Here is a 57,671-nt window from a genome sequence, read left to right as displayed (position 1 = left end):
AGACAACCTAAGAATGTTAGTGAGTTACATAACAAAAATAGGCTGCCAACAATGAAATGGTGGAGGAAGTTTATAGAAGGTATTGAGGAAATACCTTTAAAGGTTCAACGTGAAAAATTGACTTTAAAGAAAAAGAAAAAATGGGTTGAACATTCAACTGTAAAGTCAATAAGTATGATCTATGAGTCATTTAGGCGAGCATATGGTGAAAAATATGCTGAGTTATATTTGAAAGAGTTAGTACATGTAGGAAAAGAAAAAATCACTGAGTCTGATCAATCATTAATTGAGCAACGTGTTTTAGAACTTGTAAGTGAAGAGGAATATTAGTGTGGAAAGGGATGGGTGAGATGGGTACAACAATATGTAAAGATGATTTAATTGAACTAGGCTATAAGAAATATCAAGCCATTTCGCTAATTAGGCAAGCAAAAGCAATCATGGTACAAAAAGGTTGTCCGTATTATAACAACAAAAGGCTGGGGAGAGTGCCGAGGGATGTGGTTGAATCAATTTTAGGAGTTTCTCTTTTGGCAGAAATGAGTAACTCCCAATGAAAAATAAAACGCAACAAACAACGAAATATCCTGGTGTATATGTTGATGATAAAGGAAATTTCTTTTTTCAATCAGAATTTGGTATTGATCGAATTACGGGAAAACGAATACGAAAAAAAGGAAGAAAAGATGTTAATGGCAAGCCTTTTGCTTCTGCATTTGAAGGAAACAAAGTGTTAACTAGATTAAAAAGAGAATACCATAAGGTTAACAGTTATTCTAACTATAAAATGACTTACGAACAATTTATGAATAGTGTGTACATACCTTATTATCAAACAAATGTTGAGGAAAGTACATTCTCCGTTCGAAAAAGGATATTGGAGAAGATTAGGGATAGATTTGCTTCTATCCCTCTTCGTTCAATTTCAGTTGAAGACGTACAGCATTTTCGCACATGGTTATTAACAAGTAAAGAAAATGGTGGTGCTGGGTATTCACAATCGTATGCAAGTCTAGTATTTGGAACGTTCCGTAAAAGTTTAGATAAAGCTGTTGAAATGCAATATTTAGAATACAATATATCGAAAAAAGTAAAGGCAATTTCAAAAGGAAAAGCAATTGTTGCATATTGGACAAAGCTAGAATTTAAAAGAGTTATAAAACAAATTTATATAGATGATTTTTATAAGCACTTAAATTTCGTTATGTTATGGGTTTATTATATGACAGGAATTCGTGTGAACGAAGGTACAGCTTTACATTGGAATGATATTGATTTAAATAAGAAGGGTGCACGAATCCATCATATGCTTGTTATGAAATCTAAAAAAGATTGGAAACGTAATCAATATACAAAAACAGAAGGTGGAAGGAGAATGATTGCCCTTGATGATGATACTGTGAAAATATTGACAGAATGGAAAAAAAGACAGAAAAAGATAGGTTTAGGAAAAGGAGATGAATTTGTTTTTAGTTATGATGGCTTACCTATGACTAAGTCAACAATTGGAAGAGTCATTGCTCGTTATTCAAAGATGGCCAATGTGAAAAAGATAGAAGCTAAGGGATTACGTCATTCTCATGCTTCATATCTCATCAACGAATTTAATGTATCGGTGCTTGTTTTATCTCAACGTATGGGGCATTCAAGTCCAGAGATTACATTAAAACATTATTCCCATATGTGGATGGGAGCTGATACTTCGATTGCTGAAGCAATGACTGGAAACATAGAAATTAAAACTGCTGAACAAACAAAAGTCAAATTTAAAGGAAATCAGGCTATAAATAAAAGTAGATTAATATAGCAAAGAAAAAATTAGGATGAGGAGATTAATTTAATTGTGCAGGACAGCAAAGAAATAATTCCCTATAAAGTCAGTAAAGGTATGGGATCCTGATTGGGAATAATATACCTGTGGGTGCTCTGTGTAAAGGATATATCGAAATTTTAAGTGTTTGATAAGGACAAGGTAAACTGAATTAAGATGCTTGGTATATTAGATTCAATGAATGGTATTAAATAAGAACGATTTAAAGAACCAATACCAAAAATATTAACGATTTAAATTTTAATTAAATATTTTTGCTATAATTGAATATATCATAGGGGGGATAAGAATGGTACATAGTGATTTGAGTGGTTTCATAGTTACTATCGCAAGAAATAATACAAATGGAGTTCAGTTATTAGGCACAGGTTTTGTTGTAGGAGAGGGGCTCATTGCTACTACTAAACATGTTACAAATGGGGATGAATCTAATTTACATATAATCATGCCTAAATATAATTTATCAGATTATCAAGATACCTCTGATAAACAAGTTAACATAATGACTGCTGAAATATTTGCAATAGATCCAATTAAGGATATTTGCATTTTGAAAATTCAAGCTTCTGTTACTCCACCATATAGACTAATTGGAACTGATAATGTTCAGCCGGGAACTTCAGTAGTTGTTTTTGGGTATCCACATGCTAATTATGGACGATTTGTACTAACTCAACAAAATACTCAAATTGGTGCAAAAATACTTATTGATTCATACGGTATAAAATCTAAACATATTGTTTTAAATACTCAAGCACGTCCAGGGCAATCTGGAGGTCCGATATTCGATTCATCATTTCAATACGTTATAGGAATGCTGATGGGTTCTTATGTTCCGGGAGAAGGAGGAATCTCATTAGGTGGAATAGATCCACATACATTGCATCAAACTACTCATGTAATTTCTTCAGAGTATATAATGGAGATGATATAGAATGGTCAACCTTTTTCAATCTTTAGAAAATTCGAATGATATATTTGATGTGTTGCCAAAATACCAACGAGACACTATAGAAATTTTATTACGACAAGGAAAATCGAATGAAGAAGTAGCAGAAATTTGGTTGGCTGCCAATGGACCTTCTAATACTTTTCCATTTGGTGCTGAAAATAAAAAAAATACATTCTTGGATAAATTAAAAAAAGAACTTCAAGATTTTATTTGTAATGAAGAAAAATATATTGAAGAAAGGAAACAAGTAATAAATAAATTTAAAAGCAGTAGTCTCGTAGGTATTACATCTTTAACAGCAATTATCGCTCCGATAATCGGAACAACACCAACATTAATAATACCTGCAATCGTTTTGATTTTAGATACTGCATTCAAAATAGGCATTAACGCATGGTGTAATCTAAAAACAGAAGAAGAAGAGGTTGGCATTTCTTAATAAAAACAAAAATTATTGCAAGTGGCGATTTAACTTGCTGAGTGTTTGGAGATCGTATACCCCCAAAATATACCACCAAAACAACCGCATTTCTTTGGAAGTGTTCCCAGCTCTAAGGGTGAGCTAATATAGTGTACGATCGAGTGGGAATAGTTATAAAAGAGCGAGAAACCTTTGTGTATCAAGGGTTTCTTGCTCTTTTTTATGTTTAATTCTTTCCTTTCGTTTTAATGTGTGAATTCATCATTCCATCCTTTACACACATCAATCCATTGTGTATAACCGGAGTGTTTTTCTAATTGTTTGATTGTGAGTTCAATAGCACTGTTACTGCTCCCGCAGGCTGGATAGACTGTCTCAAAACGTTTGAGTGACATATCTAAATAAACAGAAACGCCATTCTTTATAGCAAAAGGACATACTCCGCCAATGTCATGACCGACCAAGTCAACGACCTCATGAGGAGGCAGCATTTTCGCTTTTGTTTTAAAATATTCCTTGAATTTTTTGTTATCAACCTTTGCATCGCCAGAGGTCACAACTAAAATAGCTTGTCCATTTACTAGAAAGGAGAGTGTTTTTGCGATTCTTTCAGGTTCGCAGCCCAAAGCAGAAGCAGCCAAGTCTACGGTTGCACTAGATACTGAAAATTCCTGAATTCGAGTATCCATTTCATATTGTTTAAAATAATCTTTTACTTGCTTGATTGACATGATGATTTCTCCTTTTTATTCGTATTGATTTGAAGTTTGCTCGACTTTATTTTTTAAACGATATTGATGTGGTGTTAGGTGATACTTTTTCTTAAATAAACGAATGAAATGCTCTACATTTTGATAACCAACGGCTCCCGAAATATGATCCACTTGTAAATTACTACCGGTTAGCATTTCGCAGGCTTTTTCCAATCTTATTTCTTGTCGAATCTCACTAAATGATTTGCCGAGGGTACGAGTTATATATTTAGACAGGTAAGATTGTGAAAGGTTAAATTCCTCTGCCATCTCCTGAATTGTTATATGCTCACAACATTGCTGAATATATTGAAGCATTTGAATCATACGTATATCACTATATGGTTTGACCTGAATGACGTTCATATGACTTGGTTTGAATCTTAATAAGAGACATAATAATATTTCAAACAAATTATTCATAATCAACTGGTAACCAGGAAATCGATTGTGATTTTCTGTGAAAAGTTGAAGAGAGCAGTCTAGCAAATTTTTATCCAAGTGACTATGGAAAATAAGAATATGTTTATTTTCTTTTATATACAATGCATTCAAAAAGAACTCTGAAATGACATGATTGCCTTTTAACATTTTAAAAAACACTTTTTGAAAAGTACTTTTACGGATCATGATTTGGATTGCGATTGTATTCTCCATTACAATTGGCTTGTGTATTGTGTCAGGTGGAATAAAGGCAATATCTCCTGATTTTAAAGCGATTTTTTTATCTTCCACTTCTACATACATCTCATTTTCCAGAACATAGATCATCTCAAAGAAATCATGGATAGCCGACAATTGAGGCATAAAACGGCTATACTTTCTCACTTCGATATCTTTCTCCTGACCTAACCACATGGTATCCTCTTTTTCAAATTCGTTCTGCCCTTTTAGCAAAAATTCTTCTATATATATTTGCTTTTGCATGAAATTGTTTTGATCATAATCCTTCAAAAATAATTGCAATGATTGATTGTCATGCTTTTTCTGTTGGTATTGTTGATAAAAGATTTCTTGTTCGTTATATTCTCTTAAATATTGCATCGCTTCATGTTTTTCAAGTGTATCTGTTTCCATCTACATCCAAACCTCTAGTTTATTTACTGCAATCACCAGGGCCTTCACTGTTGCTTCTATAATATCTTTATCGATTCCAGCACCCCAATGCATTTTTCCTTGATTTGAAATACCAATCTGTGCACAGGCTTTTGCTTGAGAATCGTTGCCCAAAGAATTCTGTTCATAGACTTCCAAATCATACTCGAGATGAAAATGTGCTTTTAACGCATTACTGATGGCATCTAAACTTCCAGTGCCAGTTCCTTGTATGTCTATTTGTTGATGATCTCTCAGCAAAGTTAAGGTGACTTCTTGCTTCTCTCCTTTATGAAATTGATAATCAAGCAGCTGGAAATGAGGGTGAAAATCAACATACTGCTCTTTAAAAACATGATATATTTCTTCGACAGACAATTCCCTATTTGTCTGATCAGATACTTTCTTCGCTGCATATCCCATGGCTTCATTCATTTGATAAGGAAGTTGAATGCCATAATTTGTTTCTAGGATATAGCCTATGCCGCCTTTTCCAGACTGGCTATTGATTCGAATTACATCCGTTTGATAATTCCTCCCCAAGTCAACTGGATCAACTGGGATATACGGAACGTCCCATTTATCAACATGATGTTCCTTTCTATATTTCATACCTTTAGATATCGCATCTTGATGTGACCCAGAGAATGCGGTGAAAACCATCTCACCAGAATATGGCTGTCTCTCATGAACAGTGATTTTTGTTAGTTTTTCATATTTTTTACGAATCGCTTCTAGGTTATTGAAATTCAATTGTGGATCATAACCTTGTGAGTACATATTCATCGCCAAGGTAATCAAGTCTACGTTCCCTGTACGTTCACCGATACCAAATAATGTCCCTTCGACTCTTTCTGCGCCAGCTAGCACACCAAATTCTGCATCACTCACCCCAGAGCCACGATCATTATGTGGATGAACAGATAATGTCACACTGTCTCGGTAAGACAGATTTTTGTGTATATACTCAATCTGACTTGCAAAGATATGAGGCATTGAATATTCAACTGTTGTTGGAATATTGATGATTGCTTTATGATGTGGTGCCGGTTTCCAAATATCTAAAACACTATTACAAATATCTAACGCGTAATCCACTTCTGTTCCTGGAAAGCTTTCAGGACTATATTGAAAATAAATATCACTTTCTGTTTTTTCGGCCAATTCTTTTACTAAAATAGCTCCATCAATGGCAATTTGTTTTATTTCATCTTTTGTTTTCTTAAATACTTGTCTGCGCTGCGCTTCTGAAGTCGAATTATATAAATGAACAATCGCTTTCGGTACCCCCTTAATGGCTTCGAAGGTTCGGCGGATAATATGCTCTCTTGCTTGTGTGATCACCATAATCGTGACATCGTCTGGAATCATATGACGATCAATCAGTGTCCGTAATAGCTTAAACTCCGTATCATTAGCAGCTGGAAATGCGATTTCAATTTCTTTAAAACCGATCTCTACTAGTAGCTGAAACATGTCCAATTTCTCTTCTAAGTTCATAGGAATAGGTAATGCTTGATTTCCATCCCGTAAGTCCACACTGCACCATATCGGAGCACGTTCTAATGTTTCTTTTTTCACCCAATCATAAGTAAGGTTCGGTGGCAAAAAGTATTTCTTTTCGTATTTTTTGTGGTTAAACATCATCGATTCCTCCTAGTAAATAGAATAAAAAAAGTCCTTCATCTCCAATATTTTCATTGGAGACGAAAGACTTCTTCTTACGCGGTACCACCCCTGTTTCATGATAACTTTACATTATCATGCCCTTATTCGGATACAGATTGTTTGATCTTATATCCTTCCCGTATAACGGCGGGGTGCCGACCTTAACTACATCAATCATTTTCATTTCACTAAGGCTACTCTAAGGTGAGTTCCCTGCCTTTTTGTTATTGCTTCTCATCAACCAGCAACTTTCTGAAAACATTTCGGCAAGTACTATTCCTTATCATCGCATTCTCATTTTTCTGATTTTTTCTATTATACCAAGATGACAAAAAAGTGATAGTGGTAGGGATATCTTTTTTAATTGATTTTTTTTGTCCTGTGGGTGTCTATCTTCATTTTTAATCCTCTTCACCAAATAAAAATCCAAGGCCCCAAATAAAGGTGAGTGAATTCATAGCGAACAATAAAATCGCACCAATTTTTTTCATGGCAATTAACCTCCTCTTAAATTTAGTCTGCTAGCCTTCAAAATTTAAATTCACTGGTTCATCCTCTAAATGATCCACAGTATTTTGTTCTGTCACTGGCACACTTTCATCTACAATTTTAAAACTAAGTTTGTCCATCCAAATGTGACCTGAGCCTTGTAGTAATATGCCAAACGCAATGACTTCACTTTTGACTGGAACATCCAATACTACACTAAAATGATTCCAGCCGTTTGTTCCTGTAATTGGACGGTTCATCATATTGTCAAACGCAAGAACTTCACCTGAAGAATGGTCAATACTCATCCATAAACCAGCTGAACCTTTCACATCTTCGCTTTTGACAAAAGCGGAAAATTGAAGACGTTCTCCTCGGTAACGATCAGACTTAATTTGCTGCATTAAGGTCGCGAATCCGCGTGCTTTTTCATCCTTTGATTTCAGGTAAGCTGAGGTAGTACCACTGTGTACAATTCTGTCATCCAAACCTGTTTCATAATCAGATGGTGTTTCTCCCGTCATAATCCAGCCAGTAGGTGTGTGCTTATTTGCAGCCATATTCATTTCCTCCTTATCAATGACATTCCTTAGTAATCTCCGATAACGTGCGGGTGACATATCATATATCTTCTTAAAGACTCTAGTGAAGGATTCCTATGAACTAAATCGATACTGCAATGCAATGTCAATCGCCCGTTGATCCGTATGAATTAAATCCTTCGCCGCTTGGGTCATTCGACGTTCCCGTATATAATCAACAACTGACTTCTTCATCACTTTTTTGAACATACGGTGAAAGTGAAACCTAGAATAACCAGCGTGTTTCGCTAGAGTTTGAAGCGGTAAATCATCTTTCAGATGCTGTTCAATATAATTTGATATTTCTTGAATCGTTTTCTCATGTTCTTGATAGGACAACCGAGCACCTCCTTGCCTTACGAGTTTAGTATAGAGGAAATCATCTTTTAGAAACTTGACTTTTTGTGCTATGTTTCGATAGTAGAATGGGTATTCTTGTTTCAGGTTCAGGACTAGGTAGCTGTATAATGAGTGAAATTTCAGAAGAAAAATTAGAAATCATCCGGGAGTCTGATGCGATTCTACGCAAAGAAACTTCCACTTCGGTCTTGAGCGCGACATCGGTCAGTACTTCTCGGTTCTACCAGACATCCGTAGCGTAGGTGTTATGGGTGACGCAAGAACATATTACTACACAATCGGCATCCTTACTGTTACTTCGATTAATGGGATAACGAGTGACTGGGCAAGAATCCCTTGGGATGTTTTTTTAAAAGATCTCAACGCGTGTGAATGAAGTGAAGAATGTTCACTGTGTGGTGTATGATATTAAGAGTAAGCCGCCTGCTACGATTGAGTGGGAATAATTAAATATTAAATATAAAAATCTTGGAGATTCTATTAATATTAAGTTTACTCCAAGATTTTTTGTTTAGATATCACTAGTGATACTTTTGAGGTAATCTATAAAATTTGAAAGATTATTTATATGGTGGAATATATTTCATATAGGGTATATTATATGATTATCTATAATCTATTAATTATAATACGTATCAAAAAATAATTTGATGTGTAAAAATCTGGTTGAATTTTAAAATAGACTTTTTTAACAAAATCTGTAGAAAGAAAAGTTAATTCAATCGAAATATTGATACGTTAGATCGGTCTTCTGAAAAGGGCCCGTTAAGACCTGTACAAATTCAACTCTTTGACAAATGGTATAAAGGTTTTAAAAATAAAAAAGACGATGTAATGAAATTACATACTGGTCAAGGTAAAACCAATATGGGCATTTTAATGCTATAGTCTAAACTTAATGAAGATAAAGGACCAGCATTATATTTATGCAACGACCACCAATTAGTAAATCAAGCTTGTGAGCAGGCTGCTAGCTTTGAAATATGTAACCATGAATTCTTCAGTATTACCAGATGAATTTATTAATGCTAAAGCTTTCCTTATAATTACTGTTCAAAAACTATTTAATGGTGAATCTAAATTTGGTATAGGAGCTAGACCTTTACCTGTTTCATCTAGTCTTTTAGGCGATGCTCACGCCTGTATTGATATTATTAAAGATGCTTTTAAAATAACATTGCCTCAAGATTCGGTATGAGGAATTCAATAGGCGAGAATCCTTTTGGACATGTTTGAAAAGATCTCAAATCGTATCGTGGAATGAAGTAAAGCATATTAACCTGGGGTATGATACTACAAGTATGCAGCCTGCGTATTTACTTTATCCTTTAACCAATAATGAAATTCTTTCTTGAAATTAAAAAAGAGTAATCGACAAAATAAATGTAGAAGTAACTTTTGTTTTATATTTTAATTAATATTAGTAGGAGGAATTTATATGAGAGAGAAAAGGGAAAGTAGAACTGAAAATTCAATCAATACATTATTTCTTGTTATTTATATGTGTATACTACTTTTTTTATTGTCTAAAAAATTGTATTTATTTGCAAGTATTTATGTAGTATTAATTAGTTTGTGGCTAATTTGGGTTAATAGAAAAACCATTACTAGTAACATTAATACTCTCTTTGTTGAACTGAAAAAGCTAAAACAATTAAAATATTATTATATTACAGATGATAATAAAGATATTGATTTAGAGAAAAGACGGAATATCTTTAATTTATTCCGTGATGCAGCGGTGGGGACACTTTTTATTTTATTAGTTAACATCTTAGCAATTAGAAGTATTTTTGAACATTTTTTAGGTAAATCAGAAATTTTGAATTTAATTATTATTATCAGCATCAGTTTTGTTCTTCTTATTGGCTATGGGGGTATAATAGCTGGTTTAGTTTATAAATATACAACAGCTACTTATGTTTTGATACCAATAATTAGTTCTATCATCTACTTTTTCTTTCTACATCCAATAATTAATTTTTTACCTGATTTCGTTGGATTTTTGACTTACTTACTTAATACAATGATATTGTATTCTACGTTAACATATGCTTTTCCAGTTCATGTTTTAAGAAAATTAAATGGAAAGACAGTATTAATCAGTTCATTTACAACAATTTTAGCAGCACTTTTAAGTCCAATTTTATTGTTCTATTTTTCTAGTTATATCAAATCTGAAAAATATTTATTAACTATTGAAACTGTAAAAAATGAGAAGGATCTCTCGGATACATTAAAAAACATTATTTTAGATAATCCTGATTTAGTAGATGTGATTAATCACTTTTTGTTGAAAGAATTTTCGAGTCAGTTGACTTCAATGATAAGTTTAGGGATAACTGCTTTTACAATATCTTATATAATAGGTGGTTTATTAATTAATAGAAAAATAATGAAAAATAAACTAAAAGCAAAAACTATTTATAGAAAATTAATTAAAGAAGAATATCCAATGGAGTATCAGTACTTAGTTGAATGCTCGTATTTTGGCGGAGAAGATTATGAGAACCTTTTATTAAATAACGATATAACGTCAAAAATAATAAAAGATAACGAGGTTAAATTAGATATTCCGGATCTTTCAATAAAAACCCGGTTTATAGCTTGGTTGAAAAGAAATTTAATTATATACTCTATTTTCTCCTCATATAAAAAAGTATTTAGTGAATTAAGGAAGTAGTTCAAAATACATCATTTAAAGTTACAAAATAGTTATCGAAATCTCTAAATTATGACCTTATTCTTGTACTCTAGGGTTTTTTCCAAGCTGTTGAATCACACTACTTGAAATGATGACAAAGACTATTTTATAATTTGTTAATTTGAAATGAACGTGTATTTTTTGATATATGTTTTATTTCTCGTATTTACTTATATAGGTTACATGCTGAGACATTTGTTACTTTTTTTTGATCGAAAGAAACACTTTTTATATATAAAATTTCGTTGTAATAGCACTTTAGCACACCTTTCTTCTCCGAATCTTTCAGAGGGAGAAAGGGTGCTAAACGTTCAATTTGTTAGACAAGTTATCAATATATGGGTTTAGCTCGCAAATGCGGGTTGTGATTTTGAATGAAAAAAGTATTTGTTTTTCCTGGTTCGTTACGACTTTATATAGTATGATCAAATGAATGTGCAAGACTTAATGATTTCTAATTAGTTTCGTAATCTCTCTTCAAAATCGAATACATATACACATCATCGAATCCCTTCTGACCCAATTCATACTCTCTTAATAAACCCTCTTGTACAAAATGTATCTTCTCCAATAATTGAACAGAAGACGTATTTGCTGGATCAATGATCGCTTCAATCCGATTCAAGTTCATCTCCTGAAATCCATACCGCAACACCGCAGTAATTGCTTCCTTCATGATGCCTTTTCGCCAATGATCTTGGTGTAATTCATAGCCAATTTCCGTACGGCGGTGCTGTTTTTCTAGATTGAGAAAACCGCAGCTGCCGATGATGGTGGGGTTGTCTTTTAAAGAAATGCCCCACCGGATGCCTGTTTGTTCATTGAAGATATTGTCATACCACTTGATTTCACCTTTTGTGTCTTCGATGGTTTCATGTGCATCAATGCCCATATAGCGGCACACGGTTTCATTGGATAAGTAGACGTGCATATCCTCGGCATCTGCGATCGTCGCTTGTTTTAAGATTAGTCTTTCGGTCTGTATCGTTGGAAATGATTGTGGAAAAGTAATTTTGTTCATGCATTTATCCCCCTTGTGATGTCTTTTGTTCTGTACATGCCTTACAATAAAAAATCCCTTCATTCCTCAGCCAAGCCTTCACCTCTGTCATTCCACGTCTCTTTGGATAGACGAGCTTGACGTACACTTCTTCGTTACCTTCTATCTTCTTCTGACAGCTAGCACATACGGGTTCTTCAAAGAGAAACAATCGGCATACTCCTTTTTGTAGATATTTCTTCCATTATATCAAATATGCAACATAATCTTTGCGGCCCTTTCTTCACTTTTTCTATTTTTGTCCGACATATGGTAAGGAAAAGAAATTTTCGTTTGTTGAAACCGTTTGAGAGAAACCTTGCTCTAACAGGTGTAGGAGGTGTGGATGAGATGAAGCAAGTGCGTCTAATTAAAAAAGCACAAAAAGGGAATGTCCCGGCATTTGAGACATTAATGCTGATGTATCAAGAGCGTTTATATAAAACGGCTTTTCTCTACACAAGAAATAAAGAGGATTCGTTAGATGCTGTTCAAGAAACGGTCATTAAAGCGTTTAAGCATTTATCCGGCTTAAAAGAGCCAGCTTATTTTTCTACATGGCTGACGCGGATTTTGATTCATACAATTTTTGCAATGAAGAAAAAGCAGCAAGATGTTGTTCCGTTTGAACAGCATCATGAGAGCGTTGAGCGGCATGATTTTTTGGAAGACAAGCTGGATTTAAAAAATGCACTAGATGTGTTAGATGAGCAATATCAGCTCGTGATTCAGCTATTTTATTTTCAAGATTATTCGATTTCAATGATTTCTGAACAGATGGGTGTGCCCGAAGGAACTGTCAAAACTCATTTGTATCGAGCAAGAAAGTTATTAAAGCAAACATTGGAGAAGGAGGAGAGTGTCGATGGAACGAAAAGAAATGAAAAAGCTTTATGAAGAGATTGATGTACCAAAGGTTGAAGTGACCTCTGTGATTCGCCAAGCAATGGGAGATGTGAAAGCGGAAAAGAAAAGACGTTGGTTCACATGGAATTGGAGAACGCCAATATATTCTGCCATTGTAGTAATCGTTCTTTATTTTTCATCAGGCTTCCTTTTTCCTTCTCTTAATACAGCGATGGCTCGAGTGCCATTGGTTGGACAGTTATATATGATGTTTCACGATAAAGTAGGAATGTCTCTTTTTCAGAGTGAGTTGGTGAAGCATGTCAATGAGGGGGCTGAATCAAGAGGGGTTACTGTGAAAGTGAACAGTGTGTATTATGATGCCGGGCGGCTTGTTTATACGTTTACTGTGGAGAATTTCCATACAAATGAAGATTTTATACCGATCAACATTGATTCAGATCAGATCAATGAAAATTTCCAGCCAGATACAAGTGGTCCAGAGTTGAAAAAACTAAAAGATGGTCGATATGCTGGACGAATAGAATTCTATACAAATGGACAAATGATTAAGCAAGGTCAAAAAGCACAACTCGTGATTTCGAAAATTGGAGATATTGTAGGGAATTGGCGCTTTGAGTTACCTGTGGTTAAGCAAAAAACCACCTTATTAGCAGGACAAAAAGAAGTATCTATTCTAAATGGACGTTATCAAGTGAAAGATATCAAGGTGGAAAATGGAGTGAATTCCTCTGTGATTCAATATGCTATTGATTACAATGGTGTCGCAAAAGATGATGATATCACTCTAGATAGCATGAGAGATAATTTGGGAAATGAGTACAGGCTTATGAATGGAGCAACATTAAAGGAAAAACAACTTTCAACTGAAAAAACTAGACAAAATGCTTTGACCATTTTGGATAAGCCAATTGCTTCAAACACTACTGAACTGACATTTTATATTAATGGGATATATGAACATGAAGAAAGCAAAATCATTTCACTCCAGAATCAGCTGCCTGTTCAGTTCAGAACAAAGCACCATGGAATTGGGATTAAAATCAATAAAATAAAGCAAAAAGGGCGTTCTTTAACAGTTGATTATCAATTTACTGGAGTAGACCAGGAAAAATTAGATGAGGCTGATATGAAGAGTGTTGGTGGAGCAATTGGATTAGGCGATGTGAAAAAAATGCAATCATGGTCCAATCCTGAAGTAAATTACGAAAACGGATATTATTTGAAGGGGAACAATGCGAAGGTGACCAATTTAAAGACAGCTTCTATGCAATCCACTTTTGATTTTGATGTGAAGGAGTTAGACAAACTATCATTAAACCATTTTTCATTTAAGGATTATGGGCTTTATCTTAATTTGTCAGATCTGAATCTGTTGGTACCACAAAAAGATATAAAGGTAACCATTCCAGTCAAAAAAGAAACATCAAAAGCTAATCGATAAATAAATGAGCGAACATGATTACACATGTTCGCTTTTTATCTGTTGATGTGCCAGTCGATTGCGATTGAACGAGTACCGAATCAACATCAACGCAACAAAACTGGCTAGCCCGCCAATCCAACTTAAATTCGTTACATTTGAATATTGAATAATCAGACCACCCATTGACGAGCCAAGCATCATGCCGATATTCATAATCGCTGTATTAAAACTCAGCACGGTTTCCGATGTTTCAGGTTTTAGGGAGATGAGATAAAATTGCTTGGCTGGTGTTGTTGTCCATGTGGCGGTGCCCCAAATGGCGAGCGTGATGAAGACGCCAACTACTGAAAATTGTGTAAAGGATAATGCAAAGAGCATGAGCATCTGAACCGTGATGCTGATTAAAATGGTTCGGTTTGGTCCCCATTGATCGACAGCGTATCCACCAAAGCGTGAGCCAATAAAAGCAGAGATGCCTAAGACAAGCAAGGCAATGCTTGTCAGTTCAAGTGTAAATCCGGATGTCTGTCGCAATAATGGCGAAATGTAAGCAAATACCATCGTGTAACCTAAAATCCAAAAGACTGTCGTGGCTAAGCCGCTTAACACCCTACGGTCTTGAAGAATTTGAATTTGCTGCTTAAATGGCACATGGGAATGTCCCGCCATAGGCGGTAATAATCGATACAGAAGAAACAAGAGACAAGCGGTCCCTATTGCAATGATGAGAAAAATGGCATGCCAATCTACATATCCTGCTAAAAATGTTCCAATCGGTACACCGAGTACTAGTGAAACTGTAAATCCAGTGATCACCGTTGCCATCGCACTCCCCTTTTTTTCTGGCGGGGCGAGCTGCGCTGCATAATTTGTTGCGAGCACAATATATAAGCCGCCACTCATGGCCATGATGACCCGCGAGAGCATGAGCAGCATAAAGTGATGGCTAAAAAAGGCGAGCACATTCCCCGCTATAAACATGGAAATCGCCGATAAAAGAACCTTTTTTCGATTCAATTTCGATGTGGCCATGACTAAAAAGAGGGCACCCACCGCATAAAAAAGAGAATAGATGGTGATGAGCTGTCCCGCAACCGGGATGGAGATGCGCAGATCGTCAGAAATGATGTCCAGTATGCCTGATACGACGAATTCTGAAGTGCCTGTGACGAAAGAACCGACGGCTAAAAGAAATATGAGCAATGGATAAGATGTACTTTTCATTTTGAACCCTTCCTTTATGTTGAAACGTTGTATTCATTTTAAATTCCGTGCTAACATAAGTAAAATTGATGTTTTTCATGAAAGGGATGAGTGAATACTCATGAGCTTTGTTCGATTCGAGACGATGGCTAAAGTGGTTGAGCTAGGCAGTTTTACCGCTGCAGCTGAAGCATTAAATATGACACAGTCTGCCGTGAGTCATGCGGTGGCAAGTTTAGAAACGGAGTGGGGCGTGTCTTTATTCGTGCGTGACCGAAAAAAGGGCATCACGCTGACAGATACCGGTGAAACCCTTCTTCCGCATATAAGAGAAGTGCTAAATAGAGTAGAGAAAATTCAGCAGGAAATTGCGCTCACCAAAAATATTGAATCTGGCTTGATTCGGATTGGAACTTTTGCCAGTGCATCCGCTTGTTTATTGCCAAAGCTACTTGTGAGCTATCAGAAAAAGCATCCAAAGATTGAATTTAAATTCTATGAGGGGACATATGAAGAAATATTGGAGTGGCTCGATTCTGGCATTATTGATGTTGGGTTTGTTGTAAAAGGTAAAGCGGATGAAGCGTTTCATCTATTGCCACTTATGAAAGATAAAATGGTGGTCGCCTATCACGAAAATCATCGTTTTAATCAGCAGCCAATTGTAGACATGGAAGAATTAGCAGATGAACCGTTTATTATGCCAACTGGCATGTATCAATCCCATGTAGAGGATATTTTTTCAGAGGCGCAAATCAAGCCGTCTATTTTATTTGAAGTGCATGATTGTACGACCATTGCCCGCATGGTTGGGGAAGGACTTGGTGTGACGATAGGTCCTGAGTTATTCCTAAAAACGCAGCAACTTGTGCAGATCAGTCATCTGAATGTATCGCATCATCGTGAGGTGGCGCTTGCCTGTCCATCGCTCACGCAAGCTTCTCCTGCTGTGAAGGCATTTTTCGATGTAGCAGAAACGGTTTTTGCCAGAATTCAGTGATGGGTGTATAAAGAACTAGATGTGATTTTCCAAATTCGTGTAATAAGACGAATGAAGCGGACATTTCTTTGAAAAATGTTCGCTTTTCGTATTGTGTTTTAAAAATGAAGTTGGTACAATAGACACAGAAATCAAATAGATAGAAGTCGTATAATGGCGGGGATATGGCCCGCAAGTTTCTACCAAGCTACCGTAAATGGCTTGACTACGTCAATTCACACTCGTTTGATATAAATCATGCATTGTTCTTGTTTGATGTCACGGTCTGAATTCACATTGTAGTCAAGCGTCCCAAAAACTGTTGGGGCGTTTTTTATTTGACTTGTGAATGGGACAGACTAAAGCAAAAGGACATGAAGGGAGTCAGTTGGCTTTGAAACAGTTTTTTCAGTTTGATGAGTTAGGTACGAATTATCGCAGAGAGATCATCGGCGGTTTAACGACATTTTTGTCGATGGCTTACATCTTGTTTGTCAATCCGATCACACTTGCTTTAGTAGCAGTACCGGATTTTCCAGATAAATTACGAATTGATCAGGGGGCTGTCTTTACAGCTACAGCGTTAGCTTCTGCGGCAGGTTGTTTCCTGATGGGATTGATCGCCAGGTACCCGATTGCAATTGCACCAGGTATGGGACTGAATGCGTTCTTCGCTTTCTCAGTGGTTCTTGGTATGGGAATCTCATGGCAGGCAGCACTTTCCGGTGTGTTTGTTTCAGGATTGATTTTCGTTGCTCTTTCTTTAACAGGTTTCCGTGAAAAAATCATTAATGCCATTCCATCTGAGCTGAAGCTGGCGGTTGGTGCAGGGATTGGTTTGTTCATTACATTTGTAGGGCTTCAAGGCTCTGGCATTATTGCCAATAACGATAATACGCTCGTTTCGATTGGAAACATTCATAGTGGTCCTGTATTGTTGACGGTATTTGGAATCGTTGTGACTGTCATTTTAATGGTTCTTCGAGTGAATGCAGGTGTCTTCATTGGGATGCTTGTGACAGCCATTGCTGGAATGATCTTTGGTCTTGTGCCAGTTCCATCTCAAATTATCGGAAGCATTCCAAGTTTGTCTCCAACCTTTGGTCAAGCTTTGATTCACTTACCAGACATCTTCTCCATTCAAATGCTTGTGGTCATTTTAACGTTCCTATTCGTTGGGTTCTTTGATACAGCTGGTACACTTGTGGCTGTGGCGACACAAGCTGGTTTAATGAAAAATAATGAGCTGCCGCGTGCAGGAAGAGCGCTTCTGGCGGATTCTTCTTCTATCGTCGTCGGTTCTGTTCTTGGTACATCAACGACGACGTCTTATGTTGAATCTAGTTCAGGTGTTGCTGCGGGTGCCCGCTCTGGGTTTGCAGCCGTCGTGACAGGTATTTTCTTCTTACTTGCGATGTTCTTCTCGCCACTATTATCTGTCGTGACATCAAATGTAACGGCACCTGCTTTAATCATTGTCGGTGCACTGATGGTAGCACCTCTTGCGAAGATCGCATGGGATCGTTTTGAAATTGCGGTACCGGCTTTCTTAACCATGATTATGATGCCACTGACATATAGTATTGCGACAGGGATTGCAATTGGTTTCATTTTCTACCCGATCACCATGATCTTTAAAGGAAAAGCAAAAGAAGTGCATCCAATTATGTACGGCCTGTTTGTCATCTTTATTCTATATTTTGCTTTCTTAAATCATTAATCGTTTGTCTGAAACAGCAGCTCATGGAGGCTGCTGTTTTTTGTAGGGAAATTTTAAAAACATAGTTGACTTATAGGAATTATGTGTTTATGATAAAAAGACATAATTCGCTGATTGGATCACCAAAGGCGCTTTGATTTCCTTTTTTCTATAGAAGGGTTCAGAGTGCCTTTTTTCTTGCATTCATCATAACGGGAGGGGATGACTTGTCACGCTGGCTTAGGCAGGTGATTGAGCGGAAAAAGCAGGTATTGATTGAGCAGCTCCTTTTATGGGGGCATGAAGAAAAACATGAAGCGCTCATGCACTATACGATTCATGAGCTGGAAAATGAGGTTCTCTATTTAAAAGAGCGCAAGCAAAATTAGTGGGATGGGGGATGAGCGATGGATGAACAAAAGCTGAATTTTATTTTATCTGCCTTAAAAGGGATTGAATACGGGTCGGTGGTGATCACCATTCATAATGGACAAATTACACAAGTCGATACGACAGAAAAGACTCGTTTCCCGGCACACCAGGAGAATCTTCGGATTCAGAAAGCAAAGCAGGGGCGCTATCGTTCATGAAAAGTGATGAAAGATGATGAAAAGCTGATCCAGTCATCAGCTTTTTTGTTTTGTCTTATTTTCTCTCCATTTAAAACCTCTTCATTCTTTTATCCGTCTATTCGTATGAACGTCAAGGAATCTTGACTGAATAGAGAGACTCCGCTACTTTAATAGGAGTCATTCGGACAGGTCACTTGAGCCTGTGCGGATTGTCTGAGATAGGAGTTGATATGGGATGTTAGAGAAAGATCAAGAGCAGGTCACATCTGAAACGAAAAACGAAAACGAAGAGCCATCAATAGATCAAGAAACAAGGCAGTCCCGCCTCAGCCGCAGTGCTGCAAAACGAGGAAGAACGGCTAAGCCAGCTGATGAAGAGGGTTCAGCCATTCAGCGCATCGCAAGAGGTGTTGGAGGTGCGTTTAAGCGCTACGGCTCGTATGGGCTCGCAATGTTAAAATCACCGAGTCGTGCGATCCATCAAGCGGACACTTTACGCATGAAGTACGCCTGGATTTCAATTGTGTTATTCAGTGTGTTTTTTGCTTTAGGCAACTACGTTCAATTAAAGGCGTCAAAGACCCGTTTATTAGGTTTTGGTATTCATTATTCTTTTGGTGACGCCTTTTTAAAGGTAGCGGTCTTTACACTCATTTTGTTGACACTGATGATGCTGACGGTTTGGGTGCTCGGTAAGTACATGCTGAAAGGAAACATATCGCTGAAAGAAGTGATCATGAAGTTCGGTGCCGTGCTTGTGCCGGTTTTGGTTTTATCTATCCTTTGGCTTGTATTTGCCATGCTGAATATTCCATATGTAACGGTGATTTTATCCGTCATGATGTTTTTTGGTCTTCAGCTGATTGCCATTGTGCTCTTCCGCTCCATTCAATCAGAGCAAGATGTTGTACGGGGAGACTTGATGTATGCCGGCTGGGTCTTTTTGTTGATTGAGCTCGTCATCATTGCCCTTTTATGGGGCATTGTCGGAGAGTATTTGATCCCATCACTTGTTCCAGTTCGGTTTGGATAGAATACGTTTCAGTGTGTACTCGGTCTTTTTAAAATTCAAAGGTTTTCTATCACGCTGAAAAGAAGACAAAGGGTTAAAATAAAGTATATTTTAGCCCTTTATCAACCATCTAAAGCCTCCTTTTGAAAAAGGAGGTTTTTCATGTTGAGAAGAGGAAAAAACGGGTAAACTCTTGGTAACAAAGACCACCCCTTGTTGTCGAAAGATATATGTGTTTTTCTCGCGCAAATTTGATTGTATCAAGGTTTGTTCTCTAGTAGAATATGGGGTGCTTTATTTGATTTTTAGTGCAGGGGGTTCGAATCGTGCTTCAACAACTTTTATCCAATGCGTTCACCATGGTTTTGATTATTTTAGTGATTAACATTGTTTATGTCTCTTTTTCCACTATGCGTTTAATTTTAACAATGAAAGGCAGAAGGTACGCAGCCGCTTTTGCTGGTACTGTCGAGATGCTGATTTATGTCATTGGTTTGAGTATCGTATTAGATAACTTAGATCAAGTACAAAATGTCATTGCGTATGCGCTAGGTTATGGAATTGGAATCATTGTCGGGATGAAAATTGAAGAGAAGCTGGCACTTGGCTACATTACTGTGAACGTGATTACAAAAGAAATCGATCTAGATCTCCCAAAACAATTGAGAGAAAAAGGATATGGCGTCACCAACTGGGTAGTAGGAGGTCTTGAAGGAGACCGGTCAGCGATGCAAATTTTAACACCGAGAAAATATGAACTGCAATTATATGAAACGATTAAAACGCTTGATTCAAAGGCGTTTATCATTTCGTATGAGCCCAAAACGATTCATGGCGGCTTCTGGGTGAAGGCTGTGAAGAAAAGGAGAATTAAAGAATGACCGCAAAACCAAAGAAAAAGAAATTCTACGTGGAAGACAACATGACGATTGATCAAGTGTTGTCCCAGATGGCGGAGGAAGGATACTCACCTGTCCGACGAATGGAGGAGCCCATCTTTCAGGAAAAGAAGGAAAATGGGTCGATTCAGATCATTCCGATTGGGAAAAAAATCGTATTTGAGGGAAAAATACTCTAAATCCGAACATTAAAACGACGACTTCATAGATTGTTCGATAAATCCGTTGACATCATGAACATCCGTTGTTAAGATAAACATGAAATCAAAACACGAGCCTCATATAATCTTGGGAATATGGCCCATAAGTTTCTACCCAGTTACCGTAAATGACTGGACTATGCAGGATAGTGAACAAAACTGACATGGCGTTTTAAAAGCGAACAGCGCTTACCATGGCCCGGTTTGTGTTGCTTCCTAACAATGCAATACAAACCGGGCCTTTTTGTTCGGCGTTTGACAAGCTACTTAGGTTTGGGAAGCGTGTCAAACGATACAAAATCGAATAATAGCTTAAAGGTGGGGACAAAATGAAGCCGCTTGTAGGTGTCATCATGGGAAGTACATCTGATTGGGAAACAATGAAACATGCGTGCGATATCTTAGAGGAATTGAACATTCCGTATGAAAAACAGGTTGTATCTGCACATCGGACACCTGATTTGATGTTTGAATATGCGACTGAAGCAAGAGGTAAAGGACTCAAGGTCATTATTGCCGGTGCTGGAGGCGCAGCACATTTACCGGGGATGGTCGCAGCAAAAACGACACTGCCGGTCATTGGTGTGCCCGTACAATCAAAAGCATTAAACGGGCTGGATTCCTTATTATCCATCGTTCAAATGCCAGGCGGTGTACCTGTTGCTACAGTGGCAATTGGCAAAGCCGGTGCAACAAATGCAGGGCTTCTAGCTGCACAAATGATTTCAGCATTCGATGAAGCCGTTGCAGCACGCCTTGAAGAAAGAAGAGAGCAAACAAAACAAACTGTATTAGAAAGCAGTGATCAGCTTGGCTAAGCAGACCATTTTTCCAAACGCAACCATTGGTATCATCGGCGGCGGACAGCTTGGCAGATACATGGCCGTCAGTGCAAAGCAAATGGGCTACCGGGCAGCAGTCCTTGACCCTGTCACACTTTCTCCTTGTGGACAGGTTGCTGATACAGAAATTACAGCCGCATACAGTGACCTTGAAGCGATCAGGCAGCTGGCGGACATCAGCGATGTGGTCACATATGAATTTGAAAATATTGATTATGATGCACTCAATCAGCTGAAGGAAGAGGCGTATTTACCGCAAGGAAGCGAACTCCTTCTTTTAACCCAAAACCGTGAAACGGAGAAAAAAGGGATTGTAGATGCAGGCTGTGAAGTCGCCCCTTATCGCATCGTTCATGATGAGAAGGAGCTGAAAGATGCAGTAAGTGCGCTTGGTTTACCAGCTGTGCTGAAAACATGCAGAGGCGGTTACGACGGTAAAGGACAGTTCGTCATCAAAGAGAAGGATCAGCTTCATGAAGCGGCTGCACTTCTCACGCATGGAACGTGCATTTTAGAAAGCTGGGTTCCTTTCCAAATGGAACTGTCCGTGATTGTGACGCGGTCTGTTCAGGGGGAAATTGCGACATTCCCAGTCGCTGAGAACATTCATAAGCACAATATTTTATTCCAAAGCATCGTGCCTGCACGGGTAGATGGCAGCATTCAGGAGAAAGCAAAAGAGCTGGCAACAACGCTTGCTGAAAAGCTAGGGCTGGTCGGTACGCTTGCTGTTGAACTGTTCCTGACAAATGAAGGGAAGCTGCTCGTCAATGAACTGGCACCGCGCCCGCATAACTCTGGACATTACACATTGGATTTATGTGAGACGAGTCAGTTTGAACAGCACATTCGCGCCATATGTGGTTTGCCGCTTGGCGGAACAGCTCTTTTATCAGAGGGTATGATGGTGAACTTACTGGGCGATGAAGTGGACATCCCAAAAGAACATCCTGAGCTTTTAAAGGAAGCGAAACTTTATCTATATGGCAAACATGAAGTAAAAGCCGGCCGCAAAATGGGGCATATGACATTTATGAAACAGCTTGATGATGAATGGATGGCAAACATCACAAAGATATGGACTGAAAGAGATGGAGGAAACGGGAAATGATCGAACGTTACGCACGACCAGAAATGTCAGCAATCTGGACAGAGGAAAACAAATTTAATGCATGGCTTGAAGTAGAAATTCTCGCTTGTGAAGCTTGGGCAGAACTTGGCATCATTCCGAAAGAAGACGTTGTGACAATGCGCAAGAATGCAAGCTTTGATATTGGACGTATTTTGGAGATTGAACAAGACACGCGCCACGACGTGGTTGCCTTTACGCGTGCTGTATCTGAATCTCTAGGAGAAGAAAGAAAGTGGGTTCATTACGGGCTAACATCTACAGACGTAGTGGATACGGCGCTTTCATATCTATTAAAACAGGCGAACGATATTTTGCTCAAGGACATTGAGAGATTTGTTGACATACTAAAAGAAAAAGCAAAAGAGCACAAATATACCGTCATGATGGGCCGTACACACGGTGTACACGCTGAACCGACAACATTTGGCTTGAAGCTTGCTCTTTGGTACGAGGAAATGAAGCGTAACTTAGAACGTTTTAAACAAGCTAAAGCCGGCATCGAATACGGCAAAATCTCTGGTGCTGTTGGCACATATGCGAACATCGACCCGTTTGTTGAGCAATATGTATGTGAGAAACTTGGCATCAAAGCTGCACCAATTTCAACCCAAACCTTGCAGCGTGACCGTCATGCCGATTACATGGCTACTCTTGCACTCGTCGCAACAAGCATTGAGAAATTTGCTGTTGAAATTCGTGGTCTTCAAAAGAGTGAAACGCGTGAAGTAGAAGAGTTCTTTGCAAAAGGACAAAAAGGATCATCAGCGATGCCTCATAAACGAAACCCGATCGGTTCTGAAAATATGACGGGGATTGCCCGTGTCATCCGTGGTTATATGCTGACTGCTTATGAAAATGTACCGCTTTGGCATGAGCGTGATATTTCTCACTCATCTGCTGAACGCATCATTTTACCAGATGCAACGATTGCACTGAACTATATGCTGAACCGTTTCTCTAACATTGTGAAGAATTTGACGGTGTTCCCTGAGAATATGAAACGCAACATGGACCGCACACTTGGCTTGATCTATTCTCAGCGTGTTCTGCTTGCACTTATTGATACAGGCATGGCACGTGAAGAAGCATATGACACGGTTCAGCCAAAGGCGATGGAAGCTTGGGAGAAACAAGTACCATTCCGTTCATTAGTAGAAGCAGAAGAGAAAATCACTTCACGCTTAACACCTGAACAAATCGCTGACTGCTTCGATTACAACTATCACTTGAAAAATGTCGATATGATTTTCGAACGTCTAGGTCTTGCGTAAGAAATGGGCCGCCTGCTAGTCGGGCGCCTAATCCTGAAAATTGCCAACATTCAAATTAGGAGGCCAATCTGAATGACTGTGAAACAAGAACTTCTCTACGAAGGCAAAGCGAAAAGAATCTATCAGACCGATGACGAGCACATTTTATATGTCGAATATAAAGACTCAGCTACAGCATTTAACGGTGAAAAGAAAGCGGAAATTGAAGGCAAAGGCAGACTGAATAACGAAATTTCTAGCTTGATTTTTCAAATGCTACATGAGAAAGGGATCAACAATCACTTTGTGAAACGCCTATCTGAAACAGAACAGCTCATTCAAAAGGTAGACATTGTACCGCTTGAAGTCGTTGTGCGAAACGTAGTGGCAGGCAGTATGTCAAAGCGTCTTGGGATTCCAGAGGGAACGAAACTGGACACACCTTTGATCGAGTTTTACTACAAAGATGATGCACTCGGCGATCCGCTCATTACAGAAGATCATATTCGCATTTTACATGCAGCGACACCTGAGCAGGTCGAGGAAATGAAACAAATCACAAGACAAGTGAATGAAGAATTGAAGCAAATCTTCTCAGATTGCCATGTGAATTTAATTGATTTCAAGCTTGAATTCGGAATAGATCACGAGAATCGTATTTTGCTAGCTGATGAGATTTCACCTGATACGTGCAGGCTTTGGGACAAAGACACAAACGAAAAGCTTGATAAAGACGTGTTCAGACGAAACCTGGGCGGCTTAACAAATGCATACGAAGAAATTTTCAAAAGACTTGGAGGCCATAAACATGTATAAAGTGAAAATTTTTGTCAGCTTAAAAGAGAGCGTTCTTGATCCACAAGGAAGTGCCGTGCAGCACGCTTTGCACAGCATGTCTTATCAGGAAGTAAAGGATGTCCGTATCGGGAAATATATGGAGCTAGTCATTGAGAAATCAGAACGTGACTTAGATACAGTGATCAAAGAAATGTGTGAAAAATTGCTTGCCAATACGGTGATTGAAGATTACCGCTATGAGGTGGAGGAGGTTGTCGCACAGTGAAGTTTGCAGTGATCGTCTTGCCTGGCTCTAACTGTGATATCGATATGTACCATGCGATTCAAGATGAGTTAGGTGAACAAGTTGAATATGTATGGCACGACGAAACGAGTCTTGATGGTTTTGACGGTGTACTCGTACCAGGCGGTTTCTCTTATGGGGATTACTTAAGATGCGGTGCGATTGCTCGTTTTTCTAACATCATGCCGGCTGTGAAAAAAGCAGCTGCGGAAGGAAAACCTGTTCTTGGTGTTTGTAACGGGTTCCAAATTCTTCAAGAGCTTGGCATTCTGCCAGGCGCAATGAGACGAAATAAAGATCTAAAATTTATCTGTCGTCCAGTTGAACTCATTGTAGAGAACAACGAAACGCAATTTACAAGCGGTTATCAAAAAGGTGAATCGATTACGATTCCTGTAGCACACGGTGAAGGTAACTTCTACTGTGACGAAGACACGTTAGCGAAGCTGATTGAACGAGGCCAAATCGCTTTCACTTACGGTGACGATATTAACGGCAGTGTCAATCGAATTGCAGGTGTAACGAATGAACAGGGCAATGTACTCGGCATGATGCCGCACCCTGAGCGCGCGGTTGACTCATTACTAGGCAGCGCAGACGGACTTAAATTGTTTCAATCTATCGTGAAAAATTGGAGGGACACTCATGTCACTACTGCTTGAACCAAGTCACAAGCAAATTAAAGAAGAGAAATTGTATCAGCAAATGGGATTGAGTGATGAAGAATTCGCTTTAATCGAATCCATTATTGGCAGGCTGCCAAACTACACAGAAACGGGTATCTTTTCTGTCATGTGGTCAGAGCATTGCAGTTATAAAAACTCAAAGCCTGTTTTAAGCAAATTCCCGACAAAAGGAGAGCATGTTCTTCAAGGTCCTGGGGAAGGCGCTGGAATCGTTGATATTGGAGACAACCAAGCGGTTGTATTTAAAATCGAATCACATAACCATCCATCTGCAATTGAACCGTATCAAGGAGCGGCAACAGGTGTCGGCGGAATTATCCGTGATGTATTTTCCATGGGTGCGCGTCCAATTGCTGTACTAAACTCTCTTCGTTTTGGTGAACTGACTTCACCGCGCGTGAAGTACTTGTTTGAAGAAGTAGTGGCAGGGATCGCAGGCTATGGAAACTGTATTGGAATTCCTACAGTCGGCGGAGAAGTTCATTTTGATCAAAGCTATGAAGGTAATCCGCTCGTGAATGCGATGTGTGTTGGATTAATCAATCATGAGGACATCAAAAAAGGGCAGGCAAAAGGTGTCGGCAACACGGTAATGTATGTTGGTGCTAAAACGGGACGTGACGGTATTCACGGTGCAACATTTGCGTCTGAAGAATTTTCTGATGAATCAGAAGAAAAACGTTCAGCGGTTCAAGTCGGTGATCCATTCATGGAAAAACTTTTGCTTGAAGCGTGCCTTGAAGTCATCAAAAACGATGCGCTCGTTGGAATTCAAGATATGGGAGCGGCTGGCTTAACAAGCTCAAGTGCAGAAATGGCGAGTAAAGCAGGTTCTGGGATTGAGATGAATTTAGACCTCATTCCGCAGCGTGAAACAGGCATGTCCGCATACGAAATGATGCTGTCTGAATCACAAGAGAGAATGCTTCTAGTCATTGAAAAAGGCCGTGAGCAAGAAATCATTGATATTTTCGAAAAATACGATCTTGAAGCGGTATCAGTCGGTCATGTGACAGACGATAAAATGCTTCGTTTACTCCATCAAGGAGAAGTGGTGTGTGAGCTTCCTGTTGATGCTCTTGCAGAAGAAGCACCGGTTTATCATAAGCCGTCAAGTGAGCCTGCATACTATCGTGAGTTTTTAGAAACGAAAGTGGAAGCTCCAGCGATCACAGATGCTGCACAGACATTAAAGCAGCTCCTTCAGCAGCCAACGATTGCAAGTAAAGAATGGGTCTATGATCAGTATGACTACATGGTTCGGACAAATACCGTCGTTGCACCGGGCTCTGATGCTGGCGTTTTAAGAATCCGCGGAACGAAAAAAGCCCTAGCGATGACTACAGATTGTAACGCGCGCTATCTCTACCTTGATCCAGAAGTCGGCGGGAAAATCGCCGTTGCAGAAGCAGCACGTAACATTGTCTGCTCAGGCGCTCGTCCGCTAGCAGTGACAGATAATCTAAACTTCGGTAACCCAGAGAAACCAGAAATTTTCTGGCAAATTGAAAAGTCTGCTGACGGGATTAGCGAAGCATGCCGCACGCTAAGCACACCAGTAATCGGTGGGAACGTCTCTTTATATAACGAGTCAAATGGTACAGCCATTTACCCAACGCCAGTTATTGGCATGGTTGGTTTGATTGAAGATACAGCTCATATTACGACTCAATCGTTCCAACAGGCAGGCGATGTGATTTTCGTCATTGGTGAAACGAAGGAAGAATTCGCAGGCAGTGAGCTTCAAAAAATGACAGAAGGCCGTATCTACGGAAAAGCACCAGAAATTGATTTGGATGTAGAACTGGCGCGTCAAGAAGCCCTATTAGCAGCAATTCAAAACGGACTTGTTCAGTCAGCACATGATGTGTCTGAAGGCGGTCTTGGTGTAGCACTAGCTGAAAGTACATTTGGAACAGATGGTCTTGGCGCTGATATCCAGCTCGATCTAAACAGCGCTGCATCACTATTCAGTGAATCACAGTCACGTTTTGTCGTCACAGTGAAACCAGAAAATCGCGAAGCGTTTGCTGCGGCTGTGCAAGATGCAAAAGAAGTCGGAACGGTCACAAATGATGGTGTATTCACTGTCAAAAATCAAGAAGGACAACAATGGATTCATGCGGCAGTCAACGAGCTTGAACGCGCATGGAAAGGAGCGATCCCATGCTTGCTGAAATCAGAGGCTTAAACGAAGAATGTGGCGTCTTTGGGGTTTGGGGACACGAAGAAGCCCCGCAAATCACATATTACGGATTGCATAGCCTTCAGCACCGAGGACAAGAAGGTGCGGGAATTATTGCAACAGACGGTGAAAACTTGACGTCACACAAAGGCCTTGGACTGATTACGGAAGTGTTCCAAAATGGTGAGCTTAAGGATTTAAAGGGAAAAGGTGCGATCGGACACGTTCGGTATGCGACAGCAGGCGGAGGCGGCTTTGAGAATGTGCAGCCCCTCTTCTTCCGCTCGCAAAACAATGGCAGTCTTGCCCTTGCTCATAATGGAAACTTGGTCAATGCAACGCAATTAAAACAGCAGCTAGAGAACCAAGGAAGTATTTTTCAAACGTCTTCTGATACCGAAGTGCTCGCTCACTTAATTAAGCGTAGCGGATATATGGATTTGAAGGATCAAATCAAAAATGCTCTGTCTATGTTAAAAGGAGCTTATGCTTTCCTAATCATGACGGAAACAGAAATGATCGTAGCGCTTGATCCGAACGGATTACGCCCACTTTCACTTGGTATGCTTGGGGATGCTTATGTTGTCGCTTCTGAAACATGTGCATTTGATGTCGTCGGTGCTACCTATTTACGAGATGTAGAGCCTGGCGAAATGCTGATCATTAATGATGACGGCTTAAAATCTGAGCGTTTCTCGATGAACATTAACCGCAGCATGTGCAGCATGGAATACATTTATTTCTCAAGACCGGACAGCAATATCAATGGCATCAACGTGCATAGTGCGAGAAAGAATCTTGGTAAGAAGCTTGCAGAAGAAGCACATGTCGAAGCAGATGTCGTGACAGGTGTGCCAGACTCCAGTATTTCTGCAGCGATTGGCTATGCCGAAGCAACAGGTATTCCATATGAGCTAGGTTTAATTAAAAACCGTTATGTTGGCCGGACATTTATTCAGCCGTCTCAAGCATTGCGTGAGCAGGGCGTGCGCATGAAGCTGTCTGCTGTGCGCGGGGTGGTCGAAGGCAAACGTGTCGTCATGGTGGATGATTCCATCGTACGCGGAACCACAAGCCGCCGGATTGTGACGATGCTAAGAGAAGCGGGAGCGACGGAAGTGCATGTACGCATTAGTTCACCGCCAATCGCTCATCCGTGTTTTTATGGAATTGATACGTCTACACACGAAGAGCTGATTGCATCATCTCATTCAGTGGAAGAAATTAGACAGGAAATCGGTGCAGACACCATTGCATTTTTATCTGTAGACGGTTTAATGGACGGGATTGGCAGAAAATATGATGATCCGCAGCGTGGTCAGTGTTTAGCATGCTTTACTGGAAAATACCCGACCGAAATTTATGAAGATACTGTCCTTCCTCATGTGAAGGAAACAGTCCTGACGAAATAATCGAATAATGGAGCAGCAGTCAACGTGATTTGATATGCTGCTCTTTCATTCTGCCGAAAATACATGAAAGACAAGCAGATAAAAGGAGTGAATGGGATGTCAGAAGCATATAAAAACGCCGGTGTCGACATCGAAGCAGGATACGAAGCTGTTAAACGAATGAAAACACACGTAGAACGTACAAAAAGAGCAGGTGTAATGGGGGCTCTAGGCGGATTTGGCGGTATGTTTGATTTATCTGAACTGCCATACAAAAAGCCCGTTCTTGTCTCAGGAACAGACGGTGTTGGTACGAAATTAAAGCTAGCATTTTTAATGGATCAACACGATACGATCGGTGTAGATGCTGTTGCTATGTGTGTGAACGATGTGCTTGCACAAGGGGCAGAGCCGCTCTTTTTCTTAGATTACTTAGCAGTTGGAAAAGCAGATCCTTTGAAAATTGAATCCATCGTCAAAGGTGTAGCTGACGGATGCGAGCAGTCTGGTTCAGCGCTTGTCGGCGGAGAGACAGCAGAAATGCCGGGTCTTTACACAGAAGAAGAATATGATATTGCTGGATTTTCTGTAGGTGTCGTTGAAAAGGATGAAATCGTCACAGGAGAGAACATCAAGGAAGGTCATTTGCTGATTGGACTCAGCTCTAGCGGAATTCATAGCAATGGCTATTCTCTTGTACGAAAAGTATTGCTGGAAGACGCAGGACTAGACCTTCACCAAACATATGAACCTTTTACAAGACCGCTTGGAGAAGAGCTGCTCGAACCGACGAAGATTTATGTCAAGCCTGTTCTTAAACAAGTGAAAGCTGGCAAGGTTGACGGTATGGCACATGTGACAGGCGGTGGCTTTATTGAGAATTTACCACGTATGCTGCCTGAAGGGCTTGGTGTTGAGATTGATAATGGCTCATGGCCGGTCCCGCCTATTTTCTCCTTTATTCAAGAAAAAGGGCAATTAAAAGCAGAAGAGATGTTCAATGTATTTAATATGGGTATCGGCTTTGTCCTAGCCGTCAAAGAGGATGATCTCGTCGATGTGATCAGCGGACTTGAACAAGACGGAGAGAAAGCCTTCCTTATCGGACGAGTTCAAAAAGGAGAAGGCGTCACTTTCGGTGGTGGAAGCCTCTCATGAAAAAGTTTGCGATCTTCGCCTCTGGAAGCGGGACAAATTTTCAAGCCATTATTGATACGTTAAAAGAAGAACAGTGGCCGGCAAAAGCCGCCATTGTGATCTGTGATAAACCGGGTGCGAAGGTGCTGGAGCGGGCAGAGAAAGAGGGCATTCCGTCCTTTTCTTTTACGCCGAAGGCTTTCCCGAGTAAAGCCGCTTTTGAGCAAACCATCATTGAACAGCTGAAGCTGCATGAAGTGGAATGGATTTTCCTCGCTGGGTATATGCGACTGATCGGTCCGACATTACTTGACGCATTTAGAGGGAAAATCGTGAATATCCACCCTTCTTTACTGCCAGCATTTCCTGGACTCGATGCGATTGGACAAGCCTATCAAGCAGGAGTCAAAGTAGCTGGCATCACGGTTCATTATGTCGACGAAGGCATGGATACCGGCCCGATTATTGATCAAGCAGCCATTCATATTGAACAAGGGGAAGACCTTGAATCCATTGAAAAAAGAATGCATGAATTAGAACATACACTATATCCAAAAGTGATCAAATCACTTTTAGAATTATCTTAATGAGGTGACAAAGGCATGACGATCAAACGCGCATTAATCAGTGTTTCCGATAAAACAAATCTTGTACCTTTTGTGAAAGAACTAACAGAACTTGGAGTTGAAGTGATTTCAACTGGTGGTACACACAAACTTCTTCAAGAGAACGGCATTGATGTCATTGGTATTTCTGAAGTGACTGGCTTCCCAGAAATCATGGACGGACGACTCAAAACGCTTCATCCGAACATTCACGGTGGACTGTTAGCAGTGAGAGAAAACGATGAGCATATGGCACAGATCGAAAAGCACGGCATTCAGCCAATTGATCTTGTCGTTGTGAATCTATATCCATTCAAAGAGACCATTTCCAAAGACGATGTCACGTATGAAGAAGCGATTGAAAACATTGATATTGGCGGACCGGGTATGCTTCGTGCTGCTTCTAAAAACCATCAGGACGTCACTGTGATTGTAGACCCGCGTGATTATGATTCTGTCGTTCAACAAATCAAAGAAGGCGGCGTCTCACTAGAGAAAAAACGTGAGCTTGCAGCAAAAGTATTCCGTCATACAGCTGCTTACGATGCCCTGATTGCGGATTACTTAACGAACTTTGTTGGCGAAACAGAGCCAGAACAGTTCACAGTCACATTTGAGAAAAAGCAATCTCTTCGTTATGGAGAAAACCCGCACCAAGCGGCGACGTTCTATGAAAATGCGCTTCCAAGCAAAGGCTCTTTAGCTACTGCAACGCAATTACATGGAAAAGAACTTTCCTACAACAACATCAAAGATGCAGATGCTGCTCTTCAAATTGTACGTGAATTTACGGTGCCAGCGGCTGTGGCTGTAAAGCATATGAACCCATGTGGTGTTGGGACAGGGGAAACGATTGCAGAAGCATTTGATCGTGCATTTAAAGCAGATGAAACATCTATTTTCGGCGGCATTGTGGCGCTTAATCGTGAAGTAGACAAACAAACGGCTGAGGTGCTCCATACGATTTTCTTAGAAATCGTCATCGCACCATCGTTCAGCCAAGAAGCACTTGACGTGTTAACAGCGAAAAAGAACCTTCGTCTACTAACATTAGATGTAGAAGCAGATCTTGGGAAAAAAGAAAAGCAGCTGACAAGTGTTCATGGTGGATTGCTCGTTCAGGATATCGACACATACGGCTTAGAGGAAGCAACGATCTCTATCCCAACGAAAAGAGAGCCGACTGAAGACGAATGGAAAGACTTAAAGCTCGCTTGGAAAGTCGTCAAGCATGTGAAATCAAATGCCATCGTTCTAGCGAAGGATCAAATGACAGCAGGTATTGGTGCTGGTCAAATGAACCGTGTTGGCTCGGCTAACATTGCGATTGAGCAAGCAGGTGAAAAAGCGAAAGGAAGCGCACTAGGATCTGATGCGTTCTTCCCAATGGGCGATACAGTGGAAGCTGCTGCAAAGGCAGGCGTCACAGCGATCATCCAGCCAGGTGGTTCCATTCGTGATGAAGAATCAATCCAAAAAGCAGATGAATACGGCATCGCCATGGTCTTCACTGGCGTTAGACATTTCAAACATTAAGGGGATGACAGTGTGAACGTATTAATTATCGGCAGAGGTGGAAGAGAGCATACCATCGCATGGAAAGTGAATCAAAGCGAACTTGTCAGCCAAGTATTTGTCGCACCCGGCAATGATGGAATGACAGACGCTGCGAAGCTTGTCCCAATCGACGAGGGCGATCATGAGGCGTTAATTCGTTTTGCAAAAGACAATAACATCGGTTTAACAATTGTCGGTCCAGAGGTTCCTTTAATTGCAGGTGTCGTCGATGCATTTGAAGAAGCAGGACTCAAGGTATTTGGACCGAATGCAAAAGCCGCAGTCATTGAAGGCTCAAAAGAATTTGCAAAAGACTTAATGAAAAATTATGAGATCCCGACAGCCGCTTACGCCACTTTTACATCGTTTGAAGAAGCGAAGGCATATGTGGAAGAAAAGGGTGCCCCAATTGTCATTAAAGCAGATGGGCTTGCCGCAGGAAAAGGCGTGACAGTGGCAATGACGCTTGAAGAGGCGATCAACTGCCTTCATGACTTTTTAGAGGATGAAAAGTTTGGCGATGCGAGTGCATCGGTTGTCATTGAAGAATTTTTAACAGGTGAAGAGTTTTCTCTGATGGCCTTTGTCAATGGAGAAAAGGTGTATCCGATGGTGATCGCACAGGATCATAAACGGGCATTTGAAGATGACAAAGGACCAAACACCGGCGGGATGGGCGCTTATTCACCGGTTCCACAAATTTCTGATGAAGTCGTACAAAAAGCGGTGGAAGACGTCGTCAAACCAGCAGCTCACGCGATGGTGCAGGAAGAGCGTTCGTTTACAGGCATTTTATATGCAGGCTTAATGCTGACACCAGAAGGCTCAAAAGTCATTGAGTTCAATGCACGCTTTGGCGACCCTGAAACGCAAGTAGTGCTCCCTCGCCTTGAATCAGATCTAGTCCAAGTCTTCCTAGACATTCTAGATGGAAAAGATGTGGACTTGCAGTGGAAAGACACAGCCGCTGTCAGTGTCGTTCTTGCATCAGAAGGATACCCGGAAGACTACGCAAAAGGCACACCAATCGGTGCTTTGCAAACAACGGTCTCTGATGTCGTCACCTTCCACGCAGGAACAAAAAAGGAAAACGATCAATTCGTCACAAATGGCGGCCGTGTAGCAAATGTGACCGCATTTGACGACACATTTGAAGCGGCAAGATCAAGAGTGTATGAAGCGGTTGAAGAAATCATTCAGCCAGGTTTATTTTATCGCCGTGACATTGGCGCCCGTGCGCTGAAGGCAGCGGGGAAAACTACATGATTATACTGGACTCTCTCACTATGTGAGTGGGTCTTTTTTTATATTATAAAACTCACAGATAAACCTTAAAATTACTTTAAATGTATAAAAAAACCTTTTTATTTTCATTTTAATGTTATAAATTTAATATATTACAAAGGGAGGTATAATAATGAAAAAAGTGATTTCATCAGTTCTTCTAGTTCTCGTATTAGTAAGCTCAGCTTTTGCTATTCCTGCACCAACTTCTGCTAAAGAATTTGGTTCTATCAATCTTAATAAGGTCCATAATTTAGGTAAAACAGGAAATACCAAAATTGAAAAAATTTCATATGATCAATATGTTAAGGAAGTATCCAAATCAAGGGGTATCTCTAAGAAAGAAGTTCAAAAATCTTCTACAAATTTATCAAAGAAACAATTTAGTACAGCTGCAACAAAATACAGTATGCATAAAATGACAATTGTTCAGGATGTAGGTTTTTTATATCAACCTAAAGTTCAAATTTATGCTTGGACATATGCGAGTGGATCATTTGTACAATTTAAATATATTGAAGATATAGACTTAGACAGATATTCTAGCCTTGGTTCAAAACATTTTGCTGGTAAAGTTAAAGCAAAAATAACTTCTCCAACTGCTATTTGGTGGTATGTAAATGGAGACTTCTATAATAATGGAACCACTAATGTATCAATAAGTGGAAGTGGTTCTGCAGCAGTAAAAGGGGTAACAGTAACTGGTAGTTTCTCAGTTTCTAAATCTTCAAATCATTACAAATATTGGAATAATAGTGGTACTAAACATCGTTAATTATAGAAATTATTTTCTGGAATTTTCGAGAAAATTGGTTTAATCAAAACACCTTTCTATCTGACGAGATGGCAAGGTGTTTTTTCTTCTTTTGATGATTAGAAGGGATATAGCCCGAATTTGGAGAAGTGTTATTGGATGACCCATTCACGAGGAGGCAACATGGAATTTAAGGCAATTATTCTCTTTGCAATATTCATGATCATTTTATTTCTCATAAACATAAATAACATTATGTTATTTGCCATTAAACACAATAAAATGAAAAAAGCTTCAGCCATTAGTTATATGATCCTATCCATTTTTTCTGGCATTGCTATTTCTTCATTTTTAATTTGGAAGTTTTTCATTAGCTAAGAGGGGAATGAGTGTATGGTGCAATTGAAGAAACTTGCAAACGAGCGTTTTTCTGCTTTGATCTGTATGGATCCATTCAATGAGCGAATTCGTTTGGATGACTATAGCGGCAGGGTGCAGGATGTGATTCAGTCCGTGCTTCAGGAAGCGGCGGACTGCAAGGCGTCTAAGGTTATTGTAAAAGTAAGGCGCGAGCATATGCCTCTTTTTTTAGCAAAAGGCTTTCGGCTTGAAGGCGTGTTTTCTCATTATTTCCTCGGAAGTGATGCGTACGGCATGTCGCTCTTTCTGACCGAAGATCGAATGAACAGCCCATTTTGGCTGAAGGAAGATGAAATCGTTGCGTCTATTCAAGAAAAGCCGATGAAAAAAGACCAAGGCGTGTGGCAAGATGAGTATGTGATGAGGAAAGCTGGTCCAGAGGATGTGCACAAGCTGGCAGCGCTCTATGATACGGTCTTTGAAACGTACCCCACGCCAATGAACGAGCCAGATTACATCCAAAAGGTAATGGAGGAAGGGACGGTTTTTTATGCCGTTGAACATGACGGTCAACTTGTAAGTGCCGCATCCGCTGAAATCAATGTGCTGTATGGTCATGCAGAATTAACAGATTGTGCAACCCTTCCCACATACAGAAAACTAGGATTCATGCATCATTTGATTCTAGCCCTCGAACAAGAGCTTCAATCCATGCACATTTATGTCTTTTATTCTCTCGCCCGTGCACTGTCCTATGGAATGAATCAAGTATTTTATCAGCTCGGGTATACATACACCGGACGCTTTCAAAACAACTGCTATATTTTTGACAAAATTGAAGATATGAATCTATGGGTCAAAACGCCAAATGAATCATGAAATGGTTCTCATCTGATCAAGCAGACCAGATAGGCGGTACGCCATGATACTCAGCTGCAGCTTCATCCGATCATCAGTGGATTTGAGGCTGCAGCCTGTTCTCGTTTCAATTTGTTTCAACCGGTAGCTTAACGTATGCCGGTGAATAAACAATTCCCCCGCTGACTTTTGAATATTTTCATTGTGTGCCAAATACACTTCGAGTGTATGAATGAGGTCAGCTCCTTGTTTTTTTGTATAAAGCAGCGGGCTTAACAGCTCCACATAAAAGTCATGCAAATTCATTCCGGCTTCGTTCATTTCAAGCAGCATCCCATATAGGCCGAGCTTCTGATAATGAATGATGCTGTCATCTGTTTTCAAAAGAGGAAGAAGCCTTGCTGCATACTGGGCTTCTTTTGCACTTTTAGCAAAGAGACTGATCTGGTCGTAGGCTCTTCCAATGCCAATCACAATGGGATGGACGGGGAAAAAATAAGACCAAGTACTGCGGCATTCTTCTGATGCACGATACCAATTTGTTTCTTGATATGTGTTTTTTCCTGCGGGTGTCAGGACGAAAATGGAATCAAGCCTTGCCTTTAATAAAAAAGGAATTTGTCTGCGTTCAAAAATGGATGTGAGCAATTGGGATAGGCGCTGCACCATTTGATGATCGAGCTGTGTGTGCTGATGCTGAAATTGAAAGTAGATGACGACTTGTTCTTCGCTCATATCATATTGCAGCTTTCTTGCTTGTTCGATGACATAGCTTTCTTCTGTGTATTGCTGCTGCAACATATCATCCAATAAATGCCCCTGCATTTGGTTTTCTGTATCTTGAATGGCTTTTTGTTTCAACCATTCAATCGCATACACCGCACCGGCATGCTCAATGGCGATGGCATCGAGATGGTGCCACGTCTCTTTTTTCTTTAACGCCACAATGAACCCGAAAATATCCCCCATTGCAATCACAGGGCATGCGGCTAGAACAAACGCACCATATGTGTCATAGACGAGCCGGCCTTTTTCCTCTGCCTGCTTGAGCAAAGAAGAGGTTTCAATCGGTTCGTCATCTGTTAGAAAGCCAAAAGCATGAGAATAGGTCACTTCGTCTGTTTCGAGATGAGCTGCTGTTTGGTGCAAAAACACATCCAGTACGACGATATTTGCCGCTGTGAGATGTGCCAGTTCATCTGTAATTTGCGTGACATTTTTATTGCTCACATTTAAATGGGTCAGTCTTTGATGAATCGCGGAAGAATATTTGAGCTGATGGAGCTGACTGCTGACGATTTGTTCTAGAACGGCTTTTGTGATGTCTGAAAAATTGACATGGGGCGGAATCTCGATGAGCGGAATACCGCTATTTTCGGCGGCTTCAATGAGTGATGCGGGAATTTCCGTTAAGTACACGCCTTTATAAATGGCAATGGCTGAAAGACGATGAGATTGAATCAATTTTTCAAGCCGGATGCGTCTTTCTTTATTTTCTGTCAGCCCAAATCCAGTTGTAACAAGTAATTCTCCTTCGGAAAGTCTAGATGTGTCCTCAATAATTTCCACAATGGTCACCCACTGGATAAGACGATCCAGTCCATTTTCTCCAGCAAGCAGTTTGGTTTCTTTCATCATATCGAGCGAGAGTGCATCTTTGACGAGAATCGCCATAGACTCATGACCTCCTTTTGAACACTCTTATACACCATGTATAAAAAACACGTGTGAAATTCGGGCATATGGCGAATGGAGGATGACTGCCCTCTTGATTAAGCTAATCTTATACCAAGTATACAAAATTTTCTTGCGATTCATGTAAAAAGAAAAGTGCAGCTGCTGACAAGAGAGGGAGGAATGACAAAGTGGAGACCCGGGATTACTTAATCAAACCGATGTTAAATCAGCAATATCCTGTGGCTGTGAGAGGAGAGGGGATTTACTTATATGATCGGGACGGAAAAAAATATATAGATGGCTCATCAGGGGCAGTCACGGCAAGTATTGGACATGGCATACAAGACATTATTGATGCGATGACGGAGCAAGCGAACAAGGTGAGCTTTACGTACAGGTCACAATTTACGAATGAACCAGCGGAAGAACTAGCGTATGAATTGAGTACACTTTGCCCAGGTGATCTGAACTGGTCTTTTTTTGTAGGAAGTGGTTCAGAAGCAACGGAGACTGCTATGAAAATGGCGATACAGCATTGGCAGGAGCAGGGGAAGACGGAAAAAAATCATATCATCTCAAGATGGATGAGTTACCACGGCATTACATTAGGGGCGCTGTCGATGTCAGGTCATATTGCAAGGAGAGAGCGTTTTGAACCACTGCTTGAAAAGCACCCAGTGCTGTCTCCGCCCTATAGCTACAGGTCATGGCTGCCAAAGGAAGACAGCAAGCAGGTCGAGTGGTATGTCCAGGAATTTAAAACCGTCATCCAGCGTATAGGAAAAGAGAGGATTGCCGCATTGATCGCCGAACCGATTGTTGGCGCAGCGGGAGCGGCGCTCCTGCCGCCAGACGGTTATTTCGAAGCGATGAAGCGTGTCTGTGAAGAAAACGACATTTTAATGATCGCAGATGAAGTCATGACGGGCTTTGGACGAACTGGAAAAATGTTTGCGATGGAACATTGGGGCACGGTACCAGATATCATGGTTCTTGGAAAGGGAATGAGCGCAGGTTATTCTCCAATCGCAGCAGTTGTCTCAACGGATCGTGTGATGGCACCGATTATCAGCGGCTCCGGCTCTGTCATGGCAGGGCACACATATAGTGCCAATCCGCTTTCAGCAGCCGTTTCATTAGCGGTCATTCGATATATGAAAAAGCATCAGCTTCCCGACCGGGCTGATCTTTCTGGGCGATATCTGATGAATGCTTTAAAAGATCTGCAAGTAAATCATTCCATCATAGGAGATGTGAGAGGGAAGGGATTGCTTATTGGCATTGAGTTTGTCGCAGATCGTTTATCCAAAACGCCATTTCCTGCACATGCTCAGATAACCAATCTCGTCGTTGAAACGGCAAAACAAAATGGACTGCTGGTGTATCCAGCAAGCGCTGGAGAGGATGGAGTCGGAGGCGCAGCGGTTATGATCGCACCGCCGCTTTCCATCACACAGCAGGAAATGGATGAACTCATTGATTTATTCGGGCAGACCATCACACAAGTCGAACAAGAAGTGATCAATCGAGGGTTTTTCCCATCTGCTATGTAAGGAGGAACGAACATGAACAAAACTGTGGGTTTGGATGAAGTGATGACGCGATTAAAAGATGGCATGACCATCATGTTTGGCGGATTTGGCGGCGTGGGTTCACCACCATCGTTGATTGATGCCATTTTGGAAGCAAATATTCAAGATCTGACATTGATCGGAAATGATGCAGGTTTCCCGCAAATTGGTGTGGGCCGGCTCATCACAGAAGGAAGAGTGAAAAAAATCATTGCCTCTCATATCGGCTCAAATCCCATTGCCGGACAGAAAATGCAAGCTGGTACATTAGACGTTCATTTTTATCCGCAGGGCATTCTTGCAGAAAAAATCAGAGCAGGCGGAATGGGTCTGGCGGGCATTGTGACAGATGTTGGGATGGATAGCCTGAATCTCGATGAGAAACAATTGGTTGAGCTGAATGGGAAGAATTATATGTTAGAGCCTGCGCTCACAGCGGATATTGCCATCGTCAATGCCTACAAAGCAGATGAAGTGGGAAACCTGATTTTTGATAAAAGCGCACGGAATACAAACCCGATTGTGGCGATGGCAGGAGACTGGACCATTGCGGAGGCAGAAGAAATTGTGGCAGCAGGGCAGCTCGATCCAGAGGAAATCGTGACGCCAGGCGTATTTGTGAATCAAATCGTGCAATCAAAAGGAGTGAACTGGACATGGGCATGGGAGACATCGATTTAAGACACCGCATTGCCAAAAGAGCAGCACAAGAAATTGAAGATGGCATGATTGTGAATCTTGGGATCGGCATTCCGACCCTAGCAGCAGATTACATTCCTTCACATTACGAGGTGTGGCTGCATGCAGAAAACGGCATTATGGGGGCAGGAGCCTCGCCTCTGCAAGGGGAAGAAGATCCGAATTTGTGCAATGCCGGTGGTTTTCCCATTACGTTGACAAAGGGCGGCTCGTACATGGACAGTACGACTGCTTTTGGCATCATCCGAAAAGGCATGCTGGATATGACGATTTTGGGTGCACTTGAAGTAAGCAGCCAAGGGGATCTTGCCAATTGGATTGTACCGGGGAAAAGAGTACCGGGTATGGGCGGAGCGATTGAGCTGGCGCAAAAAGCGAAAAAAGTGGTCGTGGTGATGAGCCATCTGGATAAACACGGTCGATCTAAAGTGAAAACGGCTTGTTCATTGCCATTAACCGCTAAAGCGTGTGTCGATTTGATTATTACGGATATGGCGGTCATTGAGGTCAAGTCTCAGCTGCTCATTTTACGTGAAGTCATGCCGCCATTTCAGCCGGAAGATGTCATCAGGGCGACTGAAGCGCCATTAATTTTAGCGCCTGATGTCAAATCTGTTGTGTAGAAAGGATGAACGACTTGCAGCCAATGACACGTATCAGAAACTGGATGAAAGAGCATCAGGATGAAGCCATTACGCTTCTTCAGCAAATGGTGCAATGTGACAGCACCCAAGGAAATGAAGAAGACGTGCAGCAGATCGTGGCCAATAAACTGTCCGCCATTGGCTTTGATGTAGACGTTTGGGAAATTGGCGGCGATGAATTACTAGAGCATCCTTATTTTTATTCCCCGCGCCGATCTTTTCAAGGGAGTCCCAACGTTGCTGGGCGATTGAAAGGAAAAGGTGGAGGCAAATCGATTTTATTAAACGGGCACGTAGATGTGGTTCCGGCAGGAGATACGAATCAATGGACATATCCACCATACAGCGGGCATATCATAAACGGGAGACTTTATGGACGCGGGGCAACAGATATGAAAGGTGGAAACGTTTCTTTACTCTTTGCGCTTGAGGCACTGCATGCGCTTCAGATTCCCCTGAAAGGAGATGTGGTGTTTCATAGTGTCGTCGAAGAGGAAAGCGGCGGAGCAGGCACACTTGCAGCGATATTGAAAGGGTACACAGCGGATGCTGCCATCATTCCAGAGCCAAGTCATATGAACATTTTTCCGATTCAGCAAGGATCAAAGTGGTTCAGGCTGCATATTAAAGGAAGGGCAGCTCATGGCGGAACAAGGTATCACGGTGTTTCTGCTATTGAAAAGAGCACGGTGGTCCTTTCTCATATAGCGGCACTAGAAAAAGAAAGAAATCAGCGAGTGACGGAGCCGTTGTTTCAGCATATCCCGATTCCAATTCCAATCAACATTGGGAAAATTCAAGGCGGTGATTGGCCGTCCTCTGTCGCAGATCTTGTCACAATGGAAGGCAGGCTTGGTGTGATGCCAGGTGAGACAGTTGAGCAGGCAGAGAAGGAATTAGAAAATTGGATGACTGGACTCGCTGAAAAGGATGATTGGTTTCAAGAACATCCTGTGGAGGTGGAGTGGTTTGGTGCTAGATGGCTTCCAGGGTCAATCGACTCTGATCACCCGCTTTTAGGTCTATTGAAGGAACAATATGAAGAGGTCATGCAGCACCCGCCAAAGGTGGAAGCCGCCCCTTGGGGGACAGACGGCGGATTACTGTCACAAGCAGCGGATATCCCCATCATTGTGTTTGGACCTGGAACGACAGAGCTTGCCCATTTCCCGAATGAATCCATTGAGATCAAACATGTGATTGAAGCAGCAGAAATCATTGCTGGTACGTTGGTCAAATGGTGCGAAGCAGCGGAATGATTCACACACAAAAAAAGAAGGCTGTCTACTCAGCCTTCTCCAGCGTGCAGATAAACCCTCGCATTCGCCCGCTGGTCTGTGCGCCAGTGCTCACGAATGTAACATTCGCTCCGCTCCGGTGCTCGCCCTTCCTAGACTTCAAAGGTTTTCATGTCACGCTGAAAGGAAGACAAAGGGCTAAAATAAAAATCATTTTAGCCCTTTGTCAACAATCTGACGAAGGCTGTCTACTCAGCCTTCTCTTTATGTGTATTCTGCTGTTCACATATATAGGTCACTGGACAAAAACGAAGAATACCAGAACCCAATTTTAATCCGCCGAGCATGATGCCAAAAAGCAGCATTTTACTCCATGGTTTTCGAGTATATAAGGATCCAGCTACAGTACATATCGTCATTCCGCAGGCAATTCTCATGAGTGCTTCCATTAAGCCAAGATTAGGTTTCATTGCAAGTGATTCTCCTTTTTTAAATTATTTTAAGTGTGATTTCAAGAAATTGTAACGTTTCATTAATGCGTAACGTGGTTCGTTATGTTACGATAGGGCTAATACAAATGAAGGAGAGTATGTGAATGTCCGAACGTACTTTTAATTGGAGAAACAATGACATCCGCACACAAATCGATGTAGTCGACTCAAAAATAGTTCCAACACTCCTTTTAACGAATGGACTCGTGCTAAACCCGTTTTTGAAGCAATGGGTGAAGGCAAATATTTGGATACATGATGATCGAATTGTTTATGTCGGAGCAGAGCTTCCTCAAAATAAATCAGCTAAACGTGTGATTGATTGTGAAGGTAAATACATTGTGCCGGGGTATATTGAACCTCACGCGCATCCGTTCCATATTTATAATCCCCAATCACTTGCAGAATATGTGTCTCAATTTGGCACAACAACGATGGTCAGCGATAACTTATTTCTTCTTTTGCAAAGCAATGAAAAGAAAGCGCTTTCCACTCTATGTGAATTAAAAAAGCAGCCATTTCAGTACTTCTGGTGGTCCAGATACGATCTTCAAACCGAGGTCAGGTATGAAGATGAGATGCTTCCTATTAACTATCGGAAAGAATGGATTGATCATCCCGACGTCCTTCAAGGCGGCGAATTAACGAGCTGGCCAAGATTAATGGACGGCGATGATCTCATTTTATATTGCATGCAAGAAACGAAGAAGCAGAGAAAACGAATTGAAGGGCATTTCCCTGGGGCTTCTGAGAAAACGCTAACAAAAATGAAGCTGTTTGGAGCGGACAGTGATCATGAAGCAATGAATGCAGACGATGTGCTCAAACGCTTGTCTCTAGGTTATCATGTGTCCTTGCGTCATTCTTCCATCCGCCCAGATTTAGTGAACATTTTAAGGGAATTGCATGAGCGTGACTTTAGGCACTACGATCACTTTTTCTATACAACAGATGGATCAGCGCCTCACTTTTATGAAGAAGGCATGATCAATCGTCTCATTTCCATTGCCCTTGGAGAAGGCGTGCCTACTATTGATGCGTACAATATGGCGACTTTTAACATTGCGAAATACTATCAAATTGATGACTTATTAGGCGTGGTCGGTCCTGGCCGATTGGCTTCTTTGAATATTTTAGATGATCCGATGAATCCAAATCCAGAAACGGTGATTTCTAAAGGGGTGATCCTTAAATTAGAGGGGGAGAACCAGCATCAATTCCAAGAGACAAAATGGGAAAATGGCGGGCTTGAACCATTAGATTTAAGCTATGACCTGACGATGAGTGACCTGCAATTCTCAATGCCGCTTGGTGTCAAAATGCGCAATGCTGTCATCATGGAGCCTTATACAGTGGAGATTGATAACTCTGTCAACCAGCTGTCCTGTGACCATGATCAAAGCTTCTTCAGTTTGATTGATCGAAAAGGCGAGTGGCGCGTGAACACAATGTTAAAAGGATTTGCAAACAAGGTGCAAGGCTTTGTCAGCTCATTTTCAACCACTGGTGACATTTTAGTGATTGGGAAAAATAAAGATGATATGATGCTTGCTCATAAGCGAATGAAAGAAATTGGCGGTGGAATTGTGCTCACAGAAAACGGGAAGATTTTGCATGAAATCCCGCTGCAATTATCAGGCTGTGCATCAGCTGAACCGTTTGAAACGGTTCTTCAGCAGGAGCAAACGTTACGAGAGCTACTCATTGAGCGAGGGTATCCATTTGACTGCCCGATTGATACACTTGTCTTTTTCCAAAGCACACACTTGCCGTATATTCGAGTGACACCAAGAGGAATATTTGATGTCATGAAAAAAACTGTACTCTTTCCGTCTATAATGCGTTAAAATATAACAGAGTGGAGCTGTATCATATTTGCTAGATTTCTGACCGCTGTTATAGGGCAGGAGTAAGCAAGAGATCTCTTCGCTGCTAGATATGGTGACAAAGCATAGGGCTTTGACATGACGAATGAAGTGCCCAATTGTAAAATGAATCTGTCGGTTACGCTGGCCGACCAACATATTTTGAATAATTAAGCAAGGCGGGGCGCAGGTTTATCGTCTCGCCAAGCTTTCTACACATACTGTTTTTTAGGGAAAGACTTAACAGAGCAGAAGTGTTCTAGATATCGGAGACAAACAAGTTTGTCAGATTGTCGCACAAGGAATATGACAAAACTTGTCGAATTTGTTTACGATAAAGAAGCTTCGGCTTACGAAAGAACCTGATGGCATTTTCAGCGTAGAACCAAACCTGTCATGATTCGTTCAAAGCTCATTGCTGAGGTTGAAAAAAATGAGTCAGGAAAGATACCGCTTTCTCGGAAAAGTCAGTGCGGAGCGGTGTGCCAATAGTAAAGGAGAAGATGTATAAAGATGCAAATTGATAAATTAAGGGGCAAAAGCTTAGATCAGCTATTCAACTCCATCTTATCCCTTAAAGACCTGGAAGAATGTTATCGATTTTTTGATGATTTGTGCACCATCAATGAAATCCAATCTTTATCACAGCGTCTTGAAGTAGCGCGTATGCTTCGCGAGGGAAATACGTATCATAAAATTGAGACGGAGACAGGTGCAAGCACTGCAACCATCTCACGAGTCAAACGCTGCTTGAACTACGGAAACGATGCCTATACAATGGCACTTGACCGCGTAGCAGAGCAACAAGCAACGGACGAAACAAAATAAAGCAGCTTTCACTGCAGACATTCTTTATGATTTGTCGTTTTGAAGTTGAACAAGTAAGAGCCATTTCATTTGAAATGGCTCTATTTGATGTCATCAAGTTCCCCCATAAACCATCGTTCACCTTCATAGGACACTTCATCGTCATCAGTGATCACTTCCTTAAAACCGATGGTTCGCATATTTTGTGCAACAGATAAATCCCATTCTTTTTGAATATTTCTCTGATCGGAAAGGGGAAGCCATGTCTGATACTCATCTTGTCTGTTGAAGAAATCTTTCACATAAGAATCCCCTTTAAACACAATGATTTGTGAATGCCATAATCCAGGCAGATCGACTGCGACCACGACACGATATATGTCCCCGTCTTTTGGTTTCAAATCAATGAGATGCTCAGCTCTATTCAATAGAGTTTGAATGCATAGACGTTTGATCTTTTTCGGTGTTCTGTTGGAAGTCATAAAATCATAAGCCGCTGGTAGAGGCAGGTGCCAGTAGTCAGAAACATTCGCCGGAAACGACTGCGTATTTGCGTTCATTTCTTTTATGATCTGTTGAGTCTTTCGTTTCATACCGCGGACCTTTTTTTCACGCATACTCTTTCTCCTTATCAAAGATCTATTAAGTTCTTTATACGTGATTGAGCAAGAATGTCAACGAAAAAAGGTGTGGAAACGCACCTTTTTAAGCTAGACAGACTGCTCTGTGCCTGAGAACATAGGGACTTCACTTGTCTGGCCGTTTTCTTGTCTAAAAATAATATGTTTTTCGTTAAAATGAATAGGTGATTCGATTCCAGCTGCTGCGCATAAATTAAACAAACCTTCTCTAAGGGACAGGATATAATTGCAGACTCGGTATTTCTTTTCTTCAATGGATAAACCTTTTTGCAGCTTTGGATCTGTCGTGGCAACCCCAACAGGGCATTTATTCGTGTGGCATACTTGCGCCCGAATACAGCCAACCGAGAACATCAAGCCCCGTGCGATATTCACAAAATCCGCTCCCATGGAAAGGGCAATGGCGATTTTATCAGGGGAGAGAAGTTTACCAGACGCAAACAGCTTGAGTTGATCTCGAACCCCATATTTCTTCAAAATTTGATGGACCATCGGCAGTGCTGTGAAAATGGGCAGGCCTGCGGAATCAGCCAGTTCATGAAAGGAAGCACCTGTGCCACCTTCTCCGCCATCTACTGTAATGAAATCAGGATGTTTTCCGCTTTTTTTCATATAGAGAGCAAGCTCCTCGATATCTTCTTTATGTCCAACAACTAGCTTGATTCCAACTGGTTTTCCGCCGATGTTTCGCAGTTGTTCAATAAAATCAAGCATGTCAGGAATGGAGTGAAACATCTCGAACCGGTTCGGACTGTCAATGGATTGGTGTGGCGGCAGTTTACGGATTTGGGCAATTTCTTCTGTGACTTTTTCACCATCAATGTGTCCGCCGCGTGTTTTCGCCCCTTGTGCCAGCTTGAGTTCAAAGGCTTTTACTTCATCATGCTCACTTTTTTTCTTAAACTCTTCAAATGAAAATGCGCCATCCTCTGTTCGAACCCCAAATAAACCAGGCCCAATCTGGCAAATGATATCGGCGCCCCCTTTGAGATGGTAAGGCGAAAGCCCGCCTTCACCTGTGTTCATCCATGTGCCGCCAGCCATTTTTAAGCCGGAGGATAGAGCCGTAATCGCCCGGTCGCCTAAGGAGCCGTAGCTCATGGCTGATTGCCCAATCAATCCTTTGACGCGGAAGGGTTTTTGGCACGTATGTTCACCAATGATTTGTACATCGTCTTGATGGAGATAGTAAGGTTTTGCTTCGACCTCTTTGGTATGTTCACTTCTTCTCAGTAAATTGTCTTGATCGATCTGATACACTTTTGTTTGGATTTTTTCAGATTGATCGATGCGTAACTCATCTCGCTGCTTTGGAAATAGGACGTTGCGAATATAGTAACCAGGCTTGTCAAAATCACGTTTTGATCCAAAGCCCATTGTCCGGCTTTTGTACTTCCCAGACATGACAGCTTGCTCGTATTCTCTTCTTGAGAAAGGAAGCTCCTCTCGATCATTTAGAAACAGATATTGACGAAGCTCAGGTCCTATTTTTTCAAAAATAAACCGTAGCTTTCCAATGACCGGATAATTTCGTAGGACAGAATGCTCTTCCTGTTTTTCATCTCGCATCCAAATCCAGATGAATAAAATGATTGGTATGATGAAAAAAATCACTAATAATGCGCCAATGACAATGAAAGTTGTTGTCACGAAAATCCCCTCTTTTCTCTATCATTACTGTTGTTATTCCACTTTTCATTGAAAGAGAAACCACTTCAACAGATTGTGACGTTTAGAAATGAAAAGGCAGGGTAACTTACAAATAAGATCATAAGGGGAGGGAACATACATGAATAAGCGTCCGAATGCGTATGTACTTGCAGGATTAGGGGTTGGTGGTGCAGTGTTATTAGCAGTGAAAAATAAACAGCATCTCAAAAAATGGGCAAGCATGTTCCGCTCAGATGAAAAGGTTCCTGAAAAAGCTGGTCACCCTGATCCGTTAGATATTCAAGACAACAAGATGGTCGATGAAGGGGCCATGACATCTGTTCATTATTTTAATGAAGTGAGACAATAGTTTAGAAAAACCGTTTTGACCATTCAAAACGGTTTTTTCTTGTCTTTTTTTTGATGTGATATCGAAGAGGATCGACAAGCGTAAAACCGATCAACCCTTCGTGATCAGGCGTCGAGAAAAGAAATTCAATGCCTGATAAATGATAGGTTGAGAGAACTTCCTGATCCGTAAAACGTAACGAAAGCTCGTCCTCATAAACGGGTGTGTGCTTCAACACCTTGGCTTCTTCTGCAAATAACTCCAGCCCAGCCACTCGGCCCTCTTTGTCGATGTCTACGTTCACACATTCATTCACGTCTAATTCAATGGTTTCTTTGATTGTCCCGATTCGAGGCGGGATGAGATAGATGTATCCGATGTCGATCGTTTGATCATATGTGATGGTTCTTTTCAAATCATTCACCTGCTTGGTCGATAGTAAAATGTTCCTTTCATGTATAATATCATGTGATGAGATGAAGTAGCTCTCATTTCAGTTCAGCACGCATCTATTGATCTCCCTCAGCTCCTCTTGAAGTGGAGCTTTTCATATAGTCTCTATTCACCTCGCCTAAAGTGAAAATCGACTATTTTCAAAAGAATGAAACTTTTAGCTGAAGGAGGTTACCCATTTTTTGCGGTGTCTGATTTTGTTATAATATTTAAATGGAATGAAACGAATGGAGGAACGTTTTTCATGTATGATGTTACCGAGTGGAAGCATGTCTTTAAACTCGATCCAAATAAAGAGATTTCCGATGAACAACTTGAAGCGATTTGTGAATCCGGTACGGATGCCATTTTAATTGGCGGCAGTGACAATGTGACAGAAGACAACGTGCTGCAACTGATGTCAAAGGTGCGCCGCTTTCTTGTGCCATGTGTTCTTGAAATCTCGACACATGAGATGATTGTGCCTGGCTTTGACTTGTATTTTATCCCCACTGTGTTAAACAGCGCTCATCCTGATTGGATTGTTGGTCTGCATAAGGATGCGATGAAGGAATACGGTGATTTGATGTCAATGGAAGAGATTGTGCCGGAAGGATATGTCATCTTAAACGAAGAGTGTAAAGCGGCTAAGCTGACAGAGGCCAATACGGCACTGGATATAGATGACGTAAGGGCATATGCGAGAGTGGCAGAGCACTTGATGAAACTGCCCATCTTTTACTTAGAATACAGCGGGACGCTTGGAGACATAGAGCTTGTGAAAGAAACCAAAGCAGTGCTACATGAAACGGTTCTATTTTATGGCGGCGGTATTGAAAGCGAAGAGCAGGCGAAAGACTTTGCACAGCATGCAGACGTTGTCGTAGTGGGAAACGTCATTTATGACAATTTTAAAGAAGCGTTAAAGACAGTCGACGCAGTGAAAAAGTCATCATAGTCAAACAAGACGAAACGGGTTAAAATAGAACATAAGTTCGAATTGGCGGTGAATGAAATGAATGAAATATCGAATCACTTATTAGAAGGGCTGAATGACGCGCAGAAAGAAGCGGTCAAAGCAACAGACGGGCCGCTGTTACTGATGGCAGGAGCAGGTAGTGGAAAAACACGAGTGCTCACGCATCGAATTGCGTATTTAATGGCAGAAAAGCATGTGGCACCGTGGAATATTTTAGCGATTACCTTTACAAATAAAGCAGCAAGAGAAATGCGTGAGCGTGTACAAGCCATTTTAGGGCCTGGTGCGGATGACATTTGGATCTCTACGTTCCACAGCATGTGTGTGCGCATTTTACGCCGCGATATTGACCGTATTGGTGTGAATCGCAACTTTTCTATATTAGACACATCTGATCAGCTTTCAGTTATTAAAAACATTTTAAAAGAACGAAATATCGATCCTAAAAAGTTTGATCCACGTAGCATTTTAGGTTCAATCAGTAGTGCAAAAAACGAACTCATTGACGCAGAGGAATACGCTAAAACTGCTGGTGATTTCTATGATCAAGTGGTCAGCGACGTCTACACAGATTATCAAAAACGATTACTCAAAAACCAATCACTCGATTTTGATGATCTTATTATGATGACGATTCGTCTGTTTGAGCGGATCCCTGAAGTATTAGAACACTATCAGCGAAAATTCCAATACATTCATGTCGATGAGTATCAGGATACAAACAGAGCGCAGTACATGCTTGTGAAATTGCTCGCTCAGCGTTTTCAAAATATATGTGTGGTCGGTGACTCGGATCAGTCTATCTACCGCTGGCGTGGAGCGGATATTACAAACATTCTTTCCTTTGAAAAAGATTATCCGTCCAGTGAAGTGATTTTGCTTGAGCAAAATTACAGATCGACTAAACGTATTCTGAATGCCGCAAACACGGTCATTCAAAACAATTCAAACCGTAAGCCAAAAAACCTTTGGACAGAAAATGACGAAGGAGCGAAGATTGCCTATTACCGTGCAGATAATGAATTCGGTGAAGGTCAATTTGTCGCTGGCAAGATTCGTCAGCTTCATCAGAGCGGCAAGCGTAAATTATCTGATTTTGCGATCCTCTATCGAACGAATGCCCAGTCACGTGTCATAGAGGAAACGTTAATGAAGGCGAACATTCAATACAACATCGTCGGCGGCACGAAGTTCTATGACAGAAAAGAGATCAAGGACATTTTGGCATACTTACGCCTTGTGTCAAATCCAGATGACGATATTAGTTTTGCACGCATTGTCAACGTACCAAAGCGTGGAATTGGGGCGACTTCTGTTGATAAAATTGCCGCATACGCAGAAATGAATGATCTCTCTATGTTTGAAGCACTTGGTCAGGTGGATTTCATTGGAATCAGTGCAAGAGCAGCCAATGCACTTGATGAGTTCAAACAGCTCATTGATCAAATGACAAATATGCAGGATTATTTATCTGTCACAGAATTAACGGAAGAGATCCTAGAGAAAACAGGCTATCGTGAAGCACTGAAGATCGAAAAAACGATTGAAGCACAAAGCCGTTTAGAAAATATTGACGAGTTTCTATCGGTCACCAAAAACTTTGAAGAACAAAATGAAGATAAATCACTTGTCACCTTCCTGACAGACCTCGCCCTCGTCGCAGACATTGATAAGCTGGATGAGGCTGAGGAAGAAGATCAGGATGCGGTCATTTTAATGACCCTCCACGCAGCAAAAGGACTTGAATTCCCTGTTGTGTTCTTAATGGGAATGGAAGAAGGCGTCTTCCCGCACAGCCGTTCACTAATGGAAGATGCCGAGATGGAAGAAGAGCGCCGTCTTGCTTATGTAGGGATCACACGGGCCGAAGAAGAGCTTTATTTATCAAGTGCGAAGATGAGAACGTTATTCGGCCGGACGAACATGAATATGGAATCACGATTTATCAGAGAAATACCAGCTGATTTATTGGACAACCTAAATGAGAAAAAAGAAACGAAAACACCGTTTGGCCAAACGAGAGAAAGACCGCAAAGACGAGGGCCTGTCTCACGTCCACAAACGCAAACCATTCAAAACACAGGCGGCGGCAGCATTGGCTGGGCTGTCGGTGATAAAGCCGCTCATAAAAAATGGGGCGTTGGCACGGTTGTGAGTGTAAAAGGTAGTGGAGATAGCACAGAGCTTGATATTGCCTTCCCAAGCCCTACAGGCATTAAGCGTCTCCTTGCCGCATTTGCGCCAATCGAAAAGCAATAAACTGATAGGACTGACAAAACGGATGAAGTGAAAGGAAGAAGCAGATGGATAAAGAAGCAGCGAAACGCCGGATCGAGGAACTACACCAGATTTTGAATCAATACAACTACGAATATCACACACTGGATCGTCCAAGTGTTCCTGACGCTGAATATGATGCGCGGATGCGTGAGCTGATCTCTCTGGAGGAAGAACACCCTGATTTAAAAGCAGCGGATTCACCCTCGCAAAGAGTAGGCGGTGCTGTTTTAGACGCCTTCCAAAAAGTACGTCACGGCACACCGATGCTCAGTCTCGGCAATGCGTTTCATGAACAGGACCTTCTTGATTTTGACCGCCGGGTTCGTCAAGCAGTCGGTGACGACGTCGCTTACAATGTCGAGCTGAAAATTGACGGACTCGCTGTTTCTCTCCGTTATGAAAATGGCGTGTTTGTCCGGGGTGCCACGCGGGGTGATGGGACAACAGGTGAGGATATTACCGAGAACCTCAAAACCATTCGTTCCATCCCGCTCAAAATCAATCGGCCTCTGTCGATTGAAGTGAGAGGCGAGGCATTTATGCCAAAACCTTCTTTTGAAGCCCTTAACGAAAAAAGATTACAAAACGAAGAAGAGCCGTTTGCGAACCCGCGTAATGCGGCTGCTGGCTCACTTCGTCAGCTCGATACGAAAATTGCAGCGAAACGAAACCTTGATATCTTCGTCTACAGTATAGCGGAGCTTGATGAAATTGGTGTTGAAACGCAAAGCGCAGGACTTGATCTTCTCGATGAGCTTGGCTTTAAAACCAACAAAGAAAGACGGATGTGCCAAACCATTGAAGAAGTGATCGACCTCATTGAAACACTGAAAACAAAGCGTGCTGATTTCTCATACGAAATCGATGGCATTGTCATTAAAGTCAATTCATTGGCACAGCAAGAAGAACTAGGCTTCACAGCAAAAAGTCCACGCTGGGCTGTTGCGTACAAATTTCCGGCCGAAGAAGTCGTGACGAAGCTGATTGATATTGAACTAAGTGTTGGGCGTACTGGCGTCATCACACCAACAGCGATTCTTGAGCCTGTAAAAGTGGCAGGAACGACAGTGCAACGTGCTTCTCTTCATAATGAAGATTTGATCAAAGAGAAGGATATCCGCCTTTTTGATCAAGTGATTGTCAAAAAAGCGGGCGATATTATCCCAGAGGTTGCAGGTGTCCTTGTCGATCAGCGAACAGGAGAAGAAAAGCCGTTTCACATGCCGACTGAATGTCCAGAGTGTCATAGTGAGCTGGTCAGAATAGAAGGAGAAGTGGCGCTTCGGTGCATCAATCCACAATGCCCCGCCCAAATACGTGAAGGACTCATTCACTTTGTGTCTCGTAATGCGATGAATATTGATGGGTTAGGGGAGCGAGTCATTACACAACTTTTCAAAGAACAGCTTGTCTCTCGTGTATCAGATCTTTACCGCTTAACAAAAGAAGAGTTGATTCAGCTAGAACGAATGGGCGAAAAATCAGTCGATAACTTACTGCGTTCGATCGAGCAATCGAAAGAAAACTCTCTTGAACGTTTATTATTTGGACTTGGTATTCGATTTATTGGTTCTAAAGCAGCGAAGACGTTGGCCATGCACTTTGAGGATATCGATCAGTTAAAACAAGCAACGAAAGAACAATTACTTGAAGTAGATGAAATTGGTGAAAAAATGGCCGATGCAGTCGTCACGTACTTTGAGAAAGAAGAAATACTAGATCTGCTAAATGAACTAAAAGAACTTGGGGTCAATATGACCTACACTGGGCCAAAACCGGTGAAAGTAGAAGAAAGTGATTCCTACTTTGCAGGAAAAACGATTGTGCTGACGGGGAAATTAGAAGAAATGTCTCGTAATGATGCAAAGGCAGCGATCGAAGCATTAGGCGGCAAGTTAGCAGGTAGCGTAAGTAAAAAAACAGACTTAGTCATTGCCGGCGAAGCAGCTGGAAGTAAGCTGACAAAGGCAGAAGAACTCAATATTGAAATTTGGGACGAAGCCAAAATGCTCGAGGAGCTAAAGAAATAAGAGGAGTGTTTTCTATTGAAAAAGTTGCTATTGCTGCTGACAATGCTCACACTGGTATTGTCAGCGTGTGCACCTTTTGGGGGAAAGGATGAGGAAGAGGTCACACAAAAAACGGATGAAACGAAAGAAACAGCGATCATCCCAATGTACAACATCTCTGATTCCTATTACAAAATGGTGCTGCCGTTTAAACAAGGAGCGGCAAGAGGACTAACAGCAGAGCGTCTCAATACACGCTTAGACATTGATGAATTTGAAACAGGACTCATGCGCCTGGCAACAGAATCATTCAATACAAACGACTATCTGTTCCAAGAAGGACAACATTTAGATGAAGATACTGTTCTCAGCTGGCTTGCCCGCAAAAAAACAGGCAGTGATCTGAAAAAAGCTGAAAAAGAAGACAAAGACTTTAAGAACTTAGGCTTAAACCCTGCTCTTCCAAACTCAGGTTCAACAAAGTCAAAAAATGAAAATAGTCCAATCTACTTAGCTTCCATGCTAGAACATAATTACTTAATCAGAAAAGATAAAAATAGCTTACAGCTTGGCGGGGTTGTCATCGGTCTTGCGCTTAACTCTGTCTATTATTATCGCGAAAATATCGGGGATCCTCAGCAAGAGGTGACCATCGATTCATCGAAGAATTCAAAGAAACTTTTAGCAGAGGGCGAAAAAATTGCGGAACAAGTCATTAAACGACTTCGTCAAATGGACGGACTGCAAAAAGTCCCAGTCATGATTGCTCTTTATAAACAAGCACCAAAATCATCTATCGTTCCAGGAAACTTCATCGCTAAAACCGATGTAAAAGCAGGATCAGCTGATATTGGCAGTTGGGATACGATTAAAGAAGAGAATGTCTTCTTCCCTTCAGATAATGCCAAGAGCAGCTACAAAGATGATTCAGAGCGATTTGACCGCTTCAAGACAAAGGTAGAAGACTACTTCCCGAATTACACAGGTGTGGTAGGCAAAGGTTTCTATAAAAACGGGAACTTGCAAAAAATGAAAGTAGAAATTCCAATGCAATTCTACGGAAAAACAGAAGTCGTGGCATTTACGCAATACTTAACAGGTGAAGTCATGGATTACTATAAGAGCACCAATATAGAAATCAACATCACCTCTTCTGATCAGCAAGAAGCCCTCATCACAAAAAATGCTGAAGATAAAGAACCAACAGTCCATATATATGACTAAATAAAAACCGCCTTTTGGCGGTTTTTAGCGTGTAGACAAACCCTCGCATTCTTTGTCAGTCCTGCGTGCTGGTGCTCACGAATGTGAAATTCGCTCCGCGCCAGTACTTGTCCTTCCTAGGGCTGCAAAGGTTTTCTATCACGCTGAAAAGAAGACAAAGGGCTAAAATCAAGTTCATTTTGGCCCTTTGTCAACATTCTGAAAACCGCCTTTTGCGGTTTTTTATTTTTAATTAGAGGAATTTTTCAACTTTTGTCAAAGTATGTGAAGAAACCAAAAGGAAAGGCAGGTATGTTGATGCTCGTATAAATGCTGATTACCGTCATGTATAAGTAAAAAGACGATAAAAGGAGAATCAGCATGCATAAAGAAGTAAAAGCACGATACGATGAACAAATGGTCTTAAAGAAAGCGGCTCTACTCTATCATTTTCAGCCAGAACAGGTCACATTTCTAGCCGATGCAGAAAATTATGTGTATGAATATACGGATGAAAAAGGGTCGAGTTATATATTGAAAATTACCCATACCATTCGCCGCTCCCGCACATATATTCTAGGAGAAATGGACTGGATTCGGTATTTATCTCAACATGGAATCTCAGTAGCTAAACCGGTTTTATCCGCAAGAGGAAAAGATGTTGAAGCGATTCCCGATCAAGCAGGAGGCGCTTTTTTGCTGAGAGTGTACGAAAAGGCGCCCGGCAGAAAAGTGACCGAAGCAGATTGGAATGGACAGTTGTTTCAAGCGTTAGGAGCCTATACTGGGCGTATGCATCAAACGACTAAACAATATCAAGTGAAAGATCCTCGCTATAAGCGTCAAGAGTGGTATGAGGAGGAGCAATTAAAGCTTGAAACGTATATTCCTTCTGATCAAACGGTTGTGTTGCAGAGAAAAGATGAACTGATGCAAAAGCTTCACCAGCTCCGAATATCCAAGGATGTCTATGGACTGGTGCATGCGGATTTACATCACGGGAACTTCCATTATCATCAGGGAGAAATCATTGCATTTGATTTTGATGATTGTGGGTATCACTGGTTTATCAATGATATAAGCATTTTGCTATACAACGTTCTTTGGTATCCGGTGATTCCGTATGAGGATAAAGCTGAATTTACGGGTGAATTTATGAGCCATTTTCTCAAAGGCTATCGACAGGAGAATGAGCTTGATGACGCATGGCTGGCGACAATACCAGATTTCCTTATGCTGCGTCATATGCTTATTTATGGGCTTTTACATCAAGCATTTGATCTCCGAACACTAAGCGCTGACGAAAGTGCCATGCTGGCGCGTTTTCGAAAGGAGATTGAGGACAAAACCCCAATTACGCCTTTTGACTTTCATCAGCTAACAACATAAATAGAAAGCCCCTTGCTGTTTCACATAGCAAGGGGCTTTTTATCCTACACCGTATCACACTTCACACCAACAACGCCTTCTAAATCTTTAATATCAAAGTACACATCGGTTGTATAGCGGTCTTTATGTACGCGAACACGTACTTCCATGATCGGATAGTCTTTTTCCTTTAAATCATCAATACGTACAGAATGAATACGAATATTGAGTGCTTTCATTTCTTTTAAAATCTCTGTCATGCGGTTTCGATCAGAAAGTGACATTCTGATGCGGATTTCTTTTTCCTGTAAGCGAATGGGTCCAATCCGCTGGAAGAGCCAAGGTAAAAATTCCACACTGACAAGAATAAAGAAAAGACTGAGGAAGGCTTCTTTATAAAAACCTGCACCTGTTGCAACCCCAAGTCCTGCTGCTCCCCAAATCATCGCAGATGTCGTAAGTCCTGAGATGACGTCATTGCTTTTGCGAAGAATCACACCTGCTCCAATAAAACCAACACCAGATATAATTTGCGCCGGTAACCTGAGTGGGTCCATTTGAAGCTTAGAGACTCGAGGGAAATTGTAGGCTGCATCAATGCTGATGATGGTTAATACGCAGGAGCTGACAGCAATGACAATACACGTTTTCAGCCCAAGCGGCTTTTTCTTAAGTTCGCGTTCAAGACCGATGATCAAACCGATTAAGGTGGCAACGGCTAATTTTAAGACCGTATCCCATTCAATTGTCCAAAACATGCGTATCGCTCCTTTCACTTCATGTACGTTTCACATCATGTATATGATCTTCTCACAGCCCATATGGCTGCACAACTTCTATTTTATTCAGAAACGGGAGAAAGAAAAGCATTTTATTGAAAAATAAAGAGAGTCATCCGCATAATGCAGATGACTCCTCATGTCTGGTTATTTTGTTTCTTCTTCGAGATGGTCTTCCATTTTGCTAAATAGCTTTTTAGAAGCTTTAGACGGTTTATTTGTTAAGAGGCTGACAATAATAGCAGTCAAACCACTTAAAATAAATCCAGGAACCATTTCGTACAATCCAGTCGTGTTGTTTAAGCCTGTTGAAATCCAAACGAGAACGACAACAGCCCCAACAATCATTCCGGCTAAAGCGCCATGATGATTCATTCGTTTCCAGTATAGACATAACAAGATGACTGGACCGAATGAAGATCCAAATCCAGCCCAAGCATAACCGACAAGGTCAAGAATGGTATCACTTGGGTTTAGAGAGAGACCAATGGCAACAATCGCTACGACTAGTACAGAGATACGTCCAATCATCACAAGTTCTTTGTCAGAGGCTTTTCTTCTAAAGAATGTACGGTATAAATCCTCTGTCATCGCACTTGCAGTGACAAGCAGCTGAGAAGAAATTGAACTCATAATTGCAGCTAAAATGGCAGAAAGTAAAAATCCAGTAATATATGGATGGAATAACACTTTAGAAAACACAATAAAGATGGTTTCTGGGTCTGCCAAAGTGGTGCTTGTTTCATGAACATACGCTACGCCGACTAAACCGACAGATAGTGAACCAATGACAGACACAATCATCCAGCTCATACCGATACGACGTGCTGGCTTTAAATCTTTTACAGTCGTAATCGCCATAAAGCGAACAATAATGTGCGGCTGTCCAAAGTAACCGAGTCCCCAAGCGAGGAAGGAAATAATGCCAATGACGCTCGTTCCTCTAAAAATATCAAGCAATTTAGGGTCAATCTGTTGAATATCATTGAATGTGGCAACAGGTCCACCTAATTGAGTAAAGGCAACGATCGGCACGAGCACTAATGCTAAAAACATAATAGCTCCTTGAACAAAATCAGTTAAACTAACTGCCAAAAAGCCGCCGAATAGTGTGTACA

At 41.0% G+C, this 57,671-nt stretch carries 57 protein-coding genes, 1 pseudogene, 2 riboswitches and 1 other annotated feature (2 of these 61 cut by a window edge); of the genes and pseudogenes, 43 read left to right on the top strand and 15 right to left on the bottom strand.

What is annotated here, in order from left to right; translation table 11 throughout:
- The 5 genes from ACTJJQ_RS14330 to ACTJJQ_RS14310 all read left to right on the top strand — a co-directional run.
- On the top strand, positions 1-330 hold the 3' portion of the coding sequence (locus tag ACTJJQ_RS14330; protein WP_440600313.1) for a replication initiation factor domain-containing protein. It extends 138 nt beyond the left edge of the window; the window shows 330 of its 468 coding nt (coding positions 139-468); its start codon lies off the left edge, out of view; the stop codon is at positions 328-330.
- 20 nt (positions 331-350) lie between these two features.
- The gene (locus ACTJJQ_RS14325) at positions 351-557 is read left to right on the top strand and encodes a DUF3173 domain-containing protein (RefSeq protein WP_328699489.1); all 207 of its coding nucleotides are present in this window, start codon (positions 351-353) and stop codon (positions 555-557) included.
- On the top strand, positions 554-1,807 hold the full coding sequence (locus tag ACTJJQ_RS14320; RefSeq protein ID WP_440600312.1) for a tyrosine-type recombinase/integrase: 1,254 nt from the start codon (positions 554-556) through the stop codon (positions 1,805-1,807). Before ACTJJQ_RS14325 ends, ACTJJQ_RS14320 begins: the two co-directional genes overlap by 4 nt.
- 313 nt (positions 1,808-2,120) lie before the next feature.
- Entirely contained in the window at positions 2,121-2,765 is a 645-nt protein-coding gene (locus ACTJJQ_RS14315) for a S1 family peptidase (RefSeq protein ID WP_440600311.1), read from the top strand.
- A gap of 1 nt (position 2,766) precedes the next feature.
- Positions 2,767-3,222: a hypothetical protein gene (locus ACTJJQ_RS14310; protein WP_440600310.1), complete on the top strand. Its 456-nt coding sequence runs from the start codon at positions 2,767-2,769 to the stop codon at positions 3,220-3,222.
- Positions 3,223-3,449: 227 nt separating this feature from the next.
- On the opposite strand, the gene ACTJJQ_RS14305 is transcribed toward ACTJJQ_RS14310, so the two are convergent.
- From ACTJJQ_RS14305 to ACTJJQ_RS14285, 5 genes are all read right to left on the bottom strand, one after another.
- Positions 3,450-3,935 (bottom strand): YbaK/EbsC family protein, encoded by a 486-nt coding sequence (locus ACTJJQ_RS14305; protein ID WP_440600309.1) that lies wholly within the window; start codon positions 3,933-3,935, stop codon positions 3,450-3,452.
- A gap of 15 nt (positions 3,936-3,950) precedes the next feature.
- The gene (locus ACTJJQ_RS14300) at positions 3,951-5,033 is read right to left on the bottom strand and encodes a helix-turn-helix domain-containing protein (RefSeq protein ID WP_144626137.1); all 1,083 of its coding nucleotides are present in this window, start codon (positions 5,031-5,033) and stop codon (positions 3,951-3,953) included.
- The gene (locus tag ACTJJQ_RS14295) at positions 5,034-6,695 is read right to left on the bottom strand and encodes a 2-isopropylmalate synthase (protein WP_440600308.1); all 1,662 of its coding nucleotides are present in this window, start codon (positions 6,693-6,695) and stop codon (positions 5,034-5,036) included.
- A 55-nt stretch (positions 6,696-6,750) separates the two neighbouring features.
- Positions 6,751-7,015, bottom strand: a binding site (T-box leader).
- 225 nt (positions 7,016-7,240) lie between these two features.
- The gene (locus tag ACTJJQ_RS14290) at positions 7,241-7,768 is read right to left on the bottom strand and encodes a hypothetical protein (protein ID WP_230680561.1); all 528 of its coding nucleotides are present in this window, start codon (positions 7,766-7,768) and stop codon (positions 7,241-7,243) included.
- 96 nt (positions 7,769-7,864) lie between these two features.
- The gene (locus ACTJJQ_RS14285; RefSeq protein ID WP_230680560.1) at positions 7,865-8,128 is read right to left on the bottom strand and encodes a helix-turn-helix domain-containing protein; all 264 of its coding nucleotides are present in this window, start codon (positions 8,126-8,128) and stop codon (positions 7,865-7,867) included.
- Positions 8,129-8,232: 104 nt separating this feature from the next.
- Here ACTJJQ_RS14285 and ACTJJQ_RS14280 point away from each other — a divergent pair.
- From ACTJJQ_RS14280 to ACTJJQ_RS14270, 3 genes and pseudogenes are all read left to right on the top strand, one after another.
- Positions 8,233-8,595: pseudogene (locus tag ACTJJQ_RS14280) on the top strand (GMP synthase (glutamine-hydrolyzing)); the annotation flags it as partial.
- Positions 8,596-9,125: 530 nt separating this feature from the next.
- On the top strand, positions 9,126-9,347 hold the full coding sequence (locus ACTJJQ_RS14275) for a hypothetical protein (protein ID WP_046342839.1): 222 nt from the start codon (positions 9,126-9,128) through the stop codon (positions 9,345-9,347).
- A gap of 240 nt (positions 9,348-9,587) precedes the next feature.
- On the top strand, positions 9,588-10,832 hold the full coding sequence (locus tag ACTJJQ_RS14270; RefSeq protein WP_046342841.1) for a hypothetical protein: 1,245 nt from the start codon (positions 9,588-9,590) through the stop codon (positions 10,830-10,832).
- 475 nt (positions 10,833-11,307) lie between these two features.
- Here the strand turns inward: ACTJJQ_RS14270 and ACTJJQ_RS14265 are convergent, their stop codons facing one another.
- On the bottom strand, positions 11,308-11,874 hold the full coding sequence (locus tag ACTJJQ_RS14265; protein WP_046342844.1) for a GNAT family N-acetyltransferase: 567 nt from the start codon (positions 11,872-11,874) through the stop codon (positions 11,308-11,310).
- A gap of 4 nt (positions 11,875-11,878) precedes the next feature.
- On the bottom strand, positions 11,879-12,064 hold the full coding sequence (locus ACTJJQ_RS14260) for a hypothetical protein (RefSeq protein ID WP_046342846.1): 186 nt from the start codon (positions 12,062-12,064) through the stop codon (positions 11,879-11,881).
- 179 nt (positions 12,065-12,243) lie between these two features.
- On the opposite strand from ACTJJQ_RS14260, the gene ACTJJQ_RS14255 reads away from it, so the two are divergent.
- Together ACTJJQ_RS14255 and ACTJJQ_RS14250 are read left to right on the top strand one after the other, a co-directional pair.
- Complete coding sequence (locus tag ACTJJQ_RS14255) at positions 12,244-12,789, top strand: sigma-70 family RNA polymerase sigma factor (protein ID WP_041093219.1); 546 nt, start codon at positions 12,244-12,246, stop codon at positions 12,787-12,789.
- Positions 12,758-14,203, top strand: coding sequence for a DUF4179 domain-containing protein (locus ACTJJQ_RS14250; protein WP_439910725.1), 1,446 nt, complete (start codon positions 12,758-12,760; stop codon positions 14,201-14,203). The genes ACTJJQ_RS14255 and ACTJJQ_RS14250 overlap by 32 nt, the downstream gene beginning before the upstream one ends.
- A gap of 18 nt (positions 14,204-14,221) precedes the next feature.
- On the opposite strand, the gene ACTJJQ_RS14245 is transcribed toward ACTJJQ_RS14250, so the two are convergent.
- Positions 14,222-15,409, bottom strand: coding sequence for an MFS transporter (locus tag ACTJJQ_RS14245; protein ID WP_008344312.1), 1,188 nt, complete (start codon positions 15,407-15,409; stop codon positions 14,222-14,224).
- Between the two features lie 100 nt (positions 15,410-15,509).
- Here ACTJJQ_RS14245 and ACTJJQ_RS14240 point away from each other — a divergent pair, with 100 nt between their 5' ends.
- The 21 genes from ACTJJQ_RS14240 (at position 15,510) to ablB (ending at position 35,892) form a co-directional block, all read left to right on the top strand.
- Positions 15,510-16,388 (top strand): LysR family transcriptional regulator, encoded by an 879-nt coding sequence (locus ACTJJQ_RS14240; protein WP_035391454.1) that lies wholly within the window; start codon positions 15,510-15,512, stop codon positions 16,386-16,388.
- A gap of 126 nt (positions 16,389-16,514) precedes the next feature.
- A riboswitch (purine riboswitch) is annotated at positions 16,515-16,616 on the top strand.
- A 145-nt stretch (positions 16,617-16,761) separates the two neighbouring features.
- Entirely contained in the window at positions 16,762-18,087 is a 1,326-nt protein-coding gene (locus tag ACTJJQ_RS14235) for an NCS2 family permease (protein ID WP_024719393.1), read from the top strand.
- A gap of 206 nt (positions 18,088-18,293) precedes the next feature.
- Positions 18,294-18,455, top strand: coding sequence for a hypothetical protein (locus tag ACTJJQ_RS14230; protein ID WP_008344307.1), 162 nt, complete (start codon positions 18,294-18,296; stop codon positions 18,453-18,455).
- Between the two features lie 18 nt (positions 18,456-18,473).
- Positions 18,474-18,656: a YezD family protein gene (locus ACTJJQ_RS14225; RefSeq protein WP_008344304.1), complete on the top strand. Its 183-nt coding sequence runs from the start codon at positions 18,474-18,476 to the stop codon at positions 18,654-18,656.
- A 217-nt stretch (positions 18,657-18,873) separates the two neighbouring features.
- Positions 18,874-19,671, top strand: a complete 798-nt coding sequence (locus ACTJJQ_RS14220) for a hypothetical protein (protein WP_050827019.1) — start codon at positions 18,874-18,876, stop codon at positions 19,669-19,671.
- 305 nt (positions 19,672-19,976) lie between these two features.
- Positions 19,977-20,531, top strand: coding sequence for a DUF2179 domain-containing protein (locus tag ACTJJQ_RS14215; protein WP_008344300.1), 555 nt, complete (start codon positions 19,977-19,979; stop codon positions 20,529-20,531).
- The gene (locus ACTJJQ_RS14210) at positions 20,528-20,728 is read left to right on the top strand and encodes an NETI motif-containing protein (RefSeq protein ID WP_008344299.1); all 201 of its coding nucleotides are present in this window, start codon (positions 20,528-20,530) and stop codon (positions 20,726-20,728) included. The genes ACTJJQ_RS14215 and ACTJJQ_RS14210 overlap by 4 nt, the downstream gene beginning before the upstream one ends.
- 79 nt (positions 20,729-20,807) lie before the next feature.
- A riboswitch (purine riboswitch) is annotated at positions 20,808-20,909 on the top strand.
- Positions 20,910-21,078: 169 nt separating this feature from the next.
- On the top strand, positions 21,079-21,567 hold the full coding sequence (purE, locus tag ACTJJQ_RS14205; RefSeq protein WP_017359824.1) for a 5-(carboxyamino)imidazole ribonucleotide mutase: 489 nt from the start codon (positions 21,079-21,081) through the stop codon (positions 21,565-21,567).
- Positions 21,560-22,702, top strand: a complete 1,143-nt coding sequence (gene purK / locus ACTJJQ_RS14200) for a 5-(carboxyamino)imidazole ribonucleotide synthase (RefSeq protein WP_343489681.1) — start codon at positions 21,560-21,562, stop codon at positions 22,700-22,702. Before purE ends, purK begins: the two co-directional genes overlap by 8 nt.
- The gene (gene purB, locus ACTJJQ_RS14195) at positions 22,699-23,994 is read left to right on the top strand and encodes an adenylosuccinate lyase (RefSeq protein WP_008344295.1); all 1,296 of its coding nucleotides are present in this window, start codon (positions 22,699-22,701) and stop codon (positions 23,992-23,994) included. The genes purK and purB overlap by 4 nt, the downstream gene beginning before the upstream one ends.
- A 72-nt stretch (positions 23,995-24,066) precedes the next feature.
- Positions 24,067-24,789, top strand: a complete 723-nt coding sequence (purC, locus tag ACTJJQ_RS14190) for a phosphoribosylaminoimidazolesuccinocarboxamide synthase (protein WP_007496901.1) — start codon at positions 24,067-24,069, stop codon at positions 24,787-24,789.
- Complete coding sequence (purS, locus tag ACTJJQ_RS14185; RefSeq protein WP_178896567.1) at positions 24,782-25,036, top strand: phosphoribosylformylglycinamidine synthase subunit PurS; 255 nt, start codon at positions 24,782-24,784, stop codon at positions 25,034-25,036. The genes purC and purS overlap by 8 nt, the downstream gene beginning before the upstream one ends.
- Complete coding sequence (gene purQ / locus ACTJJQ_RS14180; RefSeq protein WP_008344292.1) at positions 25,033-25,716, top strand: phosphoribosylformylglycinamidine synthase subunit PurQ; 684 nt, start codon at positions 25,033-25,035, stop codon at positions 25,714-25,716. The genes purS and purQ overlap by 4 nt, the downstream gene beginning before the upstream one ends.
- A complete protein-coding gene (purL, locus tag ACTJJQ_RS14175; protein ID WP_440180511.1) occupies positions 25,700-27,931 on the top strand; it encodes a phosphoribosylformylglycinamidine synthase subunit PurL in 2,232 nt (743 codons plus the stop codon). Before purQ ends, purL begins: the two co-directional genes overlap by 17 nt.
- A complete protein-coding gene (gene purF / locus ACTJJQ_RS14170; RefSeq protein WP_039168587.1) occupies positions 27,907-29,337 on the top strand; it encodes an amidophosphoribosyltransferase in 1,431 nt (476 codons plus the stop codon). Before purL ends, purF begins: the two co-directional genes overlap by 25 nt.
- A 96-nt stretch (positions 29,338-29,433) precedes the next feature.
- On the top strand, positions 29,434-30,474 hold the full coding sequence (purM, locus tag ACTJJQ_RS14165) for a phosphoribosylformylglycinamidine cyclo-ligase (RefSeq protein ID WP_017366751.1): 1,041 nt from the start codon (positions 29,434-29,436) through the stop codon (positions 30,472-30,474).
- On the top strand, positions 30,471-31,040 hold the full coding sequence (purN, locus tag ACTJJQ_RS14160) for a phosphoribosylglycinamide formyltransferase (protein ID WP_008344288.1): 570 nt from the start codon (positions 30,471-30,473) through the stop codon (positions 31,038-31,040). Before purM ends, purN begins: the two co-directional genes overlap by 4 nt.
- A 15-nt stretch (positions 31,041-31,055) precedes the next feature.
- Positions 31,056-32,594 (top strand): bifunctional phosphoribosylaminoimidazolecarboxamide formyltransferase/IMP cyclohydrolase, encoded by a 1,539-nt coding sequence (gene purH, locus ACTJJQ_RS14155; protein WP_440600307.1) that lies wholly within the window; start codon positions 31,056-31,058, stop codon positions 32,592-32,594.
- A gap of 12 nt (positions 32,595-32,606) precedes the next feature.
- Positions 32,607-33,881 carry a phosphoribosylamine--glycine ligase gene (gene purD, locus ACTJJQ_RS14150; RefSeq protein ID WP_440600306.1) on the top strand — a complete coding sequence of 425 codons (1,275 nt, stop codon included), beginning with the start codon at positions 32,607-32,609 and terminating at the stop codon, positions 33,879-33,881.
- Positions 33,882-34,032: 151 nt separating this feature from the next.
- Positions 34,033-34,674 (top strand): hypothetical protein, encoded by a 642-nt coding sequence (locus tag ACTJJQ_RS14145; RefSeq protein WP_071167948.1) that lies wholly within the window; start codon positions 34,033-34,035, stop codon positions 34,672-34,674.
- 372 nt (positions 34,675-35,046) lie between these two features.
- On the top strand, positions 35,047-35,892 hold the full coding sequence (gene ablB / locus ACTJJQ_RS14140; protein ID WP_138278180.1) for a putative beta-lysine N-acetyltransferase: 846 nt from the start codon (positions 35,047-35,049) through the stop codon (positions 35,890-35,892).
- Here the strand turns inward: ablB and ACTJJQ_RS14135 are convergent.
- The gene (locus ACTJJQ_RS14135; protein ID WP_440600305.1) at positions 35,887-37,545 is read right to left on the bottom strand and encodes a PucR family transcriptional regulator; all 1,659 of its coding nucleotides are present in this window, start codon (positions 37,543-37,545) and stop codon (positions 35,887-35,889) included. The two genes, ablB and ACTJJQ_RS14135, sit on opposite strands and share 6 nt — an antisense overlap.
- 191 nt (positions 37,546-37,736) lie before the next feature.
- Between ACTJJQ_RS14135 and ACTJJQ_RS14130 the strand changes: the two genes are divergently transcribed.
- The 4 genes from ACTJJQ_RS14130 to ACTJJQ_RS14115 are packed head-to-tail and all read left to right on the top strand — an operon-like array spanning position 37,737 to position 41,721.
- A complete protein-coding gene (locus ACTJJQ_RS14130; protein WP_019743752.1) occupies positions 37,737-39,101 on the top strand; it encodes an aspartate aminotransferase family protein in 1,365 nt (454 codons plus the stop codon).
- 12 nt (positions 39,102-39,113) lie between these two features.
- Positions 39,114-39,800, top strand: coding sequence for a CoA transferase subunit A (locus tag ACTJJQ_RS14125; RefSeq protein WP_008344277.1), 687 nt, complete (start codon positions 39,114-39,116; stop codon positions 39,798-39,800).
- A complete protein-coding gene (locus tag ACTJJQ_RS14120) occupies positions 39,776-40,441 on the top strand; it encodes a 3-oxoacid CoA-transferase subunit B (protein ID WP_017359811.1) in 666 nt (221 codons plus the stop codon). The genes ACTJJQ_RS14125 and ACTJJQ_RS14120 overlap by 25 nt, the downstream gene beginning before the upstream one ends.
- A gap of 14 nt (positions 40,442-40,455) precedes the next feature.
- Positions 40,456-41,721: a peptidase gene (locus tag ACTJJQ_RS14115; protein ID WP_178929632.1), complete on the top strand. Its 1,266-nt coding sequence runs from the start codon at positions 40,456-40,458 to the stop codon at positions 41,719-41,721.
- A 227-nt stretch (positions 41,722-41,948) separates the two neighbouring features.
- Here ACTJJQ_RS14115 and ACTJJQ_RS14110 read toward each other — a convergent pair whose 3' ends face one another.
- Complete coding sequence (locus ACTJJQ_RS14110; RefSeq protein ID WP_440600304.1) at positions 41,949-42,170, bottom strand: YgaP family membrane protein; 222 nt, start codon at positions 42,168-42,170, stop codon at positions 41,949-41,951.
- A gap of 125 nt (positions 42,171-42,295) precedes the next feature.
- On the opposite strand from ACTJJQ_RS14110, the gene ACTJJQ_RS14105 reads away from it, so the two are divergent.
- Both ACTJJQ_RS14105 and ACTJJQ_RS14100 read left to right on the top strand, forming a co-directional pair.
- Positions 42,296-44,038: an adenine deaminase C-terminal domain-containing protein gene (locus ACTJJQ_RS14105; protein WP_178929631.1), complete on the top strand. Its 1,743-nt coding sequence runs from the start codon at positions 42,296-42,298 to the stop codon at positions 44,036-44,038.
- 531 nt (positions 44,039-44,569) lie between these two features.
- Positions 44,570-44,884 carry a YerC/YecD family TrpR-related protein gene (locus tag ACTJJQ_RS14100; RefSeq protein WP_007496879.1) on the top strand — a complete coding sequence of 105 codons (315 nt, stop codon included), beginning with the start codon at positions 44,570-44,572 and terminating at the stop codon, positions 44,882-44,884.
- Between the two features lie 80 nt (positions 44,885-44,964).
- Here the strand turns inward: ACTJJQ_RS14100 and ACTJJQ_RS14095 are convergent, their stop codons facing one another.
- Complete coding sequence (locus tag ACTJJQ_RS14095; protein ID WP_173407822.1) at positions 44,965-45,480, bottom strand: DUF3916 domain-containing protein; 516 nt, start codon at positions 45,478-45,480, stop codon at positions 44,965-44,967.
- 93 nt (positions 45,481-45,573) lie between these two features.
- On the bottom strand, positions 45,574-47,154 hold the full coding sequence (locus ACTJJQ_RS14090) for an FMN-binding glutamate synthase family protein (protein ID WP_212361089.1): 1,581 nt from the start codon (positions 47,152-47,154) through the stop codon (positions 45,574-45,576).
- A 139-nt stretch (positions 47,155-47,293) separates the two neighbouring features.
- Here ACTJJQ_RS14090 and ACTJJQ_RS14085 point away from each other — a divergent pair, with 139 nt between their 5' ends.
- Complete coding sequence (locus tag ACTJJQ_RS14085) at positions 47,294-47,524, top strand: hypothetical protein (protein WP_017366762.1); 231 nt, start codon at positions 47,294-47,296, stop codon at positions 47,522-47,524.
- Position 47,525: 1 nt separating this feature from the next.
- On the opposite strand, the gene ACTJJQ_RS14080 is transcribed toward ACTJJQ_RS14085, so the two are convergent.
- Positions 47,526-47,918, bottom strand: a complete 393-nt coding sequence (locus ACTJJQ_RS14080) for a DUF2283 domain-containing protein (protein WP_047946450.1) — start codon at positions 47,916-47,918, stop codon at positions 47,526-47,528.
- Between the two features lie 282 nt (positions 47,919-48,200).
- Here ACTJJQ_RS14080 and ACTJJQ_RS14075 point away from each other — a divergent pair, with 282 nt between their 5' ends.
- The 5 genes from ACTJJQ_RS14075 (at position 48,201) to ACTJJQ_RS14055 (ending at position 55,795) form a co-directional block, all read left to right on the top strand.
- Positions 48,201-48,893, top strand: a complete 693-nt coding sequence (locus tag ACTJJQ_RS14075) for a heptaprenylglyceryl phosphate synthase (protein ID WP_008344257.1) — start codon at positions 48,201-48,203, stop codon at positions 48,891-48,893.
- Between the two features lie 57 nt (positions 48,894-48,950).
- Positions 48,951-51,173, top strand: coding sequence for a DNA helicase PcrA (gene pcrA, locus ACTJJQ_RS14070; RefSeq protein WP_440600303.1), 2,223 nt, complete (start codon positions 48,951-48,953; stop codon positions 51,171-51,173).
- Positions 51,174-51,217: 44 nt separating this feature from the next.
- Entirely contained in the window at positions 51,218-53,224 is a 2,007-nt protein-coding gene (gene ligA / locus ACTJJQ_RS14065; protein ID WP_212339351.1) for an NAD-dependent DNA ligase LigA, read from the top strand.
- 15 nt (positions 53,225-53,239) lie between these two features.
- On the top strand, positions 53,240-54,427 hold the full coding sequence (locus tag ACTJJQ_RS14060) for a CamS family sex pheromone protein (RefSeq protein WP_008344253.1): 1,188 nt from the start codon (positions 53,240-53,242) through the stop codon (positions 54,425-54,427).
- Between the two features lie 360 nt (positions 54,428-54,787).
- Positions 54,788-55,795: a phosphotransferase enzyme family protein gene (locus tag ACTJJQ_RS14055; protein ID WP_046527516.1), complete on the top strand. Its 1,008-nt coding sequence runs from the start codon at positions 54,788-54,790 to the stop codon at positions 55,793-55,795.
- A gap of 44 nt (positions 55,796-55,839) precedes the next feature.
- On the opposite strand, the gene ACTJJQ_RS14050 is transcribed toward ACTJJQ_RS14055, so the two are convergent.
- Both ACTJJQ_RS14050 and putP read right to left on the bottom strand, forming a co-directional pair.
- Complete coding sequence (locus ACTJJQ_RS14050; protein ID WP_008344247.1) at positions 55,840-56,532, bottom strand: MgtC/SapB family protein; 693 nt, start codon at positions 56,530-56,532, stop codon at positions 55,840-55,842.
- A 168-nt stretch (positions 56,533-56,700) separates the two neighbouring features.
- Positions 56,701-57,671, bottom strand: the 3' portion of a protein-coding gene (gene putP, locus ACTJJQ_RS14045) for a sodium/proline symporter PutP (RefSeq protein WP_039168534.1). Its footprint extends 511 nt past the window's final position; only the last 971 of its 1,482 coding nucleotides appear in the window; its start codon lies beyond the right edge, outside the window — the gene reads right to left on this strand; the stop codon is at positions 56,701-56,703.

Source organism: Bacillus sp. 22483 (assembly GCF_052044605.1).
Taxonomy (GTDB): Bacteria; Bacillota; Bacilli; order Bacillales; family Bacillaceae; genus Bacillus; species Bacillus altitudinis.
The sequence above is the reverse complement of the archived record's forward strand: the minus strand, read 5'-3'. Positions and strand labels throughout refer to the sequence as shown.

Bases quoted from the DNA above. Each gene is read 5' to 3' on its own strand.
- ACTJJQ_RS14325 (WP_328699489.1), top strand. From the start codon at position 351: ATGGGTACAACAATATGTAAAGATGATTTAATTGAACTAGGCTATAAG.
- ACTJJQ_RS14320 (WP_440600312.1), top strand. From the start codon at position 554: ATGAAAAATAAAACGCAACAAACAACGAAATATCCTGGTGTATATGTT.
- ACTJJQ_RS14315 (WP_440600311.1), top strand. From the start codon at position 2,121: ATGGTACATAGTGATTTGAGTGGTTTCATAGTTACTATCGCAAGAAAT.
- ACTJJQ_RS14310 (WP_440600310.1), top strand. From the start codon at position 2,767: ATGGTCAACCTTTTTCAATCTTTAGAAAATTCGAATGATATATTTGAT.
- ACTJJQ_RS14305 (WP_440600309.1), bottom strand. From the start codon at position 3,935: ATGTCAATCAAGCAAGTAAAAGATTATTTTAAACAATATGAAATGGAT.
- ACTJJQ_RS14300 (WP_144626137.1), bottom strand. From the start codon at position 5,033: ATGGAAACAGATACACTTGAAAAACATGAAGCGATGCAATATTTAAGA.
- ACTJJQ_RS14295 (WP_440600308.1), bottom strand. From the start codon at position 6,695: ATGTTTAACCACAAAAAATACGAAAAGAAATACTTTTTGCCACCGAAC.
- ACTJJQ_RS14290 (WP_230680561.1), bottom strand. From the start codon at position 7,768: ATGGCTGCAAATAAGCACACACCTACTGGCTGGATTATGACGGGAGAA.
- ACTJJQ_RS14270 (WP_046342841.1), top strand. From the start codon at position 9,588: ATGAGAGAGAAAAGGGAAAGTAGAACTGAAAATTCAATCAATACATTA.
- ACTJJQ_RS14265 (WP_046342844.1), bottom strand. From the start codon at position 11,874: ATGAACAAAATTACTTTTCCACAATCATTTCCAACGATACAGACCGAA.
- ACTJJQ_RS14255 (WP_041093219.1), top strand. From the start codon at position 12,244: ATGAAGCAAGTGCGTCTAATTAAAAAAGCACAAAAAGGGAATGTCCCG.
- ACTJJQ_RS14250 (WP_439910725.1), top strand. From the start codon at position 12,758: ATGGAACGAAAAGAAATGAAAAAGCTTTATGAAGAGATTGATGTACCA.
- ACTJJQ_RS14245 (WP_008344312.1), bottom strand. From the start codon at position 15,409: ATGAAAAGTACATCTTATCCATTGCTCATATTTCTTTTAGCCGTCGGT.
- ACTJJQ_RS14240 (WP_035391454.1), top strand. From the start codon at position 15,510: ATGAGCTTTGTTCGATTCGAGACGATGGCTAAAGTGGTTGAGCTAGGC.
- ACTJJQ_RS14225 (WP_008344304.1), top strand. From the start codon at position 18,474: ATGGATGAACAAAAGCTGAATTTTATTTTATCTGCCTTAAAAGGGATT.
- ACTJJQ_RS14220 (WP_050827019.1), top strand. From the start codon at position 18,874: ATGTTAGAGAAAGATCAAGAGCAGGTCACATCTGAAACGAAAAACGAA.
- ACTJJQ_RS14210 (WP_008344299.1), top strand. From the start codon at position 20,528: ATGACCGCAAAACCAAAGAAAAAGAAATTCTACGTGGAAGACAACATG.
- purE (WP_017359824.1), top strand. From the start codon at position 21,079: ATGAAGCCGCTTGTAGGTGTCATCATGGGAAGTACATCTGATTGGGAA.
- purB (WP_008344295.1), top strand. From the start codon at position 22,699: ATGATCGAACGTTACGCACGACCAGAAATGTCAGCAATCTGGACAGAG.
- purC (WP_007496901.1), top strand. From the start codon at position 24,067: ATGACTGTGAAACAAGAACTTCTCTACGAAGGCAAAGCGAAAAGAATC.
- purS (WP_178896567.1), top strand. From the start codon at position 24,782: ATGTATAAAGTGAAAATTTTTGTCAGCTTAAAAGAGAGCGTTCTTGAT.
- purL (WP_440180511.1), top strand. From the start codon at position 25,700: ATGTCACTACTGCTTGAACCAAGTCACAAGCAAATTAAAGAAGAGAAA.
- purF (WP_039168587.1), top strand. From the start codon at position 27,907: ATGCTTGCTGAAATCAGAGGCTTAAACGAAGAATGTGGCGTCTTTGGG.
- purM (WP_017366751.1), top strand. From the start codon at position 29,434: ATGTCAGAAGCATATAAAAACGCCGGTGTCGACATCGAAGCAGGATAC.
- purN (WP_008344288.1), top strand. From the start codon at position 30,471: ATGAAAAAGTTTGCGATCTTCGCCTCTGGAAGCGGGACAAATTTTCAA.
- purH (WP_440600307.1), top strand. From the start codon at position 31,056: ATGACGATCAAACGCGCATTAATCAGTGTTTCCGATAAAACAAATCTT.
- ACTJJQ_RS14145 (WP_071167948.1), top strand. From the start codon at position 34,033: ATGAAAAAAGTGATTTCATCAGTTCTTCTAGTTCTCGTATTAGTAAGC.
- ablB (WP_138278180.1), top strand. From the start codon at position 35,047: ATGGTGCAATTGAAGAAACTTGCAAACGAGCGTTTTTCTGCTTTGATC.
- ACTJJQ_RS14135 (WP_440600305.1), bottom strand. From the start codon at position 37,545: ATGGCGATTCTCGTCAAAGATGCACTCTCGCTCGATATGATGAAAGAA.
- ACTJJQ_RS14125 (WP_008344277.1), top strand. From the start codon at position 39,114: ATGAACAAAACTGTGGGTTTGGATGAAGTGATGACGCGATTAAAAGAT.
- ACTJJQ_RS14120 (WP_017359811.1), top strand. From the start codon at position 39,776: ATGGGCATGGGAGACATCGATTTAAGACACCGCATTGCCAAAAGAGCA.
- ACTJJQ_RS14110 (WP_440600304.1), bottom strand. From the start codon at position 42,170: ATGAAACCTAATCTTGGCTTAATGGAAGCACTCATGAGAATTGCCTGC.
- ACTJJQ_RS14105 (WP_178929631.1), top strand. From the start codon at position 42,296: ATGTCCGAACGTACTTTTAATTGGAGAAACAATGACATCCGCACACAA.
- ACTJJQ_RS14100 (WP_007496879.1), top strand. From the start codon at position 44,570: ATGCAAATTGATAAATTAAGGGGCAAAAGCTTAGATCAGCTATTCAAC.
- ACTJJQ_RS14095 (WP_173407822.1), bottom strand. From the start codon at position 45,480: ATGCGTGAAAAAAAGGTCCGCGGTATGAAACGAAAGACTCAACAGATC.
- ACTJJQ_RS14085 (WP_017366762.1), top strand. From the start codon at position 47,294: ATGAATAAGCGTCCGAATGCGTATGTACTTGCAGGATTAGGGGTTGGT.
- ACTJJQ_RS14075 (WP_008344257.1), top strand. From the start codon at position 48,201: ATGTATGATGTTACCGAGTGGAAGCATGTCTTTAAACTCGATCCAAAT.
- pcrA (WP_440600303.1), top strand. From the start codon at position 48,951: ATGAATGAAATATCGAATCACTTATTAGAAGGGCTGAATGACGCGCAG.
- ligA (WP_212339351.1), top strand. From the start codon at position 51,218: ATGGATAAAGAAGCAGCGAAACGCCGGATCGAGGAACTACACCAGATT.
- ACTJJQ_RS14055 (WP_046527516.1), top strand. From the start codon at position 54,788: ATGCATAAAGAAGTAAAAGCACGATACGATGAACAAATGGTCTTAAAG.
- ACTJJQ_RS14050 (WP_008344247.1), bottom strand. From the start codon at position 56,532: ATGTTTTGGACAATTGAATGGGATACGGTCTTAAAATTAGCCGTTGCC.